This is a genomic window from Pantoea sp. (assembly GCF_032114055.1).
Lineage (GTDB): Bacteria > Pseudomonadota > Gammaproteobacteria > Enterobacterales > Enterobacteriaceae > Pantoea.
On sequence record NZ_DAMCTB010000008.1, the window covers coordinates 137,430 to 193,807 of the forward strand.

At 57.4% G+C, this 56,378-nt stretch carries 55 protein-coding genes and 1 other RNA gene (1 of these 56 only partly in view); 17 read left to right on the plus strand and 39 right to left on the minus strand.

The annotated features are described in order from the left end of the window. Positions 1 to 195: 195 nt before the first annotated feature. Positions 196 to 574: RNase P RNA component class A (rnpB, locus tag RT657_RS14400), an RNA gene on the minus strand. Between the two features lie 33 nt (positions 575 to 607). Beyond that, on the minus strand, positions 608 to 1,474 hold the full coding sequence (rsmI, locus tag RT657_RS14405; RefSeq protein WP_313655265.1) for a 16S rRNA (cytidine(1402)-2'-O)-methyltransferase: 867 nt from the start codon (positions 1,472 to 1,474) through the stop codon (positions 608 to 610). 62 nt (positions 1,475 to 1,536) lie between these two features. On the opposite strand from rsmI, the gene RT657_RS14410 reads away from it, so the two are divergent. From RT657_RS14410 to dolP, 4 genes are read left to right on the plus strand one after another with little or no spacing between them, the layout of a single operon-like run. Beyond that, on the plus strand, positions 1,537 to 3,588 hold the full coding sequence (locus RT657_RS14410; protein WP_313655266.1) for a penicillin-binding protein activator: 2,052 nt from the start codon (positions 1,537 to 1,539) through the stop codon (positions 3,586 to 3,588). After that, complete coding sequence (locus RT657_RS14415; protein WP_313655268.1) at positions 3,546 to 3,941, plus strand: YraN family protein; 396 nt, start codon at positions 3,546 to 3,548, stop codon at positions 3,939 to 3,941. Before RT657_RS14410 ends, RT657_RS14415 begins: the two co-directional genes overlap by 43 nt. A 14-nt stretch (positions 3,942 to 3,955) precedes the next feature. Further along, positions 3,956 to 4,543, plus strand: a complete 588-nt coding sequence (gene diaA, locus RT657_RS14420; protein WP_313655270.1) for a DnaA initiator-associating protein DiaA — start codon at positions 3,956 to 3,958, stop codon at positions 4,541 to 4,543. Positions 4,544 to 4,557: 14 nt separating this feature from the next. Continuing rightward, positions 4,558 to 5,130, plus strand: a complete 573-nt coding sequence (gene dolP / locus RT657_RS14425; protein WP_111139253.1) for a division/outer membrane stress-associated lipid-binding lipoprotein — start codon at positions 4,558 to 4,560, stop codon at positions 5,128 to 5,130. Positions 5,131 to 5,183: 53 nt separating this feature from the next. Here the strand turns inward: dolP and RT657_RS14430 are convergent, their stop codons facing one another. Further along, a complete protein-coding gene (locus tag RT657_RS14430) occupies positions 5,184 to 5,888 on the minus strand; it encodes a pirin family protein (RefSeq protein ID WP_313655273.1) in 705 nt (234 codons plus the stop codon). Between the two features lie 129 nt (positions 5,889 to 6,017). Here RT657_RS14430 and RT657_RS14435 point away from each other — a divergent pair, with 129 nt between their 5' ends. Next, the gene (locus RT657_RS14435) at positions 6,018 to 6,917 is read left to right on the plus strand and encodes a LysR family transcriptional regulator (RefSeq protein WP_111139251.1); all 900 of its coding nucleotides are present in this window, start codon (positions 6,018 to 6,020) and stop codon (positions 6,915 to 6,917) included. A 3-nt stretch (positions 6,918 to 6,920) separates the two neighbouring features. Here the strand turns inward: RT657_RS14435 and RT657_RS14440 are convergent, their stop codons facing one another. From RT657_RS14440 to pmbA, 11 genes are all read right to left on the minus strand, one after another. Further along, on the minus strand, positions 6,921 to 8,831 hold the full coding sequence (locus tag RT657_RS14440) for a BglG family transcription antiterminator (RefSeq protein WP_313655276.1): 1,911 nt from the start codon (positions 8,829 to 8,831) through the stop codon (positions 6,921 to 6,923). A 105-nt stretch (positions 8,832 to 8,936) separates the two neighbouring features. Then, entirely contained in the window at positions 8,937 to 9,677 is a 741-nt protein-coding gene (dagF, locus tag RT657_RS14445) for a 2-dehydro-3-deoxy-phosphogluconate aldolase (protein ID WP_313655277.1), read from the minus strand. Further along, positions 9,674 to 10,795 (minus strand): DgaE family pyridoxal phosphate-dependent ammonia lyase, encoded by a 1,122-nt coding sequence (locus RT657_RS14450; protein WP_313655279.1) that lies wholly within the window; start codon positions 10,793 to 10,795, stop codon positions 9,674 to 9,676. Before RT657_RS14450 ends, dagF begins: the two co-directional genes overlap by 4 nt. After that, positions 10,779 to 11,909 (minus strand): amidohydrolase/deacetylase family metallohydrolase, encoded by a 1,131-nt coding sequence (locus RT657_RS14455; protein WP_313655280.1) that lies wholly within the window; start codon positions 11,907 to 11,909, stop codon positions 10,779 to 10,781. The genes RT657_RS14450 and RT657_RS14455 overlap by 17 nt, the downstream gene beginning before the upstream one ends. Positions 11,910 to 11,952: 43 nt before the next feature. Next, positions 11,953 to 12,594, minus strand: a complete 642-nt coding sequence (locus RT657_RS14460; RefSeq protein WP_313655282.1) for a DUF4310 family protein — start codon at positions 12,592 to 12,594, stop codon at positions 11,953 to 11,955. A gap of 10 nt (positions 12,595 to 12,604) precedes the next feature. Further along, complete coding sequence (locus RT657_RS14465; RefSeq protein ID WP_313655283.1) at positions 12,605 to 13,381, minus strand: DUF4311 domain-containing protein; 777 nt, start codon at positions 13,379 to 13,381, stop codon at positions 12,605 to 12,607. A 115-nt stretch (positions 13,382 to 13,496) separates the two neighbouring features. After that, a complete protein-coding gene (locus RT657_RS14470) occupies positions 13,497 to 13,796 on the minus strand; it encodes a DUF4312 family protein (RefSeq protein WP_313655284.1) in 300 nt (99 codons plus the stop codon). Further along, entirely contained in the window at positions 13,793 to 14,155 is a 363-nt protein-coding gene (locus RT657_RS14475; RefSeq protein ID WP_313655286.1) for an SFCGS family glycine-rich protein, read from the minus strand. Before RT657_RS14475 ends, RT657_RS14470 begins: the two co-directional genes overlap by 4 nt. A gap of 13 nt (positions 14,156 to 14,168) precedes the next feature. Next, positions 14,169 to 14,504, minus strand: coding sequence for a glycine dehydrogenase (locus tag RT657_RS14480; protein WP_313655287.1), 336 nt, complete (start codon positions 14,502 to 14,504; stop codon positions 14,169 to 14,171). Between the two features lie 294 nt (positions 14,505 to 14,798). Beyond that, positions 14,799 to 15,185 (minus strand): cytochrome b562, encoded by a 387-nt coding sequence (gene cybC, locus RT657_RS14485; RefSeq protein ID WP_313655288.1) that lies wholly within the window; start codon positions 15,183 to 15,185, stop codon positions 14,799 to 14,801. A gap of 62 nt (positions 15,186 to 15,247) precedes the next feature. Continuing rightward, positions 15,248 to 16,588: a metalloprotease PmbA gene (pmbA, locus tag RT657_RS14490; protein ID WP_313655289.1), complete on the minus strand. Its 1,341-nt coding sequence runs from the start codon at positions 16,586 to 16,588 to the stop codon at positions 15,248 to 15,250. A gap of 115 nt (positions 16,589 to 16,703) precedes the next feature. On the opposite strand from pmbA, the gene yjgA reads away from it, so the two are divergent. Further along, on the plus strand, positions 16,704 to 17,249 hold the full coding sequence (gene yjgA, locus RT657_RS14495) for a ribosome biogenesis factor YjgA (RefSeq protein ID WP_313655291.1): 546 nt from the start codon (positions 16,704 to 16,706) through the stop codon (positions 17,247 to 17,249). Between the two features lie 121 nt (positions 17,250 to 17,370). Here the strand turns inward: yjgA and mpl are convergent, their stop codons facing one another. Next, a complete protein-coding gene (gene mpl / locus RT657_RS14500; protein ID WP_313655293.1) occupies positions 17,371 to 18,723 on the minus strand; it encodes a UDP-N-acetylmuramate:L-alanyl-gamma-D-glutamyl-meso-diaminopimelate ligase in 1,353 nt (450 codons plus the stop codon). 168 nt (positions 18,724 to 18,891) lie between these two features. Between mpl and fbp the strand changes: the two genes are divergently transcribed. Continuing rightward, positions 18,892 to 19,899, plus strand: coding sequence for a class 1 fructose-bisphosphatase (gene fbp, locus RT657_RS14505; protein ID WP_313655294.1), 1,008 nt, complete (start codon positions 18,892 to 18,894; stop codon positions 19,897 to 19,899). A 141-nt stretch (positions 19,900 to 20,040) separates the two neighbouring features. Here fbp and RT657_RS14510 read toward each other — a convergent pair whose 3' ends face one another. After that, positions 20,041 to 21,600 (minus strand): methyl-accepting chemotaxis protein, encoded by a 1,560-nt coding sequence (locus RT657_RS14510; RefSeq protein ID WP_313655295.1) that lies wholly within the window; start codon positions 21,598 to 21,600, stop codon positions 20,041 to 20,043. Positions 21,601 to 21,771: 171 nt separating this feature from the next. Here RT657_RS14510 and RT657_RS14515 point away from each other — a divergent pair, with 171 nt between their 5' ends. The 3 genes from RT657_RS14515 to ppa all read left to right on the plus strand — a co-directional run bounded on the left by RT657_RS14515 (position 21,772) and on the right by ppa (position 23,320). Continuing rightward, positions 21,772 to 22,182, plus strand: coding sequence for a lysozyme inhibitor LprI family protein (locus tag RT657_RS14515; RefSeq protein WP_313655296.1), 411 nt, complete (start codon positions 21,772 to 21,774; stop codon positions 22,180 to 22,182). A 57-nt stretch (positions 22,183 to 22,239) separates the two neighbouring features. Further along, positions 22,240 to 22,689, plus strand: a complete 450-nt coding sequence (locus tag RT657_RS14520; RefSeq protein ID WP_313655297.1) for a DUF441 domain-containing protein — start codon at positions 22,240 to 22,242, stop codon at positions 22,687 to 22,689. 100 nt (positions 22,690 to 22,789) lie between these two features. Next, complete coding sequence (gene ppa / locus RT657_RS14525) at positions 22,790 to 23,320, plus strand: inorganic diphosphatase (protein WP_111139235.1); 531 nt, start codon at positions 22,790 to 22,792, stop codon at positions 23,318 to 23,320. 58 nt (positions 23,321 to 23,378) lie between these two features. On the opposite strand, the gene RT657_RS14530 is transcribed toward ppa, so the two are convergent. The 3 genes from RT657_RS14530 to RT657_RS14540 are packed head-to-tail and all read right to left on the minus strand — an operon-like array spanning position 23,379 to position 29,214. Beyond that, entirely contained in the window at positions 23,379 to 23,732 is a 354-nt protein-coding gene (locus RT657_RS14530) for a gamma-glutamylcyclotransferase (protein ID WP_313655299.1), read from the minus strand. Positions 23,733 to 23,734: 2 nt separating this feature from the next. Next, positions 23,735 to 27,502: a translocation/assembly module TamB domain-containing protein gene (locus RT657_RS14535; RefSeq protein WP_313655301.1), complete on the minus strand. Its 3,768-nt coding sequence runs from the start codon at positions 27,500 to 27,502 to the stop codon at positions 23,735 to 23,737. Then, a complete protein-coding gene (locus RT657_RS14540; protein ID WP_313655347.1) occupies positions 27,499 to 29,214 on the minus strand; it encodes an autotransporter assembly complex family protein in 1,716 nt (571 codons plus the stop codon). The genes RT657_RS14535 and RT657_RS14540 overlap by 4 nt, the downstream gene beginning before the upstream one ends. Before the next feature lie 518 nt (positions 29,215 to 29,732). Between RT657_RS14540 and RT657_RS14545 the strand changes: the two genes are divergently transcribed. Next, complete coding sequence (locus RT657_RS14545) at positions 29,733 to 31,055, plus strand: hemolysin family protein (protein WP_313655303.1); 1,323 nt, start codon at positions 29,733 to 29,735, stop codon at positions 31,053 to 31,055. Positions 31,056 to 31,194: 139 nt separating this feature from the next. Here the strand turns inward: RT657_RS14545 and RT657_RS14550 are convergent, their stop codons facing one another. Then, positions 31,195 to 31,401, minus strand: a complete 207-nt coding sequence (locus RT657_RS14550) for a DUF1107 domain-containing protein (RefSeq protein ID WP_003855513.1) — start codon at positions 31,399 to 31,401, stop codon at positions 31,195 to 31,197. A gap of 315 nt (positions 31,402 to 31,716) precedes the next feature. Between RT657_RS14550 and RT657_RS14555 the strand changes: the two genes are divergently transcribed. Next, positions 31,717 to 32,274, plus strand: a complete 558-nt coding sequence (locus tag RT657_RS14555) for a YtfJ family protein (protein ID WP_313655305.1) — start codon at positions 31,717 to 31,719, stop codon at positions 32,272 to 32,274. A gap of 47 nt (positions 32,275 to 32,321) precedes the next feature. On the opposite strand, the gene cysQ is transcribed toward RT657_RS14555, so the two are convergent. After that, positions 32,322 to 33,065: a 3'(2'),5'-bisphosphate nucleotidase CysQ gene (gene cysQ / locus RT657_RS14560; protein WP_313655308.1), complete on the minus strand. Its 744-nt coding sequence runs from the start codon at positions 33,063 to 33,065 to the stop codon at positions 32,322 to 32,324. 294 nt (positions 33,066 to 33,359) lie between these two features. Here cysQ and RT657_RS14565 point away from each other — a divergent pair, with 294 nt between their 5' ends. Further along, positions 33,360 to 35,300 (plus strand): bifunctional 2',3'-cyclic-nucleotide 2'-phosphodiesterase/3'-nucleotidase, encoded by a 1,941-nt coding sequence (locus RT657_RS14565; protein ID WP_313655309.1) that lies wholly within the window; start codon positions 33,360 to 33,362, stop codon positions 35,298 to 35,300. A 44-nt stretch (positions 35,301 to 35,344) separates the two neighbouring features. Here RT657_RS14565 and fklB read toward each other — a convergent pair whose 3' ends face one another. Beyond that, positions 35,345 to 35,965 carry an FKBP-type peptidyl-prolyl cis-trans isomerase gene (gene fklB, locus RT657_RS14570; RefSeq protein WP_313655310.1) on the minus strand — a complete coding sequence of 207 codons (621 nt, stop codon included), beginning with the start codon at positions 35,963 to 35,965 and terminating at the stop codon, positions 35,345 to 35,347. A 219-nt stretch (positions 35,966 to 36,184) separates the two neighbouring features. Here fklB and RT657_RS14575 point away from each other — a divergent pair, with 219 nt between their 5' ends. Next, positions 36,185 to 36,865: an OapA family protein gene (locus RT657_RS14575; RefSeq protein ID WP_313655311.1), complete on the plus strand. Its 681-nt coding sequence runs from the start codon at positions 36,185 to 36,187 to the stop codon at positions 36,863 to 36,865. Between the two features lie 80 nt (positions 36,866 to 36,945). Here the strand turns inward: RT657_RS14575 and rplI are convergent, their stop codons facing one another. The 4 genes from rplI to rpsF are packed head-to-tail and all read right to left on the minus strand — an operon-like array spanning position 36,946 to position 38,386. Beyond that, positions 36,946 to 37,395, minus strand: coding sequence for a 50S ribosomal protein L9 (gene rplI, locus RT657_RS14580; RefSeq protein ID WP_058956512.1), 450 nt, complete (start codon positions 37,393 to 37,395; stop codon positions 36,946 to 36,948). A gap of 39 nt (positions 37,396 to 37,434) precedes the next feature. Next, complete coding sequence (gene rpsR / locus RT657_RS14585) at positions 37,435 to 37,662, minus strand: 30S ribosomal protein S18 (RefSeq protein ID WP_002210155.1); 228 nt, start codon at positions 37,660 to 37,662, stop codon at positions 37,435 to 37,437. Between the two features lie 4 nt (positions 37,663 to 37,666). Then, entirely contained in the window at positions 37,667 to 37,984 is a 318-nt protein-coding gene (gene priB, locus RT657_RS14590) for a primosomal replication protein N (protein ID WP_013359169.1), read from the minus strand. A 6-nt stretch (positions 37,985 to 37,990) separates the two neighbouring features. Beyond that, positions 37,991 to 38,386 carry a 30S ribosomal protein S6 gene (gene rpsF, locus RT657_RS14595; protein WP_009087450.1) on the minus strand — a complete coding sequence of 132 codons (396 nt, stop codon included), beginning with the start codon at positions 38,384 to 38,386 and terminating at the stop codon, positions 37,991 to 37,993. Between the two features lie 404 nt (positions 38,387 to 38,790). Between rpsF and RT657_RS14600 the strand changes: the two genes are divergently transcribed. After that, the gene (locus RT657_RS14600) at positions 38,791 to 38,997 is read left to right on the plus strand and encodes a hypothetical protein (RefSeq protein ID WP_313655314.1); all 207 of its coding nucleotides are present in this window, start codon (positions 38,791 to 38,793) and stop codon (positions 38,995 to 38,997) included. A 45-nt stretch (positions 38,998 to 39,042) separates the two neighbouring features. Here the strand turns inward: RT657_RS14600 and yjfP are convergent, their stop codons facing one another. Then, positions 39,043 to 39,792: an esterase gene (gene yjfP, locus RT657_RS14605; RefSeq protein WP_313655316.1), complete on the minus strand. Its 750-nt coding sequence runs from the start codon at positions 39,790 to 39,792 to the stop codon at positions 39,043 to 39,045. Positions 39,793 to 39,950: 158 nt separating this feature from the next. On the opposite strand from yjfP, the gene RT657_RS14610 reads away from it, so the two are divergent. Together RT657_RS14610 and bsmA are read left to right on the plus strand one after the other, a co-directional pair. Beyond that, complete coding sequence (locus RT657_RS14610; protein WP_313655317.1) at positions 39,951 to 41,882, plus strand: Cache 3/Cache 2 fusion domain-containing protein; 1,932 nt, start codon at positions 39,951 to 39,953, stop codon at positions 41,880 to 41,882. A gap of 56 nt (positions 41,883 to 41,938) precedes the next feature. Then, positions 41,939 to 42,265, plus strand: a complete 327-nt coding sequence (gene bsmA, locus RT657_RS14615) for a biofilm peroxide resistance protein BsmA (protein WP_313655319.1) — start codon at positions 41,939 to 41,941, stop codon at positions 42,263 to 42,265. Here the strand turns inward: bsmA and RT657_RS14620 are convergent. From RT657_RS14620 to mutL, 12 genes are all read right to left on the minus strand, one after another. Then, entirely contained in the window at positions 42,239 to 43,867 is a 1,629-nt protein-coding gene (locus RT657_RS14620) for an isovaleryl-CoA dehydrogenase (protein WP_313655320.1), read from the minus strand. The genes bsmA and RT657_RS14620 overlap by 27 nt on opposite strands. Positions 43,868 to 44,087: 220 nt before the next feature. Then, positions 44,088 to 44,822 (minus strand): 23S rRNA (guanosine(2251)-2'-O)-methyltransferase RlmB, encoded by a 735-nt coding sequence (gene rlmB / locus RT657_RS14625; protein WP_313655321.1) that lies wholly within the window; start codon positions 44,820 to 44,822, stop codon positions 44,088 to 44,090. An 81-nt stretch (positions 44,823 to 44,903) separates the two neighbouring features. Beyond that, complete coding sequence (gene rnr, locus RT657_RS14630; protein WP_313655322.1) at positions 44,904 to 47,399, minus strand: ribonuclease R; 2,496 nt, start codon at positions 47,397 to 47,399, stop codon at positions 44,904 to 44,906. A 16-nt stretch (positions 47,400 to 47,415) separates the two neighbouring features. Continuing rightward, the gene (gene nsrR, locus RT657_RS14635; RefSeq protein ID WP_313655324.1) at positions 47,416 to 47,859 is read right to left on the minus strand and encodes a nitric oxide-sensing transcriptional repressor NsrR; all 444 of its coding nucleotides are present in this window, start codon (positions 47,857 to 47,859) and stop codon (positions 47,416 to 47,418) included. 218 nt (positions 47,860 to 48,077) lie between these two features. Then, the gene (locus tag RT657_RS14640; RefSeq protein ID WP_313655325.1) at positions 48,078 to 49,376 is read right to left on the minus strand and encodes an adenylosuccinate synthase; all 1,299 of its coding nucleotides are present in this window, start codon (positions 49,374 to 49,376) and stop codon (positions 48,078 to 48,080) included. A 166-nt stretch (positions 49,377 to 49,542) separates the two neighbouring features. Further along, positions 49,543 to 49,743, minus strand: coding sequence for a DUF2065 domain-containing protein (locus RT657_RS14645; protein ID WP_313655326.1), 201 nt, complete (start codon positions 49,741 to 49,743; stop codon positions 49,543 to 49,545). Positions 49,744 to 49,799: 56 nt separating this feature from the next. After that, positions 49,800 to 50,804 carry a protease modulator HflC gene (hflC, locus tag RT657_RS14650; protein ID WP_313655329.1) on the minus strand — a complete coding sequence of 335 codons (1,005 nt, stop codon included), beginning with the start codon at positions 50,802 to 50,804 and terminating at the stop codon, positions 49,800 to 49,802. Positions 50,805 to 50,807: 3 nt separating this feature from the next. Further along, a complete protein-coding gene (gene hflK, locus RT657_RS14655; RefSeq protein WP_313655330.1) occupies positions 50,808 to 52,046 on the minus strand; it encodes an FtsH protease activity modulator HflK in 1,239 nt (412 codons plus the stop codon). Positions 52,047 to 52,273: 227 nt separating this feature from the next. Further along, entirely contained in the window at positions 52,274 to 53,554 is a 1,281-nt protein-coding gene (gene hflX / locus RT657_RS14660) for a ribosome rescue GTPase HflX (protein ID WP_313655331.1), read from the minus strand. A 72-nt stretch (positions 53,555 to 53,626) separates the two neighbouring features. Next, positions 53,627 to 53,938 carry an RNA chaperone Hfq gene (gene hfq, locus RT657_RS14665; RefSeq protein WP_128086226.1) on the minus strand — a complete coding sequence of 104 codons (312 nt, stop codon included), beginning with the start codon at positions 53,936 to 53,938 and terminating at the stop codon, positions 53,627 to 53,629. Positions 53,939 to 54,041: 103 nt separating this feature from the next. Next, the gene (gene miaA, locus RT657_RS14670) at positions 54,042 to 54,992 is read right to left on the minus strand and encodes a tRNA (adenosine(37)-N6)-dimethylallyltransferase MiaA (protein WP_313655332.1); all 951 of its coding nucleotides are present in this window, start codon (positions 54,990 to 54,992) and stop codon (positions 54,042 to 54,044) included. Then, positions 54,985 to 56,378: the 3' portion of a DNA mismatch repair endonuclease MutL gene (gene mutL, locus RT657_RS14675; protein ID WP_313655334.1), read on the minus strand. 472 nt of this gene lie beyond the right edge of the window; the window shows 1,394 of its 1,866 coding nt (coding positions 473–1,866); its start codon lies beyond the right edge, outside the window; the stop codon is at positions 54,985 to 54,987. The genes miaA and mutL overlap by 8 nt, the downstream gene beginning before the upstream one ends.

Consider the following 56,378-nt stretch of genomic DNA (forward strand, 5'->3'; position numbering starts at 1 on the left):
TCGTGGACAGTCATTCATCGCTGTCTGCTCGTGACCTGAAAAGCAAAAACCCCGCCAGAGCGGGGTTTGCAGTAAAAGTCGACGCTGGCCGTTAAGCCGCATTCTTTCCATAGGGTGCGTCGTGGACAGGCATTCATCGCCGCCTGCCCGCTGTCTGAAAAGCAAAAACCCCGCCAGAGCGGGGTTTTCAGTAAAAGTCGAAGCTGACCGTTAAGCCGGGTTCTGTCGTGGACAGTCATTCATCTAGGCCAGCAATCGCTCACTGGCTCAAGCAGCCTACCCGGGTTCAGTACGGGCCGTACCTTGTGAACCCCTATTTGGCCTTGCTCCGGGTGGAGTTTACCGTGCCACGAACTGTTGCCAGTCGCGCGGTGCGCTCTTACCGCACCCTTTCACCCTTACCTGATCCCATTTCTGGGCCATCGGCGGTTTGCTCTCTGTTGCACTGGTCGTAGGCTTGCGCCTCCCAGGCGTTACCTGGCACCCTGCCCTATGGAGCCCGGACTTTCCTCCCCTCTGCCCGTCTCCCCACATGTGAGGACGACGACAAAGCGGCGACTGTCTGGTCAGCTTCGGCGCGGGATAATAGGACATTCCCCGCCGTTTGTCACGCCTCTTGCTGCGCCAGCGCATACTTATACAGCGCATTCTTCTTCACACTGTGGATCTCGGCCGCCAGGGCCGCCGCGCGCTTCAGTGGCAGCTCCTTCTGCAGCAGCGCCAGAGTGCGCAGCGCATCGGCCGGTAACGCATCCTCATTCCCGACCTTGTGGCCTTCAACAATCAGCACCATCTCGCCTTTGCGACGATTCTCATCCTCTTTTACCCACGCCAGCAGTTCGCCCACGGGCGCACCGTGAATGGACTCCCAGGTTTTGGTCAGTTCACGCGCCAGCACGACATAACGGTCAGCGCCCAGCTCACTGACCATATCCTGCAGGCTATCGATCAGGCGGTGGGTCGATTCATAGAAAATCAGCGTGCGCGGCTCCTGCACCAGCGCCCGCAGCGCATCGCAGCGACCTTTAGTTTTGGCAGGCAGAAACCCTTCGTAACAGAAACGATCGGACGGCAGACCCGCAGCACTTAATGCAGCAATTGCGGCACAGGCACCCGGCAGCGGCACCACACGAATGCCCGCTTCACGGCAGCGACGCACCAGATGATAGCCCGGATCGTTGATCAGCGGCGTGCCAGCATCCGAAACTAAGGCTATGCTTTGACCGTCTTGCAGCTTCGTCAACAGCAGCTCAGCCTTGTGCTGTTCGTTGTGGTCATGAAGTGAGAAGAGTCGCGCATTGATGGCGAAATGTTGTAGCAACAGTCCGGTATGACGTGTATCTTCCGCAGCGACCAGATCGACGCTCGAAAGCACCGTCAGCGCCCGCTGGGTGATATCACCCAAATTACCAATCGGGGTTGGAACGATGTAGAGCGTGCTGGCAGAAATCTCTGCCCGATCGAGTTGTTTCATTGTTTCATCCGAATTGCCGATTTAATATTGAGCATCTTGAAAAAAACATCACTGGATACAGTATGCTTCCTTCAAAAGTCGTTCGTCATAAAGCAGGACGCTTTCTGCCTGTCATTCTTGCTGGGCTGATTTTAGCCGCGTGTAGCGGTCAGGGGCCGCAAACCTCAACCGTCAATATTCAGGGGCCTATCACAGCCGGTTCCGCTTACTATCTGCAGCAGGCACAGCAGAGCAGCGATGATAGCAAGACCGACTGGCAATTACTCGCAATCCGCGCCCTCCTGAAGGAAGGAAAGTATCCTGAAGCGACGCAGCAACTGAGCCAGTTGCCGCAGCAGCTTTCTGAGACGCAGCAGCAGGAATCTTTGCTGCTCAACGCGCAGTTACTGATTGCACAGCAGAAAACCAAAGAGGCGGAACCGCTGTTAGCGCAGGTAAAAACCGGCGCTCTGTCGCAGGATCAGCTGGCGCGCTACTACAGCCTGCAGATTGCCAGCGCCCAGGGTCGCCCGTCGCTCTCGCTGGTGCGGTCCTACATCGCGCAGGAGCCGCTGCTGAAAGGCACCGATCATCAGGGCAATATTGACGCCACCTGGCAGACACTGACACAGATGTCGCCGCAGGAGGTCAGCAACCTGGTCATTAACGCCGACGAAAATGTGCTGCAGGGCTGGCTGGATCTGCTCGCGGTCTGGCGCGCAAACGCCCAGGATGCGGAAATGCTCAAGTCAGGCATCAAAGACTGGCAGACCCGCTACCCGCAGAACCCGGCAGCCAAAACCCTGCCGACGCAGCTCAGCCAGATGCAGAACTATACTAAAGCCTCGACCAGCCTTATCGCGCTGCTGCTGCCACTGAATGGCCAGGCCCAGGTGTTCGCCAACGCAATTCAGAAAGGCTTCAATGACGCGAAGAACGGTCTCTCTGCACCGTCCGCTCAGCCTGCTTCAACCGGCCAGCCGGCCGCGGCCGATACCACCGCCAGCACCCAGCCTGCTGCCGTTCCCGGTTCTGCCAGCGATCCGATCAGCGCACCGCAGCCGCAGTCTGCCGACACCGCCTCACAGCAGCAGGCTCCGGACACCGCTTCGCAGCCGCAGTCCCAGCCGGTCGCTGCACAACCGGCCAGTAACGCGCAGATCAAAGTCTATGACACCAGCAGCCAGCCGATTGAACAGGTGATGCAGCAGGCTCAGCAGGATGGCGCCACTATCGTGGTCGGCCCATTGCTGAAGAGCAACGTCGAAAAAGTCGCCAACAGCCAGACGCCGCTGAATGTGCTGGCGCTTAACGAGCCGGAAAAAATCCAGAACCATCCGAATATCTGCTACTTTGCGCTCTCTCCTGAAGATGAAGCCCGCGATGCGGCACACCATATCTGGGATCAGGGCAAACGCCAGCCGTTGCTGCTGGTTCCGCGCAGCGGATTGGGCGATCGCGTCACCAACGCCTTTGCCCAGGAGTGGCAGTCGCTGGGTGGCACGACGGTGATGCAGCAGCGCTTCGGTTCCACCGCTGAGCTGAAACAGGGCATCAACAGTGGCGCAGGCATCAGCCTCTCCGGTACGCCGGTGAATGTGGCACCCGCCGCGTCGCAGGGTGTTTCCATCGCAGGGCTGACGATTCCGGCGCCGCAGCAGAGCACGCCGGATGCGGTCAGCACCAGCAGCGGAGGCAGCGTCGATGCGGTCTATATCGTGTCGACTCAGGATGAACTGCAGCTGATCAAACCAATGATCGCGATGCGCACTGGCAGTCGCAGCAACATCTCGCTCTACGCCAGTTCACGCAGCGCCCAGGCCGGTGCCGGTCCTGATTTCCGTCTGGAGATGGATGGCCTGCAGTTCAGCGACATCCCGCTACTTTCCGGCAGCAACCCTGGCCTGATGCAGCAGACGTCAAAGTCCTTCAACAATGACTACTCGCTGGTGCGTCTCTACGCCATGGGAATGGACGCCTGGACGCTGGCGAACCACTTTAACCAGATGCGCCAGACACCAGGCTTTACGCTGGATGGCAACACCGGCAGGCTCAGTGCCAATGCGGATTGTGTGATCAACAGGACGTTGACATGGAACCAGTATCGTCGGGGCGAAATCGCACCAGCCAACTGACCCGCCAGCAGATGGGGGCCGGGTACGAAGAAAAGGCCCGGCGCTATCTGGAGCAGGCTGGCCTGACATGGGTCGCCAGCAACGTTCACCTTCGGCAGGGTGAACTTGACCTGATTATGCGCGACGGGCACTGTTGGGTATTTGTAGAAGTCCGCTATCGTCGCAACGCGCGTTATGGTGGCGCACTTGCCAGCATAACCCGGAATAAACAACAAAAGCTGCTGCGCGCCGCCGCCCTCTGGCTGGCGCAACGCGGCGGCAGTTTTGAAACAGTGAATTGCCGTTTCGATATCATCGCCATTACCGGCACGGCGCTTGAATGGCTGCCGAATGCCTTTAATGCAGACGTTTAGAACCAGGTGGTCGTGTGCAGGAAAGAATTAAAGCGTGTTTTACTGAAAGTATTCAGACCCAGATTGCTGCCGCTGAGGCATTGCCCGATGCCATCTCCCGTGCAGCCATGACGCTGGTACAGTCGTTACTCAATGGCAATAAAATCCTGAGCTGTGGCAACGGGGCCTCATCGGCTAATGCACAGCATTTTGCCGCCAGCATGATCAATCGTTTCGAAACCGAACGCCCCAGCTTACCGGCGCTGGCGCTGAGTGCAGACAACGTGATGCTGACCGCGATCGGCAATGACCGGCTGCATGATGAAATGTATGCCAAACAGGTGCGCGCGCTGGGACAGGCTGGCGATGTGCTGCTGGCGATCTCTACCCGCGGCAATACGCGTGACATTATCAAGGCGGTTGAAGCCGCCGTGACACGCGATATGACTATCGTTGCGCTAACCGGGTATGATGGCGGAGAGCTTGCCGGACTGCTGGGCCCGCAGGATGTGGAAATCCGCATTCCCTCTCATCGCAGTGCCCGGATTCAGGAGATGCACATGCTCACCGTGAACTGCCTGTGCGATCTGATCGATAACACTCTCTTTCCCCATCAGGAATGAACGAAGGAGCACGAATGAAAGCATTGAACGCTATAGCTATTCTGTTAACTGCCATGCTGCTGCAGGGCTGCGTCGCGGTGGTCGCGGGCGGTGCGGCCGTGGCAACTAAAACGGCCACCGATCCCCGTTCAGTCGGGACACAGGTGGATGACGGCACGCTGGAGCTGCGCGTCACAAACGCTTTAGCCAAAGATCAGCAGATCAAAACCGATGCCCGCGTGATTGCCACGGCTTATCAGGGCAAAGTGCTGCTGACCGGTCAGGCGCCGTCGCAGGAGATTGCTAATCGCGCCAAACAGATCACGATGGGCGTGGATGGGGCAACCGAGGTCTACAATGAAATCCGTATCGGGCAGAAAGTGACGCTCGGCACCACCTCATCAGACACCTGGATCACCACCAAAATCCGTTCACAGCTGCTGGGCAGCGATCAGGTGAAATCGTCCAACGTGAAAGTAACGACGGAGAATGGCGAAGTGTTCCTGCTGGGTCTGGTGACGCCACAGGAAGCGCAGGCCGCGGCCGATATCGCCAGCCGTGTCAGCGGCGTGAAGCACGTTACCACCGCATTCACCATGCTGAAGTAACCTGCAGAACGCAAAAAAAGGCGGCCCTGGCCGCCTTTTTTATTGCCTGCGGTTCAGACCGGAATGTCGATAACCAGCGCGCGGGTCGCGGTTTTTGCGGTCAGCTGCAACTGCTTCTCTTCCTGCAGGAACGCGCCGTCACCACAGCCCAGCGTTTCCTGATGATCGGTGCCGGACATCGCTGCCAGCGATCCGTGAATCGACTGCAGATAGGCGCGCGGCCCCTGTAAGCGCAGCGCGTGCTGCTCACCGGGCGCCAGTTCGACCTGATAAATCCATACCTGCTGACGCAGTTGCAGACTTGCGTCTGCGCCATCTGGTGAAGCGATCAGCTGCGACAGCTCCCCTTCTGCCAGCGCCATCTTCTGCATGCGCGGATTTTCCCGCTCCGGGCAGGCGGCCAGCCAGAGCTGCATACGCGTCAGCGGCCGTTCTTTGCTCTGGTTTATTTCGGTGTAACTGACGCCCGGCTGCGCAGAGAGCAGCAGCGCCTCTCCTTCCTGCACGCTGATAGTGTTGCCTTCGCTGTCACGGTACTCCGCTTCACCCTGCAGCACGATGTTCAGCACATCGACCTGAGGATAAGAGCGTGGCTGAAACGCCGCGCCCGGCGCCAGCACTTCCTGGTTCAGGACGCGCAGTGACGCGTAGCCCATCAGCTTTGGATCAAAGTAGTGGCCAAAAGAGAAACTGTAGCGGGCCTGCAGCCAGCCGAAATCGGCCTGGCCACATGCGGACGCACTGCGTGTGGTGATCATGATTTACCTCCGGCATCCGCTGACGAGGATCGGTCACGGACTCAATACCCTCATGGTAAAAGTCTGGACGCCGGATTGTTAGCCAGTTAATCTGCCCGGCATGTTCAAATTTCCTGACAGAGAACCGGGATGGCCAAAGAGCGTGCGTTAACCCTTGAATCTTTACGCGTAATGGATGCGATCGATCGGCGTGGCAGTTTTGCCGCCGCCGCGGATGAGCTGGGCCGCGTCCCTTCCGCCCTCAGCTATACCATGCAGAAGCTGGAAGAGGAGCTGGATGTGGTGCTGTTTGATCGTTCCGGTCATCGCACCAAATTCACGAACGTGGGACGCATGTTGCTGGAGCGTGGCCGGGTACTACTGGAAGCTGCCGATAAGCTCACCACTGATGCGGAAGCACTGGCGCGCGGCTGGGAAACCCATCTGACCATCGTGACCGAAGCGCTGGTGCCGGTCGAGGCGCTGTTTCCGCTGGTCACGCGGCTGGCCGACAAGGCCAATACACAGTTTTCGCTGGTTACCGAAGTGCTGGCGGGCGCCTGGGAGCGGCTGGAACAGGGTCGCGCCGACATCGTGATCGCGCCGGATATGCACTTCCGCGCCTCAACCGAGATCAACACCCGCAAGCTCTACACCATGATGAGCGTCTATGTCGCCAGCGCCGATCACCCGATTCATAACGAGCCTGAACCGCAGTCGGAAGTGACGCGGGTGAAATACCGTGGCATTGCGGTGGCAGATACTGCCCGTGAGCGACCGGTGCTGACCGTGCAGCTGCTGGATAAGCAGCAGCGCCTGACCGTGAGCAGCATGGATGACAAGCGCCGCGCGCTGCTGGCGGGCCTGGGCGTCGCGACCATGCCCTATTCGCTTGTGGAGCAGGATATTGCCGAAGGTCGCCTGCGGGTGGTCAGCCCGGAGTACACCCGTGAAGTCGATATTATTATGGCGTGGCGACGCGACAGCATGGGCGAAGCCAAATCCTGGTGTCTGCGTGAGATCCCGCGCCTGCTGGCGAAGAAAAACTGATTCTCAGGGGCGGTTCAGACAATCCATTGCGACCGCCCTGAAGCTGCTGAAATCGCTGCTGTCCCGCAGGCGAGTCATCGCCCTTTCACGCAGAAAAGTCACAAACAGATCGTAGATCGCCATCGCCTCTTCATACTCACTTTTGCTGATCGCCAGCAGAAAAATCACATAGGCGGTGTCGTCACCCCAGGCGATACCCTGCGGGGCCAGCACGGTGCAGACCACGGTTTTCTTTGCCAGCAGCCCCAGCGAGTGCGGCAGCGCAATGCCTTCGCCGAGCATGGTGCTGACGATCGCTTCGCGCTCCTCCACCGACGGATAGAACGCCGCATCCACGAATCCCTCCGCCTCCAGCTGATCGCACAGCTGGCGGAACAGCTCAGAACGGGTCATCGGCCGATCGATAATATGGAAATGCTGAGCATCAAAAAATTTCGCCAGCATATAGGGCCGGGTTCGATCGACCAGCACCAGTTTGCCAATCTGCTCCAGCTGGAAACCGGTGGGAAACGGCGACATGACCACCACCGGCTTCTCTTTTTCGCTGAGCCGGATGGTCGAGATTACAAAATCCTCATCAATGCGGCTGCGCGCCTCATATTCACGTTGTGACAGTCGCGCCGTGACCTGCAGCTGCGGATAGCGGCGCAGCAGCATCGCCTCAATCATCCGCAGCGTAGAGTTGCCGCTGTCGCATACCAGCAGCACCTGCGGATGACGCTGATAACCGACGTCATAGTGGCGCTCAAGCCCGACACCGATATGCAGTACCAGAAAGCCAATCTCATTCTCGCTGATCACATAAGGGGTATATTTGCCCCAGCTGGTGACCGCCGCCAGGGTGACATCATAGGCCATCGGATAGTGCTGCTTGATGTTACTGAGCAGCGGGTTGGGGATATGAATCTGATAGCGTACCCGGGTAATCATGGTTTTGATGTGGGTAAGCAGATCGGCACGCAGTTGCTGATCGTTCTGCAGATTGAAGTTGTAGTGGGTGTTGATAAAGCTGAGCAGATAATCGACCAGCGCCTCGCCATCGTCAGCGTTGATGGCGCTGGGGGCCACCGCCTGAATCCGGCGCGCCGCGATGTTAATCCGCAGCCAGTGCTCTTCGGCCGGGGAGATCGGCTTGCTGACCAGCGGGCGCATCAGCATGATCAGCTGATGTGCGGCTTCCCGCTCTTCCTCGCCAATCTCTTCAGCACCCGGATCGTTAAGCGGATAGCCTTCGCTGATGCGCCGCACTGCCACGGCACAGTAGATCCGCAGATAACGCTCGCCCTCATCGCTGAGCCGGATGTTGTATCGGGCGAAACAGCACTGCAGCAGCGGACGCAGCGTCTCCAGTATGCCGCTGTTCAGTGCCTCGATGGTCAGTAGCGGACTCTCCGGCTGCAGCTGATCGATTTGCCACAACAGGTCAGTCAGGCAGGTCCTGATCGCTACCTCGCTGCCAAACAGCTTCATGCCGTAATGCGGCTTGCTCTCGATCGTGAGATGATAGCGCCCCAGCCATTCGCGCACCTCGGCCATATCATTCTGCAGGGTAGCCCGGCTGACAAACCACTCTTCTGCCAGCTCTTCCAGTTTCAGCGAATAGGCTGCGGTGAGAAAGCGGGTCAGCAGATAGCGAACCCGATCCGGTGCGGTTCGCGGCACCCGCAGCGGCGACGCGCTGTGCTGTTGCAGATGCTGAAAACGCTGCGCATCCTCAATTTTCAGCTGATAGCCTGCGCCGCGATGCAGGATAAACTGCGCGCCATGTTCTGCCAGCAACGCATTCAGCGCCGTCATGTCGGTGCGCACGGTGCGCGTCGAGACGGCAAAGCGCCGCGCCAGCTCCTCCTGAGGCAGCGTTTCGTTTTGCAGGGCATCGAACAGTTGCGCAAGGCGCTGATTGGGAAATCTCACAAGCGTTACCTGTTAGCAGACAGAAAGTGGAAATCAGCCTACGGCGATTGTCGCGCAACGTCCATGCTGCGCGATCGCGCCAGAGCTTACCGATCCTATCGATCCTCAGGCCAGCAGCGTTTTACAGATGGCCAGCAGCTGCCGCACATCCTCCACGCGCGTCTCGCCACTGGCTTTGTCGATGATCGAACTGTAAACGTGCGGGATCACTTTACTGACGCCCGACTCCAGCGCAATACGGACAATCTCACCAAAATTTTCCAGATCGATGCCGCCGGTAGGCTCCAGCCAGAAATCCAGTTTTGCGCACGCTTCCGCCACGGCGCGATACTCCTCTACCGCCTGCAGCCCGCCCATCGGGAAATATTTCACCGAGCTGCCGCCCATATCCTGCAGCATCGCGATGGCGGTTTCGATGGGTACGATCCCGTCGCGCTGTTTTGCGCTGCGCGGTCCGGTAGAAATTTTTACCTGACCTGGCGTGCCAGTCGGCGAGACCAGCCCGTTGACCACCGTCTGCGACTGGCCCAGCAGGGCGCGGCTGGTGGCGACGCCGGTAAATACCTGGTTCACGTGCTGCGGCTGCAGCTCCGCTGCGATCTCACTCACCATCCGTGACTGATTGGGATCGCCCGCGCCCAGCCCGATCGAGAGCGCGTTGTCGATCAGCGCGGCATACTCACGCATATCGGCGATCGCGGCCGCATTGCTGGCGTAGTTTTTCGACAGTACGCCCACCAGCACATGCCCTTCTGCCGCCTGCCAGATGGCGCGCGCATTCTCTTTTGATCCCGCCAGCACATTGAGGCAGAGACGATCCTGATAAAAATGGGGGGTCAGCGTCATGCGTTGTTTTCTCCGTTTAGCAGCGCCTGGATGCGGGTAAAGATGGTATTCAGCTGATCGGCGCTGACGCTGCGGACGTCCGCTTCGATGATCCCCTCGTTGGCTTTGTAGCCGCGGAAGTAGATCGCCACGTCGCCCTTTTTCAGCGCCTGCACCAGATCGCCGGTCCGGTGCGGGATCGCGGCTTCATCGAAGGCGATCTCTGTGCGGGCGATATCGCGCCCGGCACTGTCCCACACCACGCGGGCCGTCACACCATGCAGGCTGTTGAGCTGCTCAATGAACGGCGTCATTTTTTCCACCATCTGTGCGCCGCTGATCTTCGGCTGCGTCAGGTAGCTTTCGATGGCCTGGGTCAGCCCCAGAATGCCCTCTTTGCCAACTTTCATCGCACGACCAATACCGTTGGTCTGGCGTTTGACCCACTCAACGTACTGATGTCTGCCGATCACCAGCCCGCTGGTCGGCCCTTCGATCGCCTTGGCGCCGCTGTAGATCACCAGATCCGCGCCCGCCGCGTAGTAGCAGTGCAGATCCTCTTCTGCGGCGGCATCGACAATCAATGGCACACCGTGCTCGCGCGCCACGGCGGCAGCCTGTGCTACATCAAGATGGCTTTTCTGCACGCAGTGATGCGATTTTACATAGAGGATGGCTGCGGTCTGCGGCGTGATCGCCGCGGCGAGTTGAGCGGCTGAGCATTCATTGCTGTAACCTGCCTCCACCAGCTCTCCGCCGCCCAGCGCCACCATACTTCCTACCGGCGCGCCATAGTTCACGTTGTGCCCTTTCGGCACCACAATCTGATGCGGAACGGTCAGCGGCGCAGCATGCAGATTATCCAGCAGCCAGTCACTGTCTTTAACAATCACCGCCGCCACGCTCTGGGCAATCCCCGCCGAGGCGCAGGAGACCACCAGTGCGTTTTCCACCTTCAGCAGACCGGCAATATAGGCGCCCGTCTTATCCACCAGAGCTTTCATCTCAAAGTAGTGATCGAGGCCATATTTCACCGTGTCGATCACCTCACTCGACGGCGTGGAAACACCGAGGATCGTCATACGGCCAGAAGCGTTTATCACCGGCTTCAGGCCATACTTTTCATAAACCGAATTCATGCGCGGCTCCTTGTTCAGTCGCAAACCACTCTCCGGCGACCACGGCCGCCAGCGGGATCAGATGTTTTTCACAGGCCACCTGTTCACCTTCTGAATCGATGAAGGGCTGGCTCTCCTGTTTAACGCTAAATACCGTCAGATCGGCGTCATAACCGACTTTCAGCTGGCCCTTGCGCTGCAGGCGAAGTCCTGCGGCTGCCCTGCCTGTGACGCAGTCAATCACCTGCGGCAGCGTCATGCCGACGCTGAAAAACTTCGACATGACATGGGCCAGACTGTGCACCGGTCCAGCCAGACGATTGCGGCAGTAGATGTCCGAGCTGATGGTATCGGGCAGGATGCCCTGCGCGATCGCCGCGCGGGCCACCTCAAAGCTGAAACTGGCGCTGCCGTGGCCCACATCAAGCCGTACGCCACGCGCAATGGCCTGCTTTACCGCCACTTTCAGTTCGCCCTGCGGCGTCAGGATGCGATTAGGCTTGCCGTTAAAGCAGTGGGTGATGATGTCGCCGCTGGTGAGCAGATCCACGATCTGGTCGAGATCGGGTGGATTGTTGCCGATATGCACCATCAGCGGCAGCCCGCCGCTCTGCTGCTGGATCGCTTTCGCCTTTATCAGCGGCTGCACGCCATTTTTACCGACCACGCTGCTGCTGATACGCGCCTTAAGGCCAACAATAAAATCAGGCAGCTGCGTCACCGCCTGCTGCACCGCTTCGCCATCGATCTGCGTCATATCGGCCAGCTCATTCTGGGTGACGATGCCGGTGCGGGCGATATTGATCAGCGCATAGACCTGCGTCGTAGCGGTGCGCGTCAGCCGGTAAAAGTCATCAATATGATCTGCGCCGGTGCTGCCCGCATCGACTACCGTGGTAACACCGTGCGCTACGCCAATCGCGTCCGCCTCATCATGATAAATCGGCGATTTGGGGTAGCAGTGGACGTGTGAGTCGATCCAGCCCGCGCTGAGATAGACGCGGCCCGCCAGATTGCGCTCGCGGCGGGCGCTGCCCTGCACGCGGCCTATTGCCGCGATACGGCCATCCTGCAGCGCAATATCGACCACCTGCTCATCGCAGAGTCGTGCGGCGCGGATAATCAAGTCGTACATGGTTTCTCCTTAACGACAGCCCGCCGCCGGGCTGTCGAGGCGATCAGAGAGCAATCGGGTAAAGCGCGCCCAGGATCATGGCACCCAGAATCGCGCCGCCGGTAATCGGCTTGTTCCAGAGATAGAACAGCAGCGCACCCAGTAGCGAACCCAGGCCAATCGGGATAGAGGCCGCCATAGCCGAGAGAATGATGAGAGGTCCCAGGAAACGCCCCGAGGCGTTACCCGCGCCCATCATCACGTCAGCGCCGTAGGTCGAGTCGCTCTGATTGATGGTGAATTTACGCGCCAGAATAATCAGGTAGCCAATGGCCAGGCCGATCACCAGCCCGGTCGCCAGCGAGGCGGCGAAGTTCGCTACCGGGAAGATGATACCCGCGCCCAGCAGCAGCGCCGGAACGCCCAGCCCGACGCCGGTCTGAATCGCACCGCCGATGTCCAGGATGCCCACCAGCGAGCCTTCGATAATGCGGGCAAACAGGAAGCTGGCACCAAAGGCGGCAACCGCGCCATAGACGCCGGTTTCCATGCCCGCGCGCAGCATCGAAACAAACGCCACTTCGTTAAACGCGCCGATGCCATAGAGGTAATACATGTGGGTTCCGGCAAAGACACCCGAGGAGAGCAGGCCAACAAAGATCGGAAAAGACCAGTCGGCGTACCAGAAACCTTTATTTTCGTTCATCGCATCGCCCCTATTTGCCGCTGACGGTGTTGTGGATCATGTCAAGCCAGCCAGGAATGCCGAGCTGGAATGACTGCAGCAGCTTCATGTCGAAACCGCGGAAGAAGCCGCTCAGCACAAACAGCAGCACAATCGCCGTCATCATGACTTTGGTGACCCGGTTCCAGCCGCTCTCTTCCACGCCTTTACCGATCAGAATGCCCAGCACCAGGCCTGGCACGGCATTGCCCATGATCAGCTGCGCCAGACCGCCAAAAATGGTGGCCCAGAAGCCCGACTTTCTGCCTGCGTCGATGGCGGCCAGCCAGAAGATAACCGGCATGACGGTGTTCACCAGCAGGTTCGCGGCGGGCACCAGCACTTTGACTGCCGTGACCTGCAGTGCAGCTGGCACTGCAGAGGCGGTCGAATTCAGGAAGGCGACCACGATCATGCCGATGATGCCGCAGGCGATAGCCATTTTTTTCGGGTTGTGCAGCGTCTCCGCCACGTTGCGATTCTTCACCATCAGCGCCGCTGCCCCCCAGTTTGGGATGATGCGGTGATCCACATCCTGCGTGAAGGAACCGGCGGCCACAGAAGATGCCCAGGCATTGAAAAAGAAGCCAAGACCAAAGGAGAAGTGGGAGGCAGGATCGCCTTCGCACGAGTTCAGCTCACCCAGCGTTCGGAAAGCCCCCATGCCCTGCGTCGTCGGCGCATGGAACATGCGCGCGGCGCCTGCCCCCACCCCGACGCCAACCAGACCGCCAATGATCAACGACTTAAACAAAATGATTAAAAACATGTTGTTGTACCTTATTGTCGTTTTTTTACCCGTCTGGCATCAGCCGCCACCTCGCCCTGCCAGTCATACAGTCGCAACAGCAGACGCAGGGCTGAATGGCCCGATGTTCACAGGCTTATGATGTTGTCGTGAACGCCACCTGCTCAGTGTCGAAAACGGTGACGCTGACGGTGATCTCCAGCGTGACGCTGAAGCTCCGACGCTGGCGCGCCAGAAAGAAGAAGAGAAACTTCTCGGTTCTGACGCTCTCCTGCGCCCGCAGCACCCGGATATCCTGAGGTTCGATGCGCAGCAGAATTTTTTGCGTTGCGCGCAGAACCTGGTTCTGCACACGGCTCAGGGCATCGGCAAAGGCTTTCGCTTTGGTGTCGCCTTTGCCGTCGACCGTCACCTGCGTCACGTAGTGTTCTTTCATAATCCGCTGCCGTGCTTCCTGTTCCAGGCCTGCACCAGCCGCTCACCTAACTCCTCCTTATCCATGAAACCAAAGCCCAGCACTGTGGCGCCTTCATTGATGGCGGTAACGCCCTCATCAATCGATCGCATGCCATGTTTTGCTTTGTAACCATGCTTGTTCTGCGCAGTGATCGCACCTGCACCGCCGCTGCCGCAGAAGGAGATGCCGAAATCGGCGTTTTCAGCCTTCATCACGTCACCCAGCTTCATGTCGGCCGCCACACCGGGTACCACGACGGCGCGGCCACCGGCTTTTTCGATACCTGCCGCTACTTTCTGCCCTTTACCTAACCGATCGCCAATGACGACTGTGACCATGTTCTGTTCCTCTTCAGTTGTTGGATCGCGCGACTTCAATATGGACTGACAGCAGCCACGCCTCTTCACGGGGCAGATTGCCAAACAGATCTACCACCTGCTGCGCCAGCACTAACGTCTCCGACGGAATATCCTCAAACAGCTCCGCTTCCACGTCCGGCAGCGGCTCCCCGCTCAGTGAGCGTGAGGCCATTGCGGTGACATGAGATTGCAACATCTGCTGCTGCACCGCATTGGGCTGAATGCCATGCTGCTGGTAGATCCCCTCTATCTGCCTCATCACGCGGTCAGCCAGCTCCTGCACTTTCTCCGGTGGCGCTTCATACACCGGAACGCTGTCATTGCTCACCTTGCTACTCCTGTTAAGCCGGATAATTCGCGTTGAAAATAAATTAGCCCTCCTCACACCGGCTGTGGAGAGGCAACATTTCCAGCAGCAAGTGGAAATCAGGATGAAGGTTATGCGTCAGATCGCAGCCTGCACGGTTAGTGCGAAAGAGGTCACAGATTGCACAGTGCGTGAGGATATACCGTCATTAAGCGGCGGATTGTGCGACACCGGCAGGCGCAGCTGGCAGAAGCGAAGGGTGTGATAAGAAGAGGTGATGGTAAAAAACGCCGGTCGGGCTGACCGGCGATCGGATTAGCGGAATTTCTTATGGTTGGTATCGCGGATCTCATCAAATCGGGCGGCTTCGCGCTTTGCACCCGCCACGTTATTCGCTTTCGCCAGCGCATTGACCACATCGATCTGAGCAATCAGCGAGTCCAGACCGGCGTGATACGCTTTCATCTGTGCGCTGTCAGCAGGCTGGCCTTCCAGCTTATCCGGTGTGGACTGCTTCGCATCCTGCGCGGCAGCTCGCATCTTCGTTAACGCCTGCTGCATCTCCTGAGCATTGTCCGTTTTTTTGACAATTTTCAGGTTTGCATTCAGCGTGTCCATATCCTCTTCCAGGTCCGCCGCATAGAGGCTGACGCTGGAGAACAGCAAAGAAGCCGACAACATTGCAATCACATGCTTACGCATCATCATTTCCTTTTTATTGTGATGAAAAAAAAGCAGCCAACAGGCTGCTTCAGAAATTCATGTTATTGTCCCGCTATCTTCATTTCAGGCAGCAATACGGAACCGCACTGGATGTTGCTGCGGGTTTCGATGTCGTCACCAATGGTCACCATATTGCGCCACATCTCTTTGAGATTGCCTGCAATAGTGATTTCGCTGACCGGATACTGAATGACGCCATTCTCCACCCAGAAGCCAGCCGCACCGCGAGAGTAATCGCCGGTAATGGCGCTGACGCCCTGCCCCATCAGCTCGGTGACCACCAGTCCGGTGCCCATCTGCTTAAGCAGTGCATCAAAACTGTGGCCCTGACCTGCGATGCGCCAGTTGTGGATACCGCCAGCGTGACCGGTACTGGTCAGGCCCAGCTTGCGCGCCGAGTAACTGGTCAAAAGCCAGGTCTGCAGCACGCCTGCTTTGATGATGTCGCGCGACTGCGTCCGGACACCTTCGCTGTCGAAAGGCGTCGAGGCCAGCCCTTTCAGCAGATGCGGCTGTTCACTGATGGTCAGCCACTCCGGCAGAATCTGCTGACCCATGGCATCCAGCAGGAAGGTCGATTTACGGTAGACACTGCTGCCACTGATCGCCCCCACCAGATGACCAAACAGGCCTGTCGCCACTTCGGCGGCAAAAATCACCGGGGCCTTCATGGTCGGCAGCTTACGCGGCGCCAGACGGGAAAGCGTACGGCGTGCGCACTCTGCGCCCACCCACTCCGGGCTTTTCAGATCGTCGAACGCACGGCCAATGGTGTAGGCGTAGTCGCGTTCCATGTCGCCATCCTGCTCAGCAATCACGCTGCTGGAGAGCGAGTGACGGCTTGAGCAGTAGCTCTGCAGCATGCCATGACTGTTACCAAAGACTTTGATGCCGACATGGCTGTTGAAGCTGCCGCCTTCAGTATTGGTAATCCGCTTGTCGGCGCGCAGCGCGGCCTCTTCTGCCTGCGCCGCCAGCTCGATAGCACGGTCGGCGTCAATCTCCCACGGATGGTAGAGATCCAGATCCGGCGCGTCATAGGCCAGCAGCGCTGCATCAGCCGGACCGGCAAAAGGATCAGGAGAGGTGTAGCGCGCAATATCAATCGCCGCCTGCACGGTACGTTTGATCGCGTCCGGGCTGAGGTCGGTCGATGAGGCGCTGCCTTTACGGTTCTGATGATAAACGGTGATGCCCAGCGCACCGTCGCTGTTGAACTCGACGTTTTCCACTTCGCCATAGCGGGTGCTGACCCCGATGCCGGTGGTTTTACTGACCGCGACTTCCGCGCTGTCAGTGCTTGCCTTAGCCAGTTCAAGTGCCTGCGCAATCGCCTGCTCCAGTACTTTTCGCTGTTCTGCAACCTGAGTAGATACGTTCATCGACCTGCCGTCTAATCTTATGTGTGAATGATTTGAGTCTATCAGAGTCAGAGAACAATTTCGCAGTCACCCGATAAACTGGTAGGATTAGCCTCTTTTTTTTGGGAGCCCGGAAATGACCAGAAAGCCCGATGAGTGGCTCGACGATGTGCCAGATAATGACGAAGAAGAAGATGAAGAGATTATCTGGGTCAGTAAGAGTGAAATTAAACGCGATGCCGAAGAGTTAAAGCGCCTGGGTGCCGAACTGGTCGATCTGGGAAAAAACTCGCTGGACAAAATCCCGCTGGATGAGCGCCTGCGCACCGAGATCGAACTGGCACAGCGCATCAGAAAAGAGGGGCGTCGCCGTCAGCTGCAGCTAATCGGTAAACTGCTGCGCAGTATCGATGTCGAGCCTATCCGCGTTGCGCTGGACAAGCTCAAGAACCGCCACAATCAGCAGGTTGCACTGTTCCATAAACTGGAAATGTTGCGCGACCGTCTGATTGAGCAGGGTGATGAGGCGATGAGTGACGTGATCGCGCTTTATCCTGACGCCGATCGTCAGCAGTTACGCAGCATGATCCGTAACGCGCAGAAAGAGAAAGCGGGCAACAAGCCGCCGAAATCTGCCCGTCAGATCTTCCAGTATCTGCGCGAGCTGGCCGAAGCAAACTAAAGTCCTGCCTCGCTAAATTGACCGCGTTATCAGGCAGGTTAACGCGTGCCCGGATTGCTGCCGTCGGTCACGCCTGCATATCGACGGCAAAAAAAAGCGCCCGATGCGGGCGCCTGTCGTGTTACTGCAGTCTGTCCAGCAGCTTCTGATGAATTCCGCCAAAGCCGCCGTTGCTCATAACCAGGATCGAGTCGCCTGGCTGAGCGGCCTTTGCCACCATCTCCACCAGCGCGTCGATATCTGCACTCCAGTGGGCGGGCGGGATACAGGCTTCGGCGACATCGGAAACCTGCCACGGAATATGGTGTGGCTGGAACAGAAAGACCTCATCTGCACGCGCCAGTGACGGCGCCAGATCGTTTTTGCTGACGCCCATCTTCATGGTATTAGAACGCGGCTCCAGCACGGCCAGGATGCGTGCTCTGCCGCCGACCTTACTGCGCAGCGCGGCCAGCGTCGCCAGGATCGCGGTCGGATGATGCGCGAAATCATCATAGACCTTGATGCTGTTTACTTCGCCACGCAGTTCCAGCCGGCGACGGGCATTGATAAAGCTGTTCAGTGCCTGTCCGGCATCTTCCGGCCGGACACCCACGTGACGCGCGGCTGCAATCGCCATCAGGCCATTGTGCATGTTGTGCTCGCCCACCAGCGCCCAGTTCACTTCCCCGACTTTTTCACCGTCAAGCCACACTTCCCAGTGTGAGGCGTCAGTCGTCAGTTTCTTCGCCTGCCAGCGTCCGTGGTCGCCCACGCTCTCCTGCTCGCTCCAGCAGCCCATCGCCATCACCTGCTTCAGGTGAGGATCATGTTCCGGCAAGAGGATCCTGCCCTGTCCCGGCACGATCCGCACCAGATGGTGGAACTGCTTCTGGATAGCGCGCAGATCGTCAAAGATATCGGCGTGATCAAATTCGAGATTGTTAAGGATCAGGGTGCGTGGCGCGTAATGCACAAACTTGGAACGCTTGTCGAAAAACGCGCAGTCATACTCATCCGCTTCGATGACGAAGAATGGACTTTTTCCTAATTTTGCCGAGACATCGAAGTTTCCGGGCACACCACCAATAATGAAGCCGGGTTCAAGGCCGCAGGCCTCGAGAATCCACGCTGCCATGCCGGCTGTCGTGGTTTTGCCATGGGTTCCGGCCACTGCCAGCACCCAGCGGTCGCGCAGCACAAAATCATGCAGCCATTGCGGGCCAGAAAGGTAAGGAATGTTACGTTCCAGCACCGCTTCCACACAGGGATTACCCCGGGTCATCGCATTGCCGATAATCACCAGGTCAGGTGCCGGGTCAAGCTGGCTCGCGTCGTAACCTTCAGTTAATTCAATACCTTGCTGTTCGAGCAGCGTGCTCATTGGCGGGTAAACGTTGGCATCTGAACCGGTCACCTGATGACCCAGTGAGCGAGCCAGCACCGCCAGACCGCCCATAAACGTGCCACAAATCCCGAGGATGTGAATGCGCATAACATGATCCATTACTCAAAAGTTCGGCGCACAGTGTACCCCCGCTCGCAGACGGAAGAAACGGATTAGGACTATGGTTTTTGAAGTTCAATCGGCTAAACTGCGTACGCATCCGTTGGCAGACTGTTACGCGTGCTGCCACTCCATCGCAGATTCAGGGAATGTGTTATGAAAACGTTGGGCGAATTTATCGTCGAGAAGCAGCACGACTTTCCGCACGCCACAGGTGAACTGACGGCACTGATCTCAGCTATCAAGCTGGGTGCCAAAATCATTCACCGCGACATCAACAAAGCCGGGTTAGTGGATATCCTCGGTGCCAGTGGTGTGGAAAATGTTCAGGGTGAACAGCAGATGAAACTCGATCTGTTCGCCAATGAAAAACTCAAGGCAGCCCTGAAAGCGCGTGGCATCGTCGCCGGTATCGCTTCGGAGGAAGAAGATGAATTCGTGATCTTCGAAGGTGAGGAGAACGGCAAATATGTGGTGTTAATGGACCCGCTGGATGGTTCGTCTAACATTGACGTTAACGTTTCTGTCGGCACCATTTTCTCTATCTATCATCGCGTCAGCGAACCGGGTACACCGGTCGTTGAAGCGGACTTCATGCAGCCGGGTAACAAGCAGGTCGCTGCAGGCTATGTGGTTTACGGCTCATCCACCATGATGGTCTACACCACCGGCGTAGGTGTGCATGCGTTTACCTACGATCCGTCGCTGGGTGTATTCTGCCTGAGCCACGAACGTATGACCTATCCGGAGACCGGTTACACCTACTCCATCAACGAAGGCAACTACATCCGTTTCCCCCAGGGCGTGAAGAAATATCTGAAGTTCTGTCAGGAAGAGGATCTGCCGACCCATCGCCCTTACACCTCGCGTTACATCGGTTCGCTGGTTGCGGATTTCCATCGTAACCTGCTGAAAGGCGGCATCTACCTCTACCCAAGCACCGCCAGCCATCCTCAGGGCAAGCTGCGTCTGCTGTATGAGTGCAACCCGATGGCCTTCCTGGCCGAACAGGCGGGCGGTAAAGCCAGCGATGGTCAGCGTCGTATTCTGGATATTCCACCCGTCACGCTGCACCAGCGCTGCCCGTTCTACTGCGGTAATGAGGCGATGGTGAATGACGTTGAGCGTTTCCTGGCCGAGTTCCCGGATTGCCGTCAGGGCTAAGCCGGTCGCGGTTTAAGCCAGAAAAGTAAAAAGCCAGAGCGCGATTAACGTGCTCTGGCTTTTTTGATCCGGCGTGGCGATGATTCGACCGTCAGAGAGCCGCCGTTCGGGTCTGGGGGCGAGTTCCCCCTCCCCTGATCGTTACGCCGTCTGCAGTCTGAACTGCGCCATCGTAGCCTGAAGCTGATCGGACTGGGCTTCCAGCGACTGCGTCGCCGCTGTCGCCTGCTCCACCAGCGCGGCGTTCTGCTGCGCCGCCGCATCCATCTGTGTTACGGCCAGATTGACCTGCTCAATGCCGCGACTCTGCTCGTCGGAGGCCGTAGAGATCTCTTTCATCAATGCGGTAACGCGCATGACCTCACCCGAAATCTCATCCATCGTTTCCCCGGCGCGCGTCGCCATCTCACTGCCCTCTTTTACACGCGATTGTGAATCGCTGATTAGCGCGCGGATCTCTTTAGCGGCACTGGCGCTGCGCTGTGCCAGCGTGCGCACTTCGTTTGCCACCACCGCGAAACCCCGCCCCTGCTCACCTGCCCGCGCCGCTTCTACGGCGGCGTTGAGTGCCAGGATATTGGTCTGGAAAGCGATGCCGTCGATCACGCTGAGGATATCGCCAATACGATTGGCGCTGTCGGTGATCTCATGCATTTTTTCCATCACGTAGCTGACCACCTCCGCACCGCGATCGGCGGTGTCGGAGACGGCGTTCGCCAGCTTATGCGCCTGCTGAGCATTGCTGGCGTTCAGCCGGACCGTCGCCGTGAGCTGCTCCATGCTGGCTGCGGTCTGCTCCAGCGACGCCGCCGACTCTTCGGTGCGCTGCGACAGATTGACGTTGCCCGCAGCCAGTTCACGGCTGCCGATGTCGATCTGCATGCTGGCTTCGCGGACCTGGCTGACCGAGCGACGTAACGACGCCTGCATGTCGGTGAGCGCGCGGTTAAGCCGTCCCAGTTCGTTGTTGCTGGAGGGCGGCAGCACCTGAGACAGATCGCCTGTCGAAATCTGCTCAAGATGCACGATCGCGCTGTTCAGCGGCAGCAGCAGCAGCCGGCGTAACAGCTGCCAGGCGAGTACCAGCAGCATCAGGGTTAAGATCACCGCCACGGCGATCAGGATTTTCATTTTGGTTTCGTTGTGGGCCGCCTGCGCCAGCTGGGCCTGCGTCACCTGCCCAGCGAACTGACTGAAGTCAGTAACGGCTTTGTTGTAACCGGCCGCCAGCGTCGCCAGATTGCCTTCCAGCAGCTGGTAATATTCGTCGGTATACTGCTTATCCAGCGCGTCCATCATCGGCCTGATGCCCTGGTCGAGATAAGCTTTGTAGCTGGCTGCAATCGCATCCGCCAGCATTTTTCCGTGTGCCGTCACCGTTCCCGCATCAATAAAACGTTTCAGGTTCTGCTGGGATGACACCACATCGGCCTGTGACAGTTTTGTCACGGCCGCGCCCTCTTCCAGCATACCAATCTCAATTTTTCGCACCGCCAGCGCCGCGTTGGCGCGGGCTCGCATCAGATCGGCATTGCTCTGATAAAGACTGTTCAGCTCAATCCCCTGAATGCGGTTGATCACATCCAGCGAGCGATTGCCTTTATTAATTGCCACAATTCCCATAAAACTCACCGCCAACAGCAGCAGTGTCATAAATGCCAGCAGCGCCAGCAACCCCGTGCGAAGTGATATCTGTTTCATCCTGATGATTTCCATGTGTGAAAAAAGGCGAAATTTACGCGGCCCTAAAGCGCAAGAGGTATCGGCAATAACGGTGCGAAACTTTAACCCGGATGAATTGCGTGTTAACAACTTGATCATCCAGGCAACATCCAGCAAGCTGATCGCCGCCCTTTTTTTCCGGAGAAACCGATGAAACCAGGATTGTTTCTGATGCTGCTGCTTGTCAGTGCCGCAACGATGGCAGAGGATCTGAAATCCGGCGCGTCCCTTGATCGCTGCCTGGATAAGGCCACAACGACGCTTGCCATGAATCAGTGCTATGCGGCGGCGACCCAGGCCTGGGATCAGACGATGAATACGCAATACACCCAGCTGATGACGCGTCTCAGCGGGGAGGAAAAAACAACGCTGCGGCGCGCGCAGCGCGCATGGCTGAACTACCGCGATCGCTGGCTTGAGGCCAGCCGGCGTCAGCTTAAAAATCAGGGCACGCTGGGCAGCGTCGCCCTGAGCGCCCAGGAGATGCACCTGGTGCGCAATCAGGCGCTGATGTTGCAGTCGCTGGGTAAAGGCAGTTGCGCGAATCCGGATGATTGCTGACTCCAGTGGCTGTCACGCTGGCGACTCAGTGCGCCCCCTCACCTTCAGGAAAATACCATGGCTGCTTACGCCTCAACCCTTATTCTTATCGGCCTCGCCGTACTGAGCTACTTCGTTCACAACACGGCGGTCACGATCTCTATTCTGGTCCTGCTGGCCATTAAACTGACCCCGCTCTCCCACTTTTTCCCCTATGTGGAAAAACAGGGCATTACTCTGGGCATCATTATCCTGACCGTGGCAGTGATGGCGCCGCTGGCCAGCGGTTCGCTGCCCGCCTCGTCGCTGATTAAGTCGTTTGCTAACTGGCAGTCGATTGTGGCGATCCTGGTGGGGATTTTCGTGGCCTGGCTGGGCGGACGGGGCGTGAATTTTATGAGCGCACAGCCTTCGGTGATTGGCGGGCTTTTGATCGGCACAGTTATCGGCGTCGCATTCTTCCGGGGCGTGCCGGTAGGACCACTGATTGCTGCAGGAATTGTTTCGCTGTTAGTGGCCGCAAAGTAGCGTTTGGGCGCATTCCGAAACGCTAAAAAGAGGGCATACTTTCAGAGTCAGTTGGCTATAATAGCCGACACTCAACACACGACCATTGAAGGAATACCCGATGAGTTTGAACCAGGTGCCAGCAGGTAAAGACCTGCCAGAAGATATCTACGTTGTCATTGAGATCCCAGCAAATGCTGATCCGATCAAATATGAAGTTGATAAAGAGTCTGGCGCCCTGTTTGTAGACCGTTTCATGTCTACTGCGATGTTCTATCCGTGCAACTACGGTTACATCAACAACACCCTTTCTCTGGATGGTGACCCGGTTGACGTACTGGTTCCGACCCCGTATCCACTGGTTCCAGGCTCAGTGATCCGCTGCCGTCCGGTTGGCGTGCTGAAAATGACCGACGAGTCTGGCGAAGATGCCAAACTGGTTGCCGTTCCGCACACCAAGCTCTCTAAAGAGTACGATCACATCAAAGATGTGAACGATCTGCCAGAACTGCTGCGCGCTCAGATCACCCACTTCTTTGAGCACTACAAAGATCTGGAAAAAGGCAAATGGGTGAAAGTGGATGGCTGGGACAATGCTGAAGCCGCTAAAGCCGAAATCATCTCCTCTTACGAGCGTGCGCAGAAGAAATAATTCTGCTGCCGGTTGGTGAGTCGAAAAAAAACACCGTCCATCTGGACGGTGTTTTTATTCAGGCCTCTGGCGCCTCATCGCGCTTCAGCCAGTCTCCACTCGTGATGCGCTGGCGTCCTGCCACTGAGCGTTGATAGACATAAAGCCATGCACTGCCAAACGGCGTCTGAGTCAGATAACGTTTGTACTCTCCCCCTTTGGTACGGAGCGCATCCAGCTCCGCCAGGGTTGAGGCATCAATGCGGTACACTTCGCAATGTACCGTTCCGTTGCCCTCAATTACGCCGGGATAATGGCCCAGATTGTAAAGCTCGAAGCCCTCAATCTGGTGATCACCCAGCCACTGCGCATTTGTCATCCAGTGACTGTTTCCCTGTTTGCGCCGTAAACTGCCGTAGACAATTATTCGCATTGCTAAAACTCAAACTGATAGAGCAAATCGAGAGCCTGATCCACACCGGACACGGCTTCCAGATAGAGTTTGGGCATCAGGCGGTAACGCAAGGTTAACGTCGCCAGTGAATCAAATATGCCAACACCGTATTTTACCTGCAGACCCGGCAGCACATAGCCGCTGACCTGCACCTGCTGGCTGTCGCCAACACCCGCAGTATCAACAGCAAGATTGCTGACACCGAATGTCTCCCCGATTTTACCCACAACCTGCCCACTTTGTGCAACCCCTAAGCCAACAAGGGCCGAAGTCAGTGCGTTACTGTCGCCATCGCTGCCTAATCCCTGACCACGCAGCAGGTAAGAGAGCGCTTCCTGTTGCGACATCGCCGGATCGGAGAAGACTTCCGCTTTCGGCTCATCCGCCAGACCGGTGACGCGCAGGCCCGCCGTAACCCCATCTTCGGTCGCATCCGGGTTACGAATCGCTTCGAGATTGACGTAAGGCTGATCCGGCGGACCGGCAAACTGCAGCTCGCCTTTACGCACGATCAGATCCTGACCATAGGCATGGAAACGACCGGAGGGGATGTTGATCTGCCCATTCAGACCCAGTCCGGATTTATCCTGCACCATCTTCAGATCGCCGTTCAGTTTTGCCTTCAGGCCAAATGCGGAGAGCCGCACATCGTTGCCGACATGGATCACCAGATTACTGTTGATCGGGATCGAGGCGGTTTTCGGTGCAATCGGCTTAAGCTGCTCATCCAGCATCACCTCATCGGATGAAACCCCGGTGGCGCTCTCCGGCACTTCCTGCACCGTGATACGCGCCCACGGAATATCAACCCGCCCATCCAGGTTAAAGGCGGCTGGCGTCGCTTCAAACACCAGATCCGGTGAGACATCCATCCGCACCATCGGCGGTACCGTGACGCGCACCCGGCTGCCCTGCGCTGCGATGCGCGCGCGCCAGTTATCGAGCTGGCTCCAGTCCGCATTACCGCTAAGGTTGATGTTCCCCTGGGTGGTCTGCACCAGACCGTTCAGGGTCGAACTCATGCCGTTGAACACCACATTCAGATTGGCATTGGTCAGATCCACCGGCATAAAGTTGCCATCCACATCCACCCCGGTCAGGCCCAGCTGGCCAAATACCTGTGGTTGCTGAATGCTGCCGCCCAGGCGCAGAGCGCTGTTCAGGTTGCCCTTGATCTTTTCGCCCTGCATCAGCGCAGGATTCAGCATCGCCAGCGAGAGATTGCGAATATTGACGTTACCGCCCAGTGTGCGACGGTTTTGCGGATCGGTGATCTGCACGTTGCCATCGAGCTGGCCGTTTCCGGCGATGCGGAGCAGCCAGTCGAGCTGGGCGCGTCCGTTGCGCAGCGCGGCATTAAGGTTCAGCGTGTCAAAGGCGATCGGCAGGCTGTTACCCTGCACATCCTGCACCACTTTCACGCCGTTGCCTTTTAGCGCCACGGTGCCGGTCGGCAGTCCGCCGTCTGCGGTCCAGTTCACGCGCACATCTCCGCTGAACAGGCCGCTCAGTTGTGTGGCATCCGGCATAAAGGGTTTAACCATCGCCAGGTCAAAGCGGTTCAGCACCACGTGCGCATGGCCTGCTGGCCCGGCTTCAACCGACTCCGGTACGCAGAGCTGCGCATTGGGGTTCTGCCAGCAGTGCGGGCCAATCGTCGCCGTCTGGCGGCTGTTTAGGTAGTCAATTGCCATTGCGCGGGTCAGACGCCACTCTCCGACCGGCGTATCAAAACGCGTGTCGTTGAGCGACCCTTTCCAGCGTTCGGTCTGGCGATCAAAGCTGCCGTTCAGCGCCAGCTGGCCGGAGACCGGCTTGCCCTGCACAGTGAGCTTCAGCTGATGCTGCTTTTCGTTACCGTCGGCGTTCAGCGTCAGCAGGCTGATGTTCAGCGCATCCTGCTTCAGCTGCTCGACGCGCAGTTGCAGCTTGCCCGCGACCTGCTCGCCGGAACGAACGTCACCGTTCAGCGTGACGCGGTTAATCTGCATCTGCTGCCAGCGTAGCCCGCGACCATTGAGGTCGGCCAGCAGCTGCGGCGCTTTCAGGGTGCCGCGCGCTTTAAGAGTGCCGTTAATGACGCCGCCCAGGCCCGGCAGCGCATTGTCGAGCTGCGGCGCGTTGATGCTGGCGTCGAGATCCAGGCTGTCGCCCAGCGCTCCTTTAACATCCAGATGGTTGCGGCCCAGCGCCAGTTTGATGCCCGGCACCGTCCACTGGTTGTAGCTGTTACCGGTCAGCGAGCCGTCTGCAGTTACCGCGTTCTGTTTCACATTGCCTTTGAGCTGCAGCTGCGGCACGCTCAGCTGCCAGCTGCCGCCATAGAGACTGCCGCGGGTGGTGATCCTGCCATCCAGCCGCGCGGGCCAGTCGGGATACTGTTTTGCCGTGTTGATGCCCGCCAGCGTCAGTTCACTGCGCCAGCTAATCGCTTTGTGCCAGTCCACCAGCGCGGTGAGGTCAATATTGCCCTGCAGCGCGGCAATGCGCAGACGGTCAAGGCTGAACTGTTCGACATTGCCCTTACCGGTCAGCGACACGCTGGCCGGCGGCACCGATTCCCCCTTCACAGCGGTCTGCAGTGACATCACATAGTCGGTGGCCTTGCCTTTGAACTGATAATCCAGCTTATCCGCCTGATACTGCACCGGGCCGGTTAACGGCCAGCGCAGCTGCGGACTGGTCAGCTGCAATGACAACGGCAGTCCCGCCACCGCCAGCTGCGTCGTGGCATCCAGCTGCGCGTTGACCGGACCTGAGAGGTTCAGCCCCAGCTTCAGCTCGTCACGCATCGCGCCATTCAGTTTCAGCGCCAGCTTTTCGCCTTTAATCGGGTCGGTATTGACCGTGCCGTTCAGGGCAAAATCGACCGGCCAGTTATCCGCAAGCGTCGCCTGTCCGCTGCCGTTAAGCTTGCCCAGGTTCGAGTCCACTTCCAGCGTCGTCAGCTGCATCTGACGATCGGCGGTTCTGGCTTTCAGCAGCAGCCGGCTGACCGAAATATCGGTGTCGCCGGTGATACGCAGCTGTTCACCCAGAATCTGCTGCACATCAATATCCAGCGGCAGACGGAAATCGGGCAATGCGGGCAGCAGAGGCTGCGCAAACATCGCCTGCAGCGTTTCACCCAGCGGCTTCTCAGCGGGATGGGGCTGCTGCACTTTTGGCTGCACCACCTCTTCATTCACGACTTTCGCCGCCTTTGGCAGCGCAATCAGCAGGCTTTGAATATGGGTCGGATTCAGCGTCAGCGCGCGATCCTGCCACTGCAGGCCGGTGGTGAAATCGAGCAGCGAGATCGCCGTGTCATCAACCTTCACATTGATATTGTGCAGGCCAAGATGCGTCAGCGTGATCGGGTATGGCGTGCTGAGGTTCGTGTTGCCACTCTCCTCTTCCGGCGCCTGCGCGGCAGGCGTCATCTTTTTGCTGTCGACCACTACGCTGATGTCGCGCAGGGAGATGTCATTCACGCAGACTGAGGAGTGCAGCAGACAGTTAAGATTGACGGCCAGATGGATCTGCCCGGCATCCACGCTGACGCCCGGCATCTCGTAACGCAGACCGTTAAGCGTCAGGTTACGCCAGCCGCCGTCCACCTGTTTAATCGAGAGGCCCGGTACCCAGCGCGATGCGCCCTTCAGCACCAGATGCAGCCCCGGCGTGGTGCCAATTAAAAACGCCACGCCGCCCAGCAGCAGCACCAGAAAGATCAGAATACCGATCAGGACCTTTTTCCACAGCTTCATAGTTCAGGCCCCAGTCCTACGTAAAATTGCAATCCATGCTCCTCGTCATCGCCAATGGGCCTGGCGATATCAAATTTGATGGGTCCGACCGGTGAAGACCAGCGCACACCGACACCCGCGCCGGTCTTGACGTTGCTTTGTTTGATGTCGTTCACCGCTTCGCCGGAGTCCACAAACACGGCTCCCCACCATTTACCGGTGACGTTGTACTGATACTCCAGCGACCCGGTGGCCAGTTTTGAGGCCCCCGTGAGTTTGCCATCCTCGTCGCGCGGGGAGATATTTTTGTATTTATAGCCACGAATACTGCGGTCACCGCCGGCAAAAAAGCGCAGATCCGGCGGCACTTTCTCGAAATCGTTGGTTTCGATCCAGCCCAGATTGCCGCGGGCCACAAAGCGATGGCTATCGCCCAGGGTGCGGATCCAGACGTTTTGCGCCTGCAGGATCAGGAAGTCGACGTCAGATCCCCAGGTGGTGTCTGAGACATCGACGGAGTAACGCTGCGTATCGCCCCAGGTGGGCATCAGGCCGCCACGCGAACGGGTGCGGTTCACGCTGACGCCCGGATAGAGCAGCATGGTGGTGTTGGTTACATTGCCCTGGGTAAAGTGGTCCAGGCTCCAGCGCAGATTGACGGCCTTCTGCCAGCCGCTGCTGCTGTCCCAGTTGCGCGACACGGCAAGCGTGCTGGTATCGGCTTTGGTGTCGTTGAGGTCGGTTCGCTTCAGGCCGCCGGAGAAAGTGTAGTACTGCTCCAGCGGACTTTTCAGCAGCGGTACTTTGTAGCTTAAATCGACCTGCTGTTCGGGCGCAGAGACATAGGCGCTGGCCGTCAGGCTATGGCCACGGTCATTGACCCAGGGTTTCTTCCAGGTTCCCTTCAGGCGGGGCCCCACATCGGTGGAGTAGCCGACACCGGTTTCAATCGTGTTTTCAACGCGGGGCGACAGGGCGGCGTTCAGCGGCAGCACCTTACTCTTCCGGCCCTTGCTGAATTCCGGCGCGACCACCACCGAATTAAACCAGCCGGTCGCGGAGAGGCGGCGGTTCAGCTCGGCCAGATCGCGGGAGCTGTAGTAATCCCCCTCTTTAAAGGGCACCAGATTTTGCAGGTACGCTTCGCGGATCTGCGAGCCCTGGAAGGTCACGTCGCCGAAGCGATAACGCTCGCCGCTGTCGTAATCGATATCCCAGAAGGCTTCATGCCGCTCGACCGACACGCCAAGCTGGCTCTTTTTAAAGGTGCCGTCGAAGTAACCGTTGCGCAGGGCGAGATTAGAGAAGCCGCTCTTGAATTTGTCATATTGCCCGTGATTGAGCTGGGTGCCCACTTTTGGCCGCCCCTGCTTTACCCAGGCTTTGTAATCGGCGTCGTTGCGCGCATCGCCTTCTACGACGATGGTACTGCCACCGATTTTAACCGGCTGGCCCGGGGTCACTTTTGCCACCAGCACCGGGCGTCCGCCCTGCGCAGGCGCAGGACGGGATTCGAAATCGATTGTGGGTTCGTAATAGCCGAGTGCGCGCAGCCCCTCTTTTATCGCGACGGAGACGCGGGCACGAAAACGGCCATCGTTTGAAACCTCATCGCTGCCAATGGTTGACAGGCGGGCCCTGACATTCTTTTGCAAATCCCCGGTTAAGCCCTCTACCTGCAATCGCACGGTCGCCGCCTCAAGGGCGGGCGCGGCAAGCAGCAGGCTGGCCATGCAATATATGTAAAATCGTGGCACCTGGACTCCTGTTAATCATGCCGGCCCCTTTTCCACGGGGCATTTATTAATCATCTTTGCCCGCACTACCGCTACGGCAACACCCTCATCATAGCCGCACTTTATGGTAAACGGCGACGCCACGCTGACATCTAAGTCAAATAACGTCACATTGTCGGCAAATGACGGGGGGGATACAACTCCTGCGCAAGGGAATGATCGGCCCGGAGCGACGCACTCAGATAAATCCGGAGTACGCAGCGGGCACGCTGGCCCCGGATGCGTCGTGACAGGGTGATTTTGCCCTCTGGCGGCATGATGAGCGCTCCTGCTATAATCTGCCACCACAGGCATCCCGCCTGTTTTCATTTCTGCCCCGACATCTCATTCTCTGTCGATATGGCGCAGACATTTTTGGCACGGATAGCTCTGTTTCATGGATAAACCCGCTCTGTTTGCGCTTACCCACGCTGCCCAGGCCAAAAATGACATGTGGATAACCCTTTGGATCTCCTATGTTAGATAGCTTACTTGTCATTCTGTTGCTGATCGTAATCAGTGCTTTTTTTTCTCTGTCAGAGATCTCGCTGGCCGCTGCCCGTAAGATCAAACTGAAACTGCTGGCCGATGAAGGCAATGTCAATGCGCAGCGCGTGCTGAAAATGCAGGAAACGCCGGGCATGTTTTTCACCGTGGTGCAGATTGGCCTCAACGCCGTCGCCATCCTGGGCGGTATCGTCGGTGACGCGGCGTTTTCACCGGTCTTCCGCGGCCTGTTCGATCAGTTTGTCTCACCGGAGCTGGCCGAGCAGCTCAGCTTTATCTGCTCCTTCACCATCGTCACCAGCATGTTTATCCTGTTCGCCGACTTAACCCCGAAACGGGTCGGCATGGTGGCACCGGAAACCATCGCGCTGCGCATCATCAACCCGATGCGCTTCTGTCTGCTGATTATGCGCCCGCTGGTATGGCTGTTTAATGGCCTGGCTAACGTCTTCTTCCGTCTCTTTAAACTGCCAATGGTGCGTAAAGATGACATCACCTCCGACGATATCTACGCGGTCGTTGAGGCAGGTGCGCTGGCCGGGGTGCTGCGTAAGCAGGAGCATGAGCTGATTGAAAACGTGTTCGAGCTGGAGTCGCGTACCGTTCCCTCTTCCATGACCTCGCGTGAGAATATTGTCTGGTTTGATCTGCACGAAGATGAAGCCAGCCTGAAAACGAAAATCGCCGAGCATCCGCACTCCAAGTTTTTAGTCTGTAGCGGCGACATTGACCATATCGTCGGTTACGTCGACTCGAAAGAGCTGCTGCTGCGCGTGCTGGGCAATCAGAGCATGGCGCTGAACAGCGGCCTGCAGATTCGCTCCGCGCTGATCGTGCCGGATACGCTGACCCTTTCCGAAGCGCTGGAAAGCTTTAAAACCGCCGGTGAAGATTTCGCGGTGATCATGAACGAATATGCGCTGGTTGTCGGCATCATTACCCTGAATGACGTGATGACCACGCTGATGGGCGATCTGGTTGGTCAGGGGATGGAAGAGCAGATCGTCGCCCGTGACGAGAACTCATGGCTGGTTGAAGGCGGCACACCGATCGATGACGTTATGCGTGTGCTGGACATTGATGAGTTCCCGCAGTCCGGCAACTACGAAACCATCGGTGGCTTCATGATGTACATGCTGCGTAAAATCCCGAAACGCACCGACTTTGTGAAGTTCGCGGGTTACAAATTCGAGGTGGTGGATATCGACAGCTACCGTATTGATCAGCTGCTGGTGACCCGCATCGATGAGCGACCGCCGGTGCTGAGTATGACCAAAAGCGAAGACGAGTAGAACCAGTCAGGGCCTGTTCCGCCAGGCGTGGGGTTTCAGAGGGCGGGCGTCTGTGAAAGGGGTGATAGGCCCGGTTCAGAGTGATGACGCAGATAATCTGACCGCAAAAGCATCAAGGGCGCCATCGGCGCCCTTGTCTTTAGTTGAACTCAAGCTTGAGACGCACGACCTGGCGGTTAATTTCTGACATCACGCTCAGATGCTGTTTGTCTTTGACACGCGGAATAAGGACTTTTCCCTTATCAAATTCGAACGCGCCAACGTCCTTGATATACAACCTTCCTTTGAACAGCGTTTTTACATATTTCGCTATCTGCAGCGGATTATAGCGCTGGAAGATTTTCATACTGACTAACTCCTGTACATTTTTAAAGCACGCTTCGCCGTTTCCAAATTTGGTGCCAGCCCATGAAGCGCGAATTCGCGATAACTATAGAACACTGAAACTACGTCGTGTTCCGAAAAGTGAATTTTTTTACTGAATTGACACATCATTACAGAACAGTCTGTTATCAGGCTGATGCAACACAGTATAAACCTTCATTGGTTAAGGAATTGTGGCGGGCATAACAAACCTGACACCTTTCCAGGACAGGCGCATCATCCCTGCTTACTATTGCAGTAAAATGACTAACTGGTCTGATCACTTAAGGAAATAGCAATGCGAACAATTCTGGCCGCGCTGACGCTCTCGTTTCTGATTCCGGCAGGCGTTATGGCACACGATCTGAGACAGGAGACGCGCGTTCCGGCAGTAGGCGTCAACGACAAAGGTGAACTTATCCTGCAGCAGGAGAAGTTTAGCTACAAAAACTGGAATAGCGCGCAGCTGAGCGGAAAAGTTCGCGTTATCCAGCATATTGCTGGTCGCTCATCCGCGAAGCAGATGAATGCGGCGCTGATCGAAGCGATCAAGGCCGCGAAACTGCCCCACGATCGTTATCAGACCACAACGATTGTGAACACCGATGATGCAATCCCCGGTACGGGCATGTTCGTGCGTAGCAGCATCGAAACCAATAAACAGCAGTATCCGTGGTCGCAGTTTATCGTCGACAGCAAGGGTGACGTGCAGCGAGCCTGGCAGCTTCAGCCGGGCAGCTCTGCTATCGTGGTGCTGGATAAACAGGGCAAAGTGAAATTCGTGAAGGATGGTGCGCTGACGCAGGATGAGGTGACACAGGTCATCGCGCTGCTCAACGCGCTGCTAAAGGCGTAACGGAAGAACCCCGGCGTGGCCGGGGTTTTTCAGGTCTTCGCGACGCCTTAAAACAGCGAAACGCGGAAGCCAGGGTTAAGAAAGGACTCACGCGGCGTGTAGTCCAGCGTTCTGCCCTGCCAGTCATGCACATGCGCGCCCGCCGCCATCGCCACCGCGTGACCCGCGCCCGTATCCCAGATGTTGGTCGGCCCGAAGCGGGGATAAAGCTGGGCTTTTCCTTCCGCCACCAGGCAGAATTTCAGCGAGGAGCCGGTCGCGACGGTCTGATGCTCACCAAGCTGCTTCAGATACTCTTTCATCTCATCGTCGTCGCCATGAGAGCGGCTCACCACTACCAGCGGCGGCCGGGCGTCACGCACGTGAATCTGCTCACGCTGACCGCCCTCCTCTTTCCACGCTTTGCCTTCGGCTGCGGAGTACATCACGTCCAGCACCGGCGCGTAGACCACACCCATCACCGGCTTGCCCGCCTCGATCAGCGCGATATTCACGGTAAACTCACCGTTGCGCTTGATAAACTCTTTGGTGCCATCCAGCGGATCGACCAGCCAGTAGCGCTGCCAGTGCTGACGCACCTCCCAGGCAGGTGGATCCTCCTCTGACAGGACAGGTAAATCAGGCGTCAGCGCCCTGAGGCCCGCCAGGATCACCTTGTGCGCGGCGATATCCGCGGCGGTGACCGGCGAATCATCCGATTTGTGAGAAACGTCAAGCGGCGCGGCGCCGTCATAGACCTGCATAATCGCGTCGCCTGCATCGCGTGCCAGCTGGCAGAGTTGCTCTAACATTTTTCACCTCATTATGTCGATCTGCTGCAGGAAGAGCTCAGCGTCAGATAGTGACATTTTAGCAGTTTCGGCTGATGCCCTTTTTAACCGGTTACAGAGCGAACCAATTTATAGATATATCAATACCATAGTTGCCGGTTTATCGCTATGCCTGCCCCTGTGTACCGCTGTTGTATCAGAATCTGCCGCAGGCCGATCGGCCAAAACGTTATATCCATCACGATTTAAAATGACTATCTGTCACGCTTTTACATTATTTTGAGAGCCTTAAATTAATCTGCAGCAGGAGCAAGCATGTTTAAGCCCGGAATGATGTTACTGGCCCTGAGCATTTCCGTCGCCACACAGGCCGCAACGGTGGATTTGCGGATACTGGAAACCACCGATCTGCACAGCAATATGATGGATTTTGACTATTACAAAGACACGCCAACCGAGAAGTTTGGCCTGGTGCGCACCGCCACGCTGATTCATGCTGCGCGCCAGGAGGTGAAAAACAGCCTGCTGGTCGATAACGGCGACATCATTCAGGGCAGCCCGCTGGGCGACTATATGGCCGCAAAAGGCTTGCGCGAGGGCGAGATCCACCCGGTCTACAAGGCCCTCAACACGCTGGATTACAGCGTCGGCAACCTCGGTAACCACGAGTTCAACTATGGCCTGCCCTACCTGAAAAAAGCGCTGGCGGGCGCCCGCTTCCCCTATGTAAACGCCAACGTGATTGACGTGAAGAGCGGTAAACCCCTGTTCACGCCCTACCTCATCAAAGCCACCCAGGTTGTCGATCGCGACGGCAATACGCAGACCCTGAAGATAGGCTATATCGGCTTTGTGCCACCCCAGATCATGGTGTGGGATAAGGCCAACCTGCAGGGGAAGGTGCGGGTCGATGACATTACGGAGACGGCACGCCGCCTGGTGCCGGAGATGCGGGCGCAGGGCGCAGACCTGATTATCGCCATTCCCCATTCGGGCCTCAGCAGCGAGCCCTGGCACGCCATGGCCGAGAACTCGGTTTACTACCTCAGCCAGGTGGAAGGCATTAACGCCATCCTGTTCGGTCATGCGCATGCCGTTTTCCCCGGTAAGGATTTTGCGGGCATCCGGGGCGCTGATATCACACAGGGCACGCTGAACGGGATCCCGGCGGTGATGCCGGGCATGTGGGGCGACCATCTCGGCGTGGTTGACCTGGTGCTGAGCAATGAAGGTGGGCACTGGCAGGTGAGTAGCGGTAAAGCCCAGGCGCGCCCCATCTACGATACTGCCGCGAAGAAGTCGCTGGCGGCGGAAGATCCTGCGCTGGTGAAAGTCCTGGCTGACGATCACCGCGCTACCCGGGAGTTTGTGGCGAAGCCTATCGGCCGCTCTGCCGACGTGATGTACAGCTATCTGTCGCTGGTGCAGGACGATCCAACGGTGCAGATCGTTAACAATGCCCAGCGCGCCTACGTTGAGCACTTTATCCAGGGCGATCCGGACCTGGGCCGCCTGCCGGTCCTCTCTGCGGCCGCGCCGTTCAAAGCGGGCGGACGTAAAAACGATCCGGCCAGCTATGTGGAAGTGGAAAAAGGCGCGCTGACCTTCCGTAACGCTGCCGATCTCTATCTCTATCCGAACACCCTGGTGGTGATGAAAGTCAGCGGCGCGCAGGTCAAAGAGTGGCTGGAGTGTTCCGCCGGGCAGTTTAACCAGATCGACCCACATAGCCCGAAAACGCAGTCGCTGATCAACTGGGATTTCCGCACCTATAACTTCGATGTGATCGATGGCGTCACCTATCAGATCGATGTGACCCAGCCTGCCCGCTACGATGCGGAGTGTCAGCTGATCCATCCGGAGGCGTCACGTATCCGTCAGCTGAGCTGGCAGGGCAAGCCTGTCGATCCGCAGGCAACCTTCCTGGTGGCGACCAATAACTATCGCGCCTATGGCGGTAAGTTTGCCGGCACCGGCGATCGGTACATCGCGTTTGCCTCGCCGGATGAGAACCGCGCTGTGGTGGCCGCCTACATCAGCGCGGAAACCAAAGCGCACGGTGAAGTGCAGCCAAAAGCTGACAATAACTGGCGGCTGGCGCCGATAACCTCCTCCACACCGCTCGATATTCAGTTCGAAACGGCACCGGGTGAGAAAGCGACCGGGTTTATTCAGCAGCATGCGCAATATCCGCTGCAGCCCAAAGGCACAGATGCGACGGGCTTTGCGTTGTGGCAGGTGAATTTACAGCAGTAACAGGCGGGGGAAACGCTGCAACCCGCGGGTTGCAGCGTTGAAGATTACAGAATTTCCAGCAGTTCGACTTCGAAGACCAGGGTGCTGAATGGCGGGATAGAGGCACCCGCGCCACGCTCGCCGTAGGCGAGATTCTGCGGGATCACCAGTTCCCATTTCGAGCCAACCGGCATCAGAGTCAGGGCTTCGATCCAGCCTGGGATCACGCCGCTTACCGGGAATTCTGCCGGTTCACCACGCGCAACGGAGCTGTCGAACACGCTGCCGTCGATCAGTTTGCCCGTGTAGTGAACGCGAACGCGATCCTGACGTGATGGGATAGGGCCTTCGCCCTGCGTGATCACGCTGAATTGCAGGCCCGATTCGGTGCTGTTCACGCCTTCACGCTGCGCATTTTCCTGCAGGAAGGCCTGACCTTCTGCAGCCATCGCTTCGGTGCGCTCACGACGCACGCCTTCAGCGCGTTCATGCACCTCACGCAGTGCGCGATGAACCACATCAACCGGAACGGCCGGCGAGTTCCCTTCCAGCGCGTCGCGCAGGCCCGCGAGCAGTGCTTCTGGCTGCAGCCCCTGCAGACCAGATTCCAGCAACTGCTGGCCAACCTGTAAACCAATACCGTAACTTGCTTGTGCTTCGACGCTGTCGAAAGAAGGGGTAGTCATCTTCGTTCCTTTCACTCTCGGATAAATTCGAACCGGCAGCATAGCAGCGCAGGCCGCTGGCGTAAAATGCCCTGCATCGCAGATGACTTTTACTGATGAAAAGGAAACAATAGAGCCGTCAATTTTATGAATGCTGGCAGGCACTTCGCGCCAGTATTGCCCATACTATAACTATTGATGGGATTTACCCGTCTTAAGCATACGAATAAGAGAGTCAACATGGGCCAGATTGCCCCACGCCGTCGCAGGATGCGTGCAACACATACCGTTTCCCGGCTGCAGGCCTGGCTGGCCGCACGCAGGCCACAGCGGCCTGCAGGAGAGGAGGAACCCCGAATGGCTTCAGACGCGTCGTCCCGCCTGCCAGCATGGCTTCAGCGTATCTGGCATTTTACCGATCACATCGGCTGGATGGATCCGCTGCCTGCGCCACACCGGCGCGGCATCGTGCTGGCCCTGCTGGTGATACTGGTCGCGTTTCTCTGGCCCGCCAGCACGCTGCGCTATCCCGTCGAACAGCCCGCGACGCCCTCTGCAGAAAAAGAGGTGCCGATGCAGGCGGATATCTATGATAACAACGGCGGCAGTCGTCAGCCTTCTTCTTCCGCATCACAGCCGACACCAAAAGCCGATTCTCAGGGGGCATGGCGCAGCCTGACCATCACCTCGGGTCAGACACTGGCGCAGCTGTTTCGCGACAATAGCCTGCCGGTGAATGATGTGTTTGCGATGGCACGGGTGGAGGGTAACGATCAGCCGCTGAGCTCACTGAAAAGTGGTCAGCAGGTGAAAATCCGGCAGGATGCACAGGGCACCGTGACGGGTCTGACGGTCGACAGCGCCAGCGGCCCGGTTCTCTTTACCCGTCAGCCAGACGGCAGCTTTATCCGGGCGCAGTAAACCGCGGCAGATGGTAAACCATAAAAACAAAAACGCCGGCACAGGGCCGGCGTCTTTTTTGTCGTGCTTAGTTAATTAAATTAACCAGCAACAACTTTTACGGTCAGCTTAGCGAATACATCGCTGTGAACCTGGAAGTCCACTTCATGCTCACCGGTGGTACGCAGAACGCCGTTCGGCAGACGAACTTCGCTCTTCGCTACGTCAACGCCAGCTGCAGTAACTGCATCAGCGATGTCGCGGGTACCGATTGAACCGAACAGTTTACCTTCATCGCCTGCTTTAGACGTGATGGTCACGGTGCCCAGTGCATTGATCTTCTCAGCGCGTGCAGTAGCTGCAGACTGAACGTCAGCCAGTTTGGCTTCCAGTTCAGCGCGACGTGCTTCGAAATACTCAACGTTTTTCTTAGTGGCAGGAACAGCTTTGCCCTGTGGCACCAGGAAGTTACGAGCGTAGCCCGCTTTAACGTTAACCTGATCACCCAGGCTGCCTAGGTTTGCTACTTTATCAAGCAGAATAACTTGCATTACCTTATCCTCTTAAAGTCGTTAATGGACAGTTGCCGATTACTGATGACGATCAGTGTACGGCAGCAGAGACAGGTAACGCGCGCGCTTGATGCAGCGAGCCAACTGACGCTGGTATTTTGCACGAGTACCGGTGATACGGCTCGGGACAATTTTACCGCTTTCGGTAATGTAATTTTTTAACGTTGCGATGTCTTTGTAATCGATCTCAACAACGCCTTCCGCGGTGAAACGGCAGAACTTGCGACGACGGAAATAACGTGCCATTAGGCTAGTCTCCAGAATCTATCAATTCAATCTGCTCGGCATGGAACACCACTTTGCTCTGGCCATTTCGTGCCTGATGGCAACTAATGAAACCGTCGAGTGTGAGTTGCGTGCCGACCGTTATATGTTGAGTAATCACCTGATGGGCGCTGCCGCTGATAATCACAGGCATACGACACCAGGCTTGCCGGTGAAACCCGGCCTCCTCCTGCACTGAGCGGTGCTCAAGCACAAACTGACAGTGCGGAATTCCTGACGGACTCACTCTTCGAACCGGTGTCCTGCACACAGTGCCTGACAGGCGAAGCCGATTGACCGTCACGATGGATTACTCTTCAGAATCCCCAGCATCTGACTCATCAGCGGATTCGTTAGCAAAATCTTCGCGACGATCACGACGCTCATCTTTCGCTTTAACCATCGGTGATGCTTCAGTTACCGCGTGTTTAACGCGCATAACCATGCTACGGATAACGGCGTCGTTGAAGCGGAAGTTCGTTTCCAGCTCATCGATCGCTTCCTGCGGCGCTTCAACGTTCATCAGAACGTAATGCGCTTTGTGCAGTTTGTTGATCGGGTAAGCCAGCTGACGGCGGCCCCAGTCTTCCAGGCGGTGAATCGTGCCCTGTGCACCAGTGATAGCACCAGTGTAACGCTCGATCATGCCAGGAACCTGTTCGCTCTGGTCAGGATGAACCATAAATACGATTTCGTAATGACGCATCGAAATTGCTCCTTACGGATTATTCAGCCTCCTGTCGGGGTCAGCCGCGGCCCATGGAAGCAAGGAACGTTATAGGCTGTGTCCCACAAAGGTTCGCCATGGCGAGCAGTTGTGGGACACAGCCTGAGAATGCGGCTGAAAAATTGACGCGTAATCATACTGGTGACCGCGCCCGAACTCAAGCGCACATTTAAACAAATCGCGGACGTCGTGCCAGAACCTGTGGCTTTTTGTGCTAATGACGGGAATACAGCCGCTTAATCGGGGCTTGTTCAAAAAGGCTGATGATGAGGTTCAAGGGGGTCCGCTGGCGATAATGTCGCCGATCGCTAAAATTAACTGAGACGCTGCCGGTGCTTGTGCCGCCGCGTTCAGAGTGTATTCCCTGAAGTGAGGAGTCGGACATGAAAAGGTTCGTCATCGCCACCTTCCTGGGTCTCTTCCTGTCTCTACCCGCTCTTGCCAGCCACGCTGACTGTGCGCAGCAGATAAGAAGTCACAGCAGCGAAGTGGCATCGGGTTACGTCTACGTTAACCGGCTCGATACGCCGGAAAGAAACCCGGTCAGCGTACCCGCCAGCCTCGCGGATAAGGCATCTGCGCACTGGTAAGGCCGTAATGTCACGGGCGGCAGCGCCACGCGCCGCCCGTCTGTTTTACAAATGGTGGGTGAAAAAGCTCACCAGCGCCGTCAGGGCCGACGGGGTGATCTTATGCCCAATCGCTTTTTCGGAGAGTACGGTCAGATGCTGCGCCAGCCCGTTGTCACGCAGCGCCCTTTCCAGCCGCACGCTTTCCGCCCAGGGCACGACCTCATCTGCCTCACCATGCCACAGCAGCAGTGCACGATCTGCCAGGGCTTCCAGCCGGTTGCAGGGGTCATACGCCGCCAGCGGGGCCATGCGGGCGGCAAACTGTGCCTGCCCTGCCGGCGTGTCAGTCACCCGCGGCGGAAACAGCGACTGGCTGAGCTGCATAAAATAGCCCGAACCCATCATACAGGCGACACTCTGGATCTGCGGATAGCGTGCCATCGCGCCCAGCGCGGTCATGCCGCCCATTGATGCCCCCGCCACCGCAAAACGTCCCTCCGCGATCAGGTTGCTGCCACGCAGCGCGGCTTCCAGCTGCGGCAGCTCATCAATGTTCTGTTTCAGGATCTCCCAGAAGCGATCGAGACGGGTCTCTGCGTCACCGTAATAACGCGCACCGTGCAGCTCGGCGTCCGGCATCACCGCCCGGAATCCCGCCTGCGCCAGTGCCACGGCGAAGTAGGCATAGACCTCTTTAGACGAGGTAAAGCCGTGATAAAACAGCACGGTGGGCAGCGGCTGATGTCGTTGTCCGGCGGGCGCGGCGTGCAGGCATTCGATACCGGCCAGCGTGTCGGTGGTGAGTTCGATCATGGTCTCTCCTGAAAGGGGCAAAGCAGGGCATTCAAGTCTACGTGCTGCACAGGCGTTTGCGAAATCTCCTGTGCGGCAGACGTCGTTATCATCACGCTAAACTTTTCCTGCGCGTTGCCGTTGATGGTGTACCCCTCTAACTTATTCAAAGGTAATTTATGAAGCGTCTCTCTCTCAGCGGACTGAGTCTTGGCGTTAAGCTGTCAGTTATAACGTCCCTGAGCGTTGCGCTGCTGTTGCTGGTTCTGACCCTGACTCAGAGCCATAACGCCTCGCGCCAGCTGGAAAACCTTGCCATCGATGACATGCACAATCAGGTGCAGGGCATCAGTGAAATGGCCTCCATGTTCAATGCCACCCTGACCGAAGAGGTGACACACTACACCAGTCTGTTTACCAGTTTCCTGCCTAAGCGTTTCAGCCTGGATGAAACCGCCAGAGTGCAGGTGGGCGACTTCTCAACGCCGGTGCTGCGCGCCGGATTAAAGACACTGAACCTCGATCAGACTGCCGTCGACGATTTCACCGAACGCACCGCCGCCGTCGCTACCATTTTCGTGCGTGACGGCGATGATTTTATCCGTATCTCAACCTCGCTGAAAAAAGAGGATGGCAGCCGCGCGATTGGCACACGGCTCGACCGCAGCGGTGCGGCATGGAAAAGCGTTCATCAGGGCAACGTCTATCAGGGCCTGGCGACGCTGTTCGGCCATCGCTACATCACACAATATCAGCCGGTCAGAGATGAGCGTGGCAACGTCGTCGCTATCCTGTTTGTCGGCGTCGGCATTGATAAACAGTATGCGCTGATGCGTGAAAAGATCCTGGCGCGCCGGCTAAGCGATAGCGGCCGCTTCTTTGTGCTCAACGGCACGCCCGGCAAGACACAGGGCCAGTATCTGTTCGCACAGGAAGATGAAGGAAAACAGCCCGCGTGGGACAGCGCTATTTTAGCGCCGCTGCTGACGCAGCCGCAGGGTATGCAGCAGGTGGAGATCGATGGTGAGCAAAAGATCCTGGCCTGGCAGCAGCTGCCGGGCTGGAACTGGGTTATTACCGGCGAAGTTAACCGGGCCAGCCTGCTCGCCCCCATCATGCAGAGTCGGGATCTGTTCCTGATTACCGGACTGGTGCTGGTGGTGATCTTTGCGCTGGGGTTTGTCTGGTATAGCCGTCGGGCGATTACCCGTCCACTGCAGCAGGTTATTCATCTGGCGGAGCAGTACGCTGCCGGCAATCTGCAGGTCCATCTGGACACTCCGCGCCGTGACGAAGTGGGCCAGCTGATCATCGCCATTAACGGCATTGGCGATGGCCTTGAGAAAATCGTCAGCCAGGTACGTGGTGCCGCGCAGGAGATCAGCCAGGGCACCGACACCATCGCGGCCAGCAGCCATAACATCAGCGAGCAGATCGGGCGTCAGGCCAGCAGCGTGGAGGAGACGTCCGCCAGCATGGAGCAGTTTGGCGCCACGGTTGAGCACACCGCAGACAGCCTGCGTCAGGCGATGTCACTGGTCGCCGAAGCCAGCGAGATCGTCAGCCACGGCAGCCAGACGGTGATTCGGTCGGTCAGCACCATGTCGGCCATTAAGGTTTCCTCGCAGAGCATTGCGGATATTACGCACGTCATTGAGTCTATTGCCTTCCAGACCAATATCCTGGCGCTGAACGCGGCAGTGGAAGCCGCGCGCGCTGGTGAACAGGGACGCGGTTTTGCGGTGGTCGCCGCCGAGGTGCGTGCGCTGGCGCAGCGTTCTGCACAGGCCGCTAAAGAGATCGATGGGCTGATTGCCACCTCCATCGGCAACGTGGCGGAAGGTCATCAGCTGTCTGAGCAGACGCGCGATGCGATGACCGACATTGTGACGCACATTGAGCAGGTGCAGGCGCTGATGGGCGAGATCAACGTGGCGGCGCAGCAGCAGGCGGCGGGCATCGGCCAGGTTAATCTGGCGATGAACCAGATCAGCCAGGCCACGCATCAGAACAGCGAACTGGTGGCCCAGGCGGAGAACAGCGCACAGAGTCTGAGCGATAAAGGACATCACCTGACGCAGCTGGTCAGCGTTTTCAGCCTGAAATCCTGACGACGTTCAGGGCGATGACATACACTTACTGTTTCGTCCTGAACAGGGGTTTTGCTATGCGTTCCGCTTATTTACTGGTGATGAGCCTGCTGCTGGCAGGCTGTTCCACACTGGAAACGACGCCCAAAGCGCCGCCTGCGCCGACATCGCAGGCGCAGGAGATCTCACGGGCGCAGAGTGGCGGTTTACCGAAGCTGGGCAACATTACCGTCAACGTGCATGGATCGCCAGATGATGCGCAGCGGGCCGTTGCCGCGCAGGCGAATCAGGCTGGCGCCGCTTACTACCAGATTGTGATGCTGAGCGAAACCGTCATGCCGGGCTTGTGGTACGCCAGCGCCATCCTCTATGGCACCTCACCGGCCGCAGGCGCGCGCCAGTAGCCGTTCGGTTACGACCGGATCGAGCGGACGCAACCCGCGGGGATCGAGCCACTGCTGGCACCAGGCATCGGCCAGCGGCGGTTCGGCATATTTCAGCAGCTGCGCGCCCGTCGCCAGCTGCAGCAGCGCGCGGGTCACCTCGCGCGCCTGCTCTTCGGGCACCTGACGAAGTTTCAGCCGCAGCTGACGCCAGCGGGCATCAAAGTGACGATTGCTCCCTTTCACCGCCTCAAATTCCTGATTCAGCATCGCCATCACCTCTCCATGACGGGCGAGCACGCGCAGGACATCCAGACACATGACGTTACCCGATCCCTCCCAGATGCTGTTCACCGGCATATCACGATAGAGACGAGGCAGCTCACTCGCTTCGCAGTAGCCGACACCGCCCAGCACTTCCATCGACTCCGCCACAAACGGCATCCCTGCTTTGCAGATCTGATATTTCGCCGCGGGCGTCATGAGCCGGGCAAAGGTGACCTCATGCGCGTTTGCCGGTTGTGACCAGGCGCGCGCCAGCCGCATCAGCAGCGCGGTTTGTCCCTCCAGCTGTAACGCCTGCCGGGCAAGCACCTGACGCATCAGAGGCTGTTCCAGCAGCGTTTTGCCCAGCACCTGACGCTGATGCGCATGCCAGAGCGCCACCGAAAAGGCGCGGCGCATCTGCCCATGGCTGCCAAGCGCGCAGTCGAAGCGCGTCATCCCGGCCATTTTCAGGATCAGTCGTACGCCCTCACCCTCTTCCCCCAGCAGCCAGCCGGTGGCGTCGCGGAACTCCACCTCGCCGCTGGCGTTAGAGCGATTGCCCAGTTTATCTTTCAGCTGTTCAAGCTGAATGGCGTTACGTGTCCCGTCAGGCAGCAGGCGCGGCAGGAAAAAGCAGCTTAATCCGGCAGGCGTCTGAGCCAGCACCAGATGCGCATCGCTCTGCGGCACGGAGAAGAACCACTTGTGCCCGGTCAGCCGGTAAGCTTCACCGGGGCCGCGTGCACCGAACGGTTCCGCGCGGGTGGTGCTGATAAGCAGATCGCTGCCGCCCTGCTTTTCTGTCATCCCCATCCCGATCAGCAGCCCCCGTTTCTGGTCGCCAGGCTGGGCATGGGTATCGTAACGATCGCTGAGCAGCGGATCGATCCAGTCTTCAAACCGGGCGGGCAGCCAGCGCTGAAGCAATGGAATCGCAGCATGCGTCATCGTCATGGGGCAGAGCGTGCCCGCCTCTACCTGGGCGTGCAGGATAAAGCGTGCCGCGCGCGCGACACCCGCCTGCTCACGCACTGTTGGTTGCCAGCTGAGGTTATGCAGCCGGCTGGCACAGACGCCCTGCATCAGTAAGTGCCAGGCGGGGTGAAAACGGACCTCATCCAGACGTTCGCCCCGGGCGTCGTAGCGCAGCAGTTCGGGCGGTTCCGCGTTGGCAAGCCGGCCCAGCTCCAGCGACTCGGCACTGCCCAGCTGCTGCCCCACCGACGCCAGCCATTCCCGATCCCAGCCGGCACCTTCGCGGGACAGCGCCTCGCCGAGCGGCGTATCAGACAGGAAGAGGTTGCTGTTGCTCAGAGGATGAGGCTGATTAAAAACGGTGTGTGTTGTCCAGGTCATAACCACTCCTTACGGAAGTCACTCAGTCAGTATACCCGTCGTCTTTCAAGCTGCATTTTTGTTGGCTGCGTTCACTCACCCGAATCACTTACTCATGTAAGCTCATCGGGATTCGTTCTCTTGCCGCCTCAATGCAACCCGAAATCCTTTGGGTATATACGAATGACGCGCAGTTATGCCTGGTACAGAAACTAATGTGTGGCGGGGATCACAGGGAAAATCAGGCGTTGCGCTGGCGCACCGCTTCGAACAGACAGACACCGGTTGCGACCGACACATTCAGTGAAGAGACGCTGCCTGCCATCGGAATGCTGATCAGCTCATCACAATGTTCACGGGTCAGACGACGCATCCCTTCGCCTTCCGCACCCATCACCAGTGCCATCGGGCCAGTCATTTTGCTCTGGAAAACCGTATGGTCGGCCTCACCTGCGGTACCGACCACCCAGATGTTGTACTCCTGCAGCAGACGCAGCGTACGGGCCAGGTTGGTAACGCGAATCAATGGCACACTTTCGGCTGCACCACTGGCCACTTTTTTAGCGGTGGCATTCAGCGGCGCAGAACGATCTTTTGGCACGATGACCGCGTGTACGCCCGCTGCATCGGCGCTGCGCAGGCAGGCCCCCAGATTGTGCGGATCGGTGACGCCATCCAGCACCAGCAGGAACGGTTTTTCCAGGCTCTGCAGCAGGTCCGGCAGGTCGCCCTCCTGATACTGACGGCCAGGCTTGACCCGGGCGATAATCCCCTGATGGACACCCCCTTCAACCTGGCTGTCGAGCCATTTGCGCTCCGCCAGCTGAATCACAATCCCCTGAGCTTCCAGCGCGGCAATGACAGGTTGCAGGCGACGGTCGTCGCGGCCTTTGAGGATAAAGACTTCCTGGAAACGTTGTGGACTACGTTCCAGCAGCGCCTGCACGGCGTGGATACCAAAAATAATTTCGCTCATCGATCTGCTCAGTGTTTGGATAGGAATGAATAACCGCCCTCTCTTGGCAAAGAGAGGGCGGATGCGCGTATCAGATCAGACTCAGCTCTCAGGCTCAGCCTTTTTTCTGGCGCGCTTCGCCTTTGTGGCGGCGGCGATTTTACGGGTTTTTTCCGAGACGTTTTTACTTTTTTTCCCGCCACTCTCGGCAGCGGGCTTGCCCTTGTTGCCGCGGAAGGCAGCATCCGGCTCGAAATTCGACTTTTTGCTCACGTCACGACGACGCTTCGCAGGCGCCTGACCGTCACGCTTCGCCCGGTCACGAGCGGTTTTTCCTTCACCGCGAACCTGACGCTGGCTGGAGATCAGAGCGAAGTCGATCTTACGCTCGTCCATGTGGACCGCTTCCACCCGCACTTCGACCGCGTCACCCAGACGATAGGTGCGACCACCAGATTCGCCGATCAGACGCTGCCCCACCGGATCAAAACGGTAGTAGTCGTTGTCGAGCGTCGAAACATGGACCAGACCATCAATGAAGAGATCGCTTAAGCGGACAAAGAAACCAAAGCCGGTAACGCTGGAGATCACGCCGTTGAAGACGTTGCCAACCTGATCCTGCATGAAGTCACACTTGAGCCAGTCCGCAACGTCGCGCGTTGCTTCGTCGGCGCGGCGTTCAGTCAGGGAGCAGTGGAGGCCCAGCTGCAGCATCTGCGGCATATCGTAGTGATAGCCGCCGGTCGCCGTTGTCATATCGCTGGCTACGCTGCGCTCTTTCGGCATCAGGTATTTGATCGCGCGCTGCACCAGACCTTTTCCCTGATCCTGCTCTTTGGCCAGCAGATATTTAATGGCGCGGTGCAGCGTCAGGTCCGGATAACGACGAATCGGTGATGTGAAGTGGGCATACGACGAGAGCGCCAGACCAAAGTGGCCACGGTTTTCCGGATCGTACACAGCCTGCTTCATAGAGCGCAGCAGCATGGTTTGCAGCATTTCTGCATCAGGACGGTCGGCGACCTGCTTCAGCAGAGCCGCATAATCGACCGGCTGCGGTTTGTTGCCGCCAGGCAGGCTCAGACCCAGCTCGTTGAGCACGGTCCGGAAGCTCTTGATGCTCTCATCCGTCGGGCGATCGTGATCGCGGAACAGCGCAGGCTCCTGGTTTTTCTCCACAAAGCGTGCCGAGGCGATGTTAGCCAGGATCATGCACTCTTCAATCAGCTTATGCGCATCATTGCGCGACGCACGTTCAACGCGCTCAATACGACGCTCGGCGTTGAAGATAAACTTCGCCTCTTCCGTTTCAAAGGAGATGCCGCCGCGCTCTTCGCGCGCCGCATCCAGCACCTGATAGAGGTTGTGCAACTCTTCCAAATCTTTCACCAGCGGCGCATAGTGCTGACGTAACTCTTTGTCGCCCTGCAGAATGTTCCAGACTTTATTGTAGGTCAGACGCGCATGGGAGTTCATCACCGCTTCGTAGTGTTTAAAGCCGGTGAGTTTACCTTTGCTGGAAATGGTCATTTCGCAGACCATACAGAGGCGGTCGACCTGCGGGTTGAGTGAACAGAGGCCATTCGACAGCACTTCCGGCAGCATCGGTACGACCTGTGACGGGAAGTAGACCGAGGTACCACGCTGGTGCGCTTCGTTATCCAGAGGCGTGCCCGGACGAACGTAGTAGCTGACATCAGCAATAGCGACCCACAGACGCCATCCGCCACCGCGTTTCTTCTCGCAGTAGACGGCATCGTCAAAATCACGTGCATCTTCACCATCAATGGTGACCAGCGGCAGCTTACGCAGATCGACGCGGCCTTTTTTCGCCTCTTCCGGCACCTCTTCTTTCAGCTGGCTGACCTGCGCTTCCACTTCTGGCGGCCAGGTGTGTGGGATTTCATGGGTGCGCAGCGCCATATCCACGGCCAGGCTGGTGCCCATATCATCGCCCAGGATCTCCGTCACCTTACCGATCGCCTTGCTGCGACGGTTAGGACGCTGAACCAGCTCCACCACGACCACGGAACCCATACGGGCGTTCATCGTCTCTTCTGGTGGGATGAGAATATCGAAACTCAGACGGCTGTCGTCCGGTACCACGAAGCCGGCTCCGGCATCGGTAAAGTAGCGGCCGACGATCTGATTGTTGCGTGGCTCCTGCACGCGAACCACGCGCGCCTCGCGACGGCCTTTGCGGTCAGCACCCAGCGGCTGCGCCAGGATCACATCCCCATGCATGCAGAATTTCATCTGTTCAGCAGACAGGTAGAGGTCATCTTTCTGACCTTCAGCCCGCAGGAAGCCATAACCATCACGATGGCCGATAACTTTACCGCGCAGGAGGTCAAGGCGTTCTGGCAGCGCATAGCACTGACGGCGGGTGAAGACCAGCTGACCATCACGCTCCATTGCGCGAAGGCGGCGACGCAGCGCCTCCAGGTGCTCTTCGTTGTGCAGGTTCATCTCTTCAGCCAGCTCTTCACGGCTGGCCGGTTTTTCACGTTTCTCTAACAGCGCCAGAATGAATTCCCGGCTTGGAATAGGATTTTCGTATTTTTCAGCTTCTCTATCCTGAAAAGGATCTTTTGACATAACGGTTCCTCCGATGTCATTTAATATTTGATTCCGCTGGCGACAGGGACAGAATGATTTCATAAAGTGGCGTATTCCCTTCGACCAAATCTGCCAGCGTATAGCTATCCAGCTCCTGCAAAAATCGCTGCACTGCATCATGCAGCGCCTGCCTGAGTCGGCAGGCTGGCGTAATGGCACAGGAGGCGCAATCCACTAATTGTAGTGGCTCCATTTTTCGTACGACATCGCCGATGACAATCTCACGGGGCGACATTCCCAGACGAATCCCTCCGTTCTTACCGCGTGTCGCAGCGACGTAGCCTTCCCGGCTCAGCTGATTAATGATTTTGACCATGTGGTTACGTGACAAACCGTAGGTGTTCGTCACTTCGGTAATATTGGTCTGCTGGCCTTCGGGCAGAGAGGCCAGATAAATCAGGGCCCGCAGGCCATAATCAGTAAAACTTGTGAGCTGCACAGTAACCTCAGTAAAACTTCAGGCACGACATCGTGCGAATCGCTTTACGGTTGATGTCTGGATTAAATTGGATCGTCATTCAATTAACTACGATGATAAACCAGAGTCTGATTTGACGTGCGTTTTTTTCAGCCAGCACAGGATTTGACAAGCGAAGGGAGATTAAGTGGCATCAGAGAGTGGAAAAACAAGGGCCGGACAGTGTCCGGCCTGAATGATTATGCGTCAAATGGGTCGCGCAGAATCATTGTTTCACTGCGATCGGGACCGGTTGAGATGATATCAATCGGTACGCCGGTAACCTCTTCCACACGCTTGATGTAATCACGCGCAGCCTGAGGCAGGCCTTCCAGCGTCTTCACGCCAAATGTTTTCTCGCTCCAGCCTGGCAGAGTTTCATAGATCGGCTCAATGCCTTCCCAGTTCTCTGCGGCCAGCGGCGTGCTGGTCACTTCGCGGCCATCAGGCATACGGTAAGCTACACAGATTTTTACCTCTTTCAGGCCATCCAGCACGTCCAGCTTAGTCATGCAGAAACCTGACAGGGAGTTAATCTGAACCGCGCGGCGAACAGCGACCGCATCCAGCCAGCCGGTGCGACGACGACGTCCGGTGGTTGCGCCAAACTCATGGCCCTGCGCACAGAGGAATTCGCCGGTTTCATCAAACAGTTCGGTCGGGAATGGACCTGCACCTACGCGGGTTGAGTACGCTTTTACAATACCCAGTACGTAGTCGACATAACGCGGACCCATGCCTGAGCCGGTTGCCACGCCGCCCGCAGTGGTGTTGGATGACGTCACATAGGGATAGGTGCCGTGATCGATATCCAGCAGCGTACCCTGTGCACCTTCAAACATAATCAGATCGCCACGCTTACGCGCAGTGTCCAGCAGTTCTGAGACGTCAACGACCATACCTGTCAGAATGTCTGCAACTTCCATGACATCGCTGAGCACTTTGTCGAAGTCGACTGCCGGCTCTTTGTAGTACTCGACCAGCTGAAAGTTGTAGAAATCGACGACTTCTTTCAGCTTGGCAGCAAAGGTTTCTTTGTTAAACAGGTCGCTGACGCGCAGCGCGCGGCGTGCCACCTTATCTTCATAGGCTGGTCCGATGCCGCGACCCGTGGTGCCAATCGCTTTTGCACCACGTGCACGTTCACGCGCCATATCCATCGCAACGTGATATTGCAGGATCAGCGGACAGGCCTCAGAAATCAGCAGACGTTCGCGTACCGGAATTCCGCGTGCTTCCAGACCTTTCATCTCTTTCATTAAGGCTTCAGGAGAAAGCACTACGCCGTTACCAATGATGCTGGTTACGTTATCGCGCAGAATGCCAGAAGGGATCAGGTGGAGGACGGTTTTTTCACCGTTGATGACAAGCGTGTGGCCCGCATTGTGGCCGCCTTGATAACGCACAACGTAATTCGCGCGTTCAGTCAGAAGGTCTACAATCTTACCTTTACCTTCGTCACCCCATTGGGTGCCCAGTACGACGACGTTCTTACCCATTTCTCAAAATCACCGATTGCTTAAAAAAGGATTCTACCATCTGATCCGGCGGTTTTCAGCACTTTTAGCATACGATTGCGCGCTTTTTTGCCTGAGTTTTGCTCACTACAACATGTTGGGGAAAAGAGGGGCAGAAAGCACAATTTAGGCGGTCTTAACCGTATGCTTACAGATTGCCGTGCAGGCTGAGCATACAGTAAATCACCATGCCTGCGACGACCAGTCCGCCGCCAAAGCGGTGTAGCAGACGGTCGGGCAGCCGTGAGACCGTCAGGATCCAGCGTCGCCAGGCGCGTGGCATAAACATCGGCCCTAACCCTTCCAGCACTAATACCAGTGCCAGCGCCATCCAGATGCTTGTTTTCATTCTGATACCCAAAAAAAAGGCCGACAACATTGTCGGCCCACAGGTTATATCAGTTCTTAACGTGTCGCGTTAGAGGGCGCCTTCATATATCGGAAGAAGTCGCTATCCGGGCTTAACACCATAACATCCTGATTTTCGCTAAAGCTGTTTTCGTAAGCACGCAGGCTGCGGATAAAGGCGTAGAAATCAGGATCCTTGCTGAACGCATCTGCAAACAGCCGGGCCGTTTCTGCATCGCCATCACCGCGGGTAATCAGGGCTTCACGCTGAGCTTCAGCCAGTGTACGTGTCACCTGATAATCCGCCTGGGCGCGCAGCTTTTCCGCTTCTTCCTGACCCTGCGAACGCTGACTACGTGCTACCGCTTCACGCTCTGCTCGCATACGGTTGAAGATGGCGTCTGAAACTTCGGTCGGCAGGTTGATCTGCTTGATACGCACATCCACCACCTGAATACCCAGTGCCGCCATGCTGTTCGGGTTCGGTGCTGGCTCATTGCTGTTGGTTTCACGCTCGACACGCGCCGCAGCGCTGGCAATCGCGTCATCCGCTGCTGGCGTAGCGATTTCATCATCACTGCCTGCAGAACCGGTGTTCAGCGCATCGCGGACATCCGTCGTCAGGCGGCCACGGGAGTCGGTGACGATATCTTTCACATCCAGACGACCCATTTCAGAACGTAAGCGGTCACTGAACTTACGTTTCAGCAGCACTTCCGCCTGAGAGACATCCCCACCCCCCGTTGCCAGGTAGTAGCGACTGAAGTCACTGATACGCCATTTGATGTAGGAGTCCACGATCAGATCTTTCTTCTCTTTAGTCACGAAGCGATCGGCCTGATTGTCCATGGTCTGAATACGTGCATCCAGGGTTTTCACCGTTTCCAGGAACGGGATCTTAAAGTGCAGACCCGGCGCAAATACCTGCGGCTTGTTTTCGTCATCGCGCAGGACTTTACCAAAGCGCAGGACGATGCCCCGCTGCCCTTCCTGTACTACAAACAACGACGCATAGAGCGCCACCAGCACAACAATGATCAAAAATACTATTGGCTTACGCATCGATTACTCTCTCCCTTCGCGCTGGCTGTCGCTGCGCTGAGCATTTGCCCGACGCTGATCCATGATGTTGTCCGGACTGTATGACGACGTGTCATTGCGGCTCGCGCTGCGATCGGAGATAGCAGGCAGAGAAGCACTGTTCGCACCTTTCTGACCCGTGTGACCCGATGAAGCCTGACCGCCACGCATCAGCTGATCCAGCGGCAGCATCATCAGGTTATTGCCCCGATCGTTAACCAGAACTTTACGGGTATGACTCAGCACACGTTCCATGGTTTCGATATACAGACGCTCTTTGGTGATTTCCGGTGCGGCTTTATACTCCGGCAGGATTTTAGCAAAGCGCGCCACTTCACCCTGCGCTTCCAGAACGGTCCGCTCTTTGTAAGCACGCGCCTCTTCCAGAATACGTTGCGCCTGACCATTTGCGCGCGGCTGCACTTCATTCGCGTAAGCTTCAGCTTCACGGACGTATTGCTCACGGTTTTCGCGTGCGGCAATCGCGTCATCAAACGCGGACTTCACTTCTTCCGGCGGCCGTGCAGCCTGGAAGTTAACGTCCAGCACCGCGATGCCCATGTTATAAGGGCGGATGGTCTCGTCGATTTCACGCTGGGTATCACTACGCACCACGGTACGGCCTTCGGTCAGGATACGGTCCATGGTAGAACGGCCAATCACGCCACGCAGCGCACTGTCCGTAGCCTGACGCAGGCTGTCATCCGCGCTGGTGACCGCATACAGATAACGTTCCGGGTCGGTGACGCGGTACTGCACGTTCATTTCGACGCGGACCACATTCTCATCCGAGGTCAGCATCACGCCAGAGGCCGCCAGTTCACGCACCGATTCGACGTTAACTGCACGCACCTGATCGATAAAGGTTGGCTTCCAGTTCAGGCCCGGTTCGACCAGATGACTGAATTTGCCAAAACGCGTGACCACACCGCGTTCCGCTTCTTTAATGGTGTAGAAACCGCTGGCAGCCCAGATGACGACCGCAGCAACCGCCACGATGCCAACGATTTTACCGCCGCTGCCAGAGCTGCGCTGACCGTTGTCGCTCTGTTTGCCACCACCCAGTCCGCCAAGCTTCTTGCTCAGCTTACGGAAGATATCATCCAGATCAGGAGGTCCGGACTCCCGTCCTCCCTTATTCCCCCCAGAGTTGCCGCCTTGATTATTGCTGCTTCCCCACGGGTCGCGGTCCTGTCCGTTATTTCCGGGCTGATTCCACGCCATGTTTCTACTCCATTTATTGTAATTACGGTTTTTACCCTTCATTTTTCGGATTGCAGCAGTACTGGCTGCCTTCGTTTACTCCGGTCCCTTACCTGCGTAAGCGCCCGAAGATAAACTCCGTTGCCGCCTTGCTGAAATCCGAGCTACCCGGGTAAATCCTGCGTATTCGGTCATGCAACGAAAATGCGACAATCTTCCATTTTTAGGGTAAATGCGTTTGGGCAATATCAAACAATGTAACTGGTCAGCAACGGTTCCTGTTTACATAAACGCATCCATTCAATAATGGGCATACGTATCTGTAATCCCACACTGCCGTCTTCTTCATTCCACTCTTTCTCAATCGCCTGCAGCTGATAGAAACGGCTACGAAGTCGCCCCGCTTCCGGCGGCAGACGCAATGTGTGCTGGGCAATTTCACCCGACAGACGCTCAGACAGCGCCTGCCACAGCAACGGAATGCCTTCGCCTGTCTGGGCGGAAAGCCAGACGCGGACAGGAAGATCCTCTTCGTTGCGATCGATACGCGGTTCGAACCCGTCGAGCATATCGATTTTGTTCATAACCAGTAACGTCGGAATTACGTCCGCTTCAATCTCTTCCAGAACGGTATCGACGGCGGCGATATTCTCCGTGACGCGCAGGTCAGCGCCATCAATGACATGCAGTAACAGCGTCGCCTGGCGTGTCTCCTGCAGCGTGGCTTTAAAAGCGGCAACCAGGTCGTGAGGAAGATGGCGAATAAAGCCGACGGTGTCCGCCAGAACCACATCCCCGACATCGGCCACATTCAGGCGGCGCAGCGTCGGGTCCAGCGTTGCAAACAGCTGGTCTGCGGCAAAGACGTTAGCCGACGTGATGGCATTAAACAGCGTCGACTTACCGGCGTTGGTATAGCCCACCAGCGACACGGTCGGAATGTCCGCTTTGGCCCGCGACTGACGTCCCTGCTCGCGCTGTTTTTCCACCCGCTCAAGACGGGACAGAATCTGGCTGATACGACCACGCAACAGGCGGCGGTCGGTTTCTAACTGTGTTTCACCCGGACCGCGTAAGCCGATCCCGCCTTTCTGACGTTCAAGGTGAGTCCAGCCGCGCACCAGACGTGTGGCAAGATGGCGTAGCTGCGCCAGCTCAACCTGCAATTTACCTTCGTGGGTACGTGCGCGTTGGGCAAAGATATCCAGAATCAAACCGGTGCGATCGATAACCCGGCATTCGCACAAGCGCTCGAGGTTTCTCTCCTGAGCGGGCGTAAGGGCATGATCGAATAATACGACCGATGCTCCAGTTGTTTTTACCGCATCGGCAATTTCAACGGCCTTTCCTTCACCGACAAAATACTTGGGGTGTGGCGCTTTACGACTGCCAGTGACCACTTGCAGCGCCTCAACGCCAGCAGAAGAGACCAGGGTTTCAAACTCCTGCAAATCTTCTACTTCTTTGTCCTGGGAGAACCAGATGTGTACCAGTACGGCCTGCTCGCCGGCATCATAACGGTCAAACAAGCTATAACCTCCCTAAATAAAAGACCAGGACGGAAAACCGCTGTTCTCCGCGCCTGGCTATACGGCGACGCGTTATTCTGCGTGATCACCGTCTTGTTGTGGCTGTGGCTGTGCAGGTGTGTTGCTGCCACCATGATGGTAATTGTTGCTGCCGCCACCGGTATTATTACTATGGTGAGAAACCGGGCGCGAAGGAACAACGGTAGAAATGGCGTGCTTATAGACCATCTGACTTACCGTGTTTTTCAACAAAATGACGAACTGATCAAATGACTCAATCTGACCCTGCAGCTTAATACCGTTAACCAGATAAATCGAAACCGGAACACGTTCACGACGCAGTGCGTTCAAAAACGGGTCTTGTAATGATTGCCCCTTAGCCATTCTATCTTTTCCTTATATGCTTGTTGTATGTTGCTCGTAGAACCTATGGTTCTGAAAAAACTGCGTAAAAATTTGCGCACGATAACCCATCAATTGTACACAATCACCCATGCTTCGCACTAAGAACCTGTAACACTGTATCACGCGCCAGCCGGGGCTCGTCACTGTCAAGCCAGTGAATATTTTCCCAGCCGCGTAACCATGTCATCTGTCGCTTAGCAAGCTGCCGGGTTGCGCAAATTCCCCGATAAACCATCTCGCCATAATCGATTTCACCCGATAAATAAGACCACATCTGACGATAACCGACACAACGGATGGAAGGCATGTCCGTATGCAAATCACCTCGTGCAAACAGGGCCCGAGACTCCGCTTCAAATCCTGACGCCAACATCTGCTCAAAACGCAACGCGATGCGCTGGTGCAGCAGTTCACGGCTCGCGGGGGCGATAGCAAACTGATGCACGTCGTAGGGTAACGCTTCGCCGGATGTTTTAGTCAGTTCCGTTAAAGTTTTACCCGAAATAAAAAAAACTTCCAGTGCTCGCGAAAGTCTCTGCGGATCATTCGGATGAATACGACTGCCGGCAACCGGGTCGACTTCACACAGCTGGCGGTGCAAAGCTTCCCAGCCTTTTTCACGCGCCGTTTGCTCTATCTGCTGACGAACCTCCGGATCGGCCGGGGGCAGCGGCGACAATCCTTCAAGTAACGCTTTGAAGTAGAGCATGGTTCCACCAACAAGCAGCGGTATTCGTCCTGCTGCAACGATCTCCGCCATTTCTGCTAACGCATCCCGCCGGAACTCCGCGGCCGAATAGGCCTCTGCGGGATCGCGGATGTCGAGCAGACGATGGGGCGCCACGGCTAACTCCTCAGCCGACGGTTTTGCCGTACCAATATCCATCTGACGATAGATTAAGGCAGAATCGACGCTGATCAGTTCCACTGGTAACTGCTTACGCAGCTCGATGGCGAGTGCCGTCTTGCCAGATGCTGTGGGTCCCATCAAAAAAATAGCCTTTGGCCGGCCAGCCTGGTTTAGTTCACTCATGCTTCAACGCGTTCACCGCGCTCTCAATCTCTATGGGCTGTAATAAGCCTGAAGGCGGCGATTTCAGTAGCTGTGGACAGAGCCGTTCAAGCTCTGCCAGCAGGTTAATCGCCTGTGAGTGATTCCAGTTGGAGGACTCCATATCCTGCTGTCGCGCCAGCCACTGGGCCAGTTGCGTCGCAGAGTTCTCCTGCTGCCGGGCGAGATAGCCTAACAGCTCAGGAATCAAGATTTGTAAATTTTGTGTTCGTAACGGTAAAGGCACGGCCCGCAGAGTAACGTGGTCGCCATCTGCCTGAAGTTCGATACCCATCTGATTGAGCAGGCTGCTGTTTTTACGCGCCGCCTCGCGTTCCTCCCGGGCCATTTTCAGCCGCACCGGAATCAGCAGAGGCTGCGGTTTCAGCCCCTCCTCGCCAGGTTCAAGCTGCGCCTGTTTCAGCCAGCGCGCCGCGACCGGCAGCGCCATCAGAAAAAGCGCCTGATCCTGTTCCAGCAGCGCATAGTGGTTCTGCAACACGGTCAGTACCCGACCAAAACTCTGAGCATGGGCCGCCAGCGGCGAGACCTTTTCGGCGCGACGCGGTTCCGGTTCCCGCGCTTTTGGTGACGGCGCGCTGTCGGCAGGCGTTTTCAGCAGCTGCTGATATACCGCGCCTTCACGCTGCCGGTAAAGGTTCTCTTTATTCTGCCAGGCCGGGGCCGCTGCGGGCGGCGTTTCCCGGACGGATGCAGCCGGTTTACGCTCCCCGGGGGACGACGCAGGCTGGGCGAAATGATTGCCTCCGGCCGCCTGACGGTTCTCCGGCTGCCAGCGCGGGGCGGTTTCTTCCGCCTTCAGTGCGGGCAGCGCAGGGGTCGCAATCGCCTGCAGCGCGCTGACCACGCCCTGATAGATAAAGTCATGCACCAGGCGCGACTGATGAAACCGCACTTCATGCTTGGCCGGATGGACGTTGACATCCACCTGATGGGGATCGATCTCCAGGTAGAGCACGTAAGCAGGCTGCTGCTCATCCTGAAGTTGTGTCTGGAAGGCCTGGCGGATTGCATGGTTAATCAGCTTATCGCGCATCATCCGGCCGTTAACATAGCAATACTGCAGATCTGTCACCTGACGCGAACCAGCGGGATCGGCCACCCAGCCCCGCAGCGCGAGATCATCATGTTGCCAGTCGATGCGCAGGGCATGCTGCATAAAAGTGGTGCCACAAATGGCGGCCAGCCGCCGTTCACGCTGACTCTCCTCATTCACGGCCCGATACTGACGCATCATTTTGCCGTTGTGACTCAGCGAAAGGGCGACATCAAAGCGTGCCAGCGCAATGCGCCGAATCACTTCGTCGATATGCCCGAACTCGGTTTTTTCGGTGCGCATAAATCTGC

Bases quoted from the DNA above. Each gene is read 5' to 3' on its own strand.
- RT657_RS14470 (WP_313655284.1), bottom strand. From the start codon at position 13,796: ATGAAAGAACACTACGTGACGCAGGTGACGGTCGACGGCAAAGGCGAC.
- RT657_RS14545 (WP_313655303.1), top strand. From the start codon at position 29,733: ATGTTAGATAGCTTACTTGTCATTCTGTTGCTGATCGTAATCAGTGCT.
- rsmI (WP_313655265.1), bottom strand. From the start codon at position 1,474: ATGAAACAACTCGATCGGGCAGAGATTTCTGCCAGCACGCTCTACATC.
- RT657_RS14645 (WP_313655326.1), bottom strand. From the start codon at position 49,743: ATGAAAACAAGCATCTGGATGGCGCTGGCACTGGTATTAGTGCTGGAA.
- RT657_RS14550 (WP_003855513.1), bottom strand. From the start codon at position 31,401: ATGAAAATCTTCCAGCGCTATAATCCGCTGCAGATAGCGAAATATGTA.
- RT657_RS14415 (WP_313655268.1), top strand. From the start codon at position 3,546: ATGGAACCAGTATCGTCGGGGCGAAATCGCACCAGCCAACTGACCCGC.
- RT657_RS14410 (WP_313655266.1), top strand. From the start codon at position 1,537: ATGCTTCCTTCAAAAGTCGTTCGTCATAAAGCAGGACGCTTTCTGCCT.
- RT657_RS14435 (WP_111139251.1), top strand. From the start codon at position 6,018: ATGGCCAAAGAGCGTGCGTTAACCCTTGAATCTTTACGCGTAATGGAT.
- RT657_RS14555 (WP_313655305.1), top strand. From the start codon at position 31,717: ATGCGAACAATTCTGGCCGCGCTGACGCTCTCGTTTCTGATTCCGGCA.
- RT657_RS14535 (WP_313655301.1), bottom strand. From the start codon at position 27,502: ATGAAGCTGTGGAAAAAGGTCCTGATCGGTATTCTGATCTTTCTGGTG.
- RT657_RS14565 (WP_313655309.1), top strand. From the start codon at position 33,360: ATGTTTAAGCCCGGAATGATGTTACTGGCCCTGAGCATTTCCGTCGCC.
- RT657_RS14430 (WP_313655273.1), bottom strand. From the start codon at position 5,888: ATGATCACCACACGCAGTGCGTCCGCATGTGGCCAGGCCGATTTCGGC.
- RT657_RS14465 (WP_313655283.1), bottom strand. From the start codon at position 13,381: ATGTTTTTAATCATTTTGTTTAAGTCGTTGATCATTGGCGGTCTGGTT.
- RT657_RS14460 (WP_313655282.1), bottom strand. From the start codon at position 12,594: ATGAACGAAAATAAAGGTTTCTGGTACGCCGACTGGTCTTTTCCGATC.
- RT657_RS14510 (WP_313655295.1), bottom strand. From the start codon at position 21,600: ATGAAACAGATATCACTTCGCACGGGGTTGCTGGCGCTGCTGGCATTT.
- miaA (WP_313655332.1), bottom strand. From the start codon at position 54,992: ATGAGTGAACTAAACCAGGCTGGCCGGCCAAAGGCTATTTTTTTGATG.
- RT657_RS14620 (WP_313655320.1), bottom strand. From the start codon at position 43,867: ATGACCTGGACAACACACACCGTTTTTAATCAGCCTCATCCTCTGAGC.
- rpsR (WP_002210155.1), bottom strand. From the start codon at position 37,662: ATGGCACGTTATTTCCGTCGTCGCAAGTTCTGCCGTTTCACCGCGGAA.
- yjgA (WP_313655291.1), top strand. From the start codon at position 16,704: ATGACCAGAAAGCCCGATGAGTGGCTCGACGATGTGCCAGATAATGAC.
- dagF (WP_313655277.1), bottom strand. From the start codon at position 9,677: ATGACGCTGACCCCCCATTTTTATCAGGATCGTCTCTGCCTCAATGTG.
- mpl (WP_313655293.1), bottom strand. From the start codon at position 18,723: ATGCGCATTCACATCCTCGGGATTTGTGGCACGTTTATGGGCGGTCTG.
- cysQ (WP_313655308.1), bottom strand. From the start codon at position 33,065: ATGTTAGAGCAACTCTGCCAGCTGGCACGCGATGCAGGCGACGCGATT.
- RT657_RS14520 (WP_313655297.1), top strand. From the start codon at position 22,240: ATGGCTGCTTACGCCTCAACCCTTATTCTTATCGGCCTCGCCGTACTG.
- fbp (WP_313655294.1), top strand. From the start codon at position 18,892: ATGAAAACGTTGGGCGAATTTATCGTCGAGAAGCAGCACGACTTTCCG.
- RT657_RS14515 (WP_313655296.1), top strand. From the start codon at position 21,772: ATGAAACCAGGATTGTTTCTGATGCTGCTGCTTGTCAGTGCCGCAACG.
- hflC (WP_313655329.1), bottom strand. From the start codon at position 50,804: ATGCGTAAGCCAATAGTATTTTTGATCATTGTTGTGCTGGTGGCGCTC.
- pmbA (WP_313655289.1), bottom strand. From the start codon at position 16,588: ATGAACGTATCTACTCAGGTTGCAGAACAGCGAAAAGTACTGGAGCAG.
- cybC (WP_313655288.1), bottom strand. From the start codon at position 15,185: ATGCGTAAGCATGTGATTGCAATGTTGTCGGCTTCTTTGCTGTTCTCC.
- RT657_RS14455 (WP_313655280.1), bottom strand. From the start codon at position 11,909: ATGTACGACTTGATTATCCGCGCCGCACGACTCTGCGATGAGCAGGTG.
- RT657_RS14475 (WP_313655286.1), bottom strand. From the start codon at position 14,155: ATGGTCACAGTCGTCATTGGCGATCGGTTAGGTAAAGGGCAGAAAGTA.
- RT657_RS14600 (WP_313655314.1), top strand. From the start codon at position 38,791: ATGAAAAGGTTCGTCATCGCCACCTTCCTGGGTCTCTTCCTGTCTCTA.
- RT657_RS14530 (WP_313655299.1), bottom strand. From the start codon at position 23,732: ATGCGAATAATTGTCTACGGCAGTTTACGGCGCAAACAGGGAAACAGT.
- RT657_RS14450 (WP_313655279.1), bottom strand. From the start codon at position 10,795: ATGAATTCGGTTTATGAAAAGTATGGCCTGAAGCCGGTGATAAACGCT.
- hfq (WP_128086226.1), bottom strand. From the start codon at position 53,938: ATGGCTAAGGGGCAATCATTACAAGACCCGTTTTTGAACGCACTGCGT.
- RT657_RS14640 (WP_313655325.1), bottom strand. From the start codon at position 49,376: ATGGGTAAGAACGTCGTCGTACTGGGCACCCAATGGGGTGACGAAGGT.
- dolP (WP_111139253.1), top strand. From the start codon at position 4,558: ATGAAAGCATTGAACGCTATAGCTATTCTGTTAACTGCCATGCTGCTG.
- rplI (WP_058956512.1), bottom strand. From the start codon at position 37,395: ATGCAAGTTATTCTGCTTGATAAAGTAGCAAACCTAGGCAGCCTGGGT.
- RT657_RS14610 (WP_313655317.1), top strand. From the start codon at position 39,951: ATGAAGCGTCTCTCTCTCAGCGGACTGAGTCTTGGCGTTAAGCTGTCA.
- RT657_RS14540 (WP_313655347.1), bottom strand. From the start codon at position 29,214: ATGGCCAGCCTGCTGCTTGCCGCGCCCGCCCTTGAGGCGGCGACCGTG.
- fklB (WP_313655310.1), bottom strand. From the start codon at position 35,965: ATGACTACCCCTTCTTTCGACAGCGTCGAAGCACAAGCAAGTTACGGT.
- ppa (WP_111139235.1), top strand. From the start codon at position 22,790: ATGAGTTTGAACCAGGTGCCAGCAGGTAAAGACCTGCCAGAAGATATC.
- hflK (WP_313655330.1), bottom strand. From the start codon at position 52,046: ATGGCGTGGAATCAGCCCGGAAATAACGGACAGGACCGCGACCCGTGG.
- bsmA (WP_313655319.1), top strand. From the start codon at position 41,939: ATGCGTTCCGCTTATTTACTGGTGATGAGCCTGCTGCTGGCAGGCTGT.
- rnr (WP_313655322.1), bottom strand. From the start codon at position 47,399: ATGTCAAAAGATCCTTTTCAGGATAGAGAAGCTGAAAAATACGAAAAT.
- RT657_RS14575 (WP_313655311.1), top strand. From the start codon at position 36,185: ATGGGCCAGATTGCCCCACGCCGTCGCAGGATGCGTGCAACACATACC.
- yjfP (WP_313655316.1), bottom strand. From the start codon at position 39,792: ATGATCGAACTCACCACCGACACGCTGGCCGGTATCGAATGCCTGCAC.
- rpsF (WP_009087450.1), bottom strand. From the start codon at position 38,386: ATGCGTCATTACGAAATCGTATTTATGGTTCATCCTGACCAGAGCGAA.
- rlmB (WP_313655321.1), bottom strand. From the start codon at position 44,822: ATGAGCGAAATTATTTTTGGTATCCACGCCGTGCAGGCGCTGCTGGAA.